Origin of the sequence: Streptomyces sindenensis, from assembly GCF_014649035.1 — a bacterium.
Lineage (GTDB): Bacteria > Actinomycetota > Actinomycetes > Streptomycetales > Streptomycetaceae > Streptomyces > Streptomyces sindenensis.
In genome coordinates this window covers 1-55788 of sequence record NZ_BMSG01000039.1, presented here as the reverse complement: position 1 = coordinate 55788, position 55788 = coordinate 1, and the positions used below count along the sequence as shown (strand labels likewise).

Below are 55788 nucleotides of genomic sequence, written 5' to 3'. Positions count from 1 at the left end.
TCGAGACGACCTGCGGCATGGCCCGGTGCTCGTCGTCCCAGCCGTACGCCTGCCGGTCGATGAGCTCGGGGGTGAGCTTGCCGTCCGGGGTGGGCACGGTGAGGAGCTTCAGGCCGCCCATGCGTTCGGGCGCGCCGCCCTCGTCCACGTTGATGTGCGCGGACTCGGCGCAGATGACCGCTCCCCAGCGGTCGGTGAGCGCCTGGAGGGCGACCACGTTGGCTCCGGTGCCGTTGAAGACCGGGAAGGCCTCGGCGGTGGGGCCGAAGTGGCTGTGCATGACGCGCTGGAGGTGACCGGTGTAGTCGTCCTCGCCGTAGGCGACCTGGTGGCCGCCGTTGGCCAGCGCGATGGCCGCGAGGACCTCCGGGTGCGCTCCGGCGTAGTTGTCACTGGCGAAGCCGCGTACCTGCGGATCGTGGTGACGTCGCGCGTCGGTCCTCACGGTTGCGGGGTCAGCCACAGGCGCTTTCCGTTCACTTCGGGGGCGGGCTCGTCCCAGACGCCGGCGATGGCCTCGGCCAGCTCCGTGACGTCGGTGAAGCCCGCGAACTTCGCATTGGGGCGCTCGGCGCGCATCGCGTCGTTCACCAGTGCCTTGACCACCAGGATGGCAGCAGCGGTACGCGGGCCGTCCTCGCCCCCGGCCTTGCGGAAGGCGTCGCCGAGCGCGAGGGTCCACGCCTCGGCCGCGGCCTTGGCGGCGGAGTAGGCGGCGTTGCCCGCGGTGGGCTTGCTGGCTCCGGCGGCGCTGATCAGGAGATAGCGGCCCTTGTCGCTGCGCTCCAGGGCCTCCTGGAAGGCCAGCGAGGTCGACTGGACGGTGCGGATGAGCAGCTTCTCCAGGGCGTCCCAGTCGGACAGGACGGTCTCCTGGAACGACTTGCTGCCGCGCCAGCCGCCGACGAGGTGGACCAGGCCGTCGATGCGGCCGAACTCGGCCTCGGTGCGCTTGGCCCAGTCCCGGGTGGCGTCGAGGTCGAGCAGGTCGACGGTCTCGCCGGTGACGGTCGCGCCCCCGTGGGCGTACCGGGCGGCGTCCACCGCCTCGGCGAGCCGTTCGGGATTGGCGTCGCAGCCGACGACGGTGGCGCCCGCCTCGGCGAGTCGCAGCAGCGTCGCGCGGCCCGCGGGTCCCGCCGCTCCGGCGACCGCGACCACGGCTCCTTCGAGCGCACCCGTCCCCTCGCCCGTGCCGTTTCCGTTCATGGCCACCGCCTCCTCGGGAGAATGGTTCACGCGGCTGCCCGCTCGTCGTTCGCCGCGGTGATTCCCTTGGTGGAGGCAATCACGTTCTTCAGCTTCTTGGCGAGCGCCTCATAGAACATGCTCAGGGGAAACTCGTCCGGAAGCACGTCGTCGACGAGCTTGCGAGGAGGAAGTGAGAGGTCGAGAGCGTCGGGGCCCTTGGCCCAGCGCGATCCCGGGTGCGGGGCGAGGTAGGTGGAGACGAGGTCGTACGCGGCGAACCAGTGGACCAGCTTGGGGCGGTCGATGCCGTCGCGGTAGAGCTGCTCGATCTCGCCGCAGAGCTGGTTGGTGACCTGCGGGGCACGCTCCCAGTCGATCTTCAGGGTGTTGTCGGTCCAGCGGACGACGTCGTGCTTGTGGAGGTAGGCGAAGAGCAGCTGGCCGCCGAGGCCGTCGTAGTTGCGGACGCGCTCGCCGGAGACGGGGAAGCGGAACATCCGGTCGAAGAGGACGGCGTACTGGACGTCGCGGCCGTGGGCGTTGCCCTCGGACTCCAGCTTCACGGCCTCCTTGAAGGCGGTGAGGTCGCAGCGCAGCTCCTCCAGGCCGTACATCCAGAACGGCTGACGCTGCTTGATCATGAACGGGTCGAACGGCAGGTCGCCGTGGCTGTGGGTGCGGTCGTGGACCATGTCCCACAGGACGAACGCCTGCTCGCAGCGCTTCTGGTCGCCGATCATCTCGCGGATGTCGTCCGGCAGCTCCAGGCCGAGCAGTTCGACGGAGGCCTCGGTGACACGGCGGAAGCGGGCCGCCTCGCGGTCGCAGAAGATGCCGCCCCAGCTGAACCGCTCGGGGGCCTCGCGCACGGCGATGGTCTCCGGGAAGAGCACCGCGGAGTTGGTGTCGTAGCCGGAGGTGAAGTCCTCGAAGGTGATCCCGCAGAAGAGCGGGTTGTCGTAGCGGTTCGCCTCCAGGTCGGCGAGCCACTCGGGCCAGACCATCTTGAGGACGACCGCTTCGAGGTTGCGGTCGGGGTTGCCGTTCTGCGTGTACATCGCGAAGACGACGAGGTGCTGGAGACCGTCGGCCCGCGTCTTCGCGGGCTGGAAGGCGAGCAGCGAGTCCAGGAAGTCGGGGACGCGGAAGCCGTCGGCGGCCCAGCGGCGCAGGTCGGTGACGAGCGCACGGTGGTAGGCGGCGTCGTGCGGAAGGAGCGGGGACAGCTCCTCGACCGCACCGATGACCCGGTCGAGGACGCGCTCGACGTCGGCCGGGGTCGGGGCGCCGTCGGCCTCGAAGTCGATGGATCCGTCCTCGGACTGCCAGGGCCGGATCTCCTCGACGGCATCCCTGAGCACGGGCCAGGCCGGGTGCTCGACGACCCGGGGGGCCGTAGCTATCGCGCCGTCGGTGGCGTCGTGCACAAGAATTTCCGTCATAACACTTCCTTCACGGGAGAACCTCGCGTGACATCACCGTAGCTGGGCAGGCTTCCCCACGGCAAGGCGAGCCCTGAAAATTATCCTGCGCATCCTCATCGTCGCCGCTGTTTTTCCTGTGAAATATCGGGCAGGCGCGCAGTTCCCGCAGTGTTGCTCGAATCCGGGCGTCCCGGCCCGCTCGGCGTGGGACATCCCGCGCCCGGGCCGTTACCCTCCCCAGTGCCGTATTGCCGTACCTCAGCGCGGGCAGGAGCAGTCGACGGGAAGCCGCCGACGGAAACGAGGTCGCCTTGTCATTTCTCACCCTGGGTCATCGCGGAGTGATGGGCGTCGAGCCCGAGAACACCCTGCGCTCCTTCGTCCGCGCCGAGGCGTCCGGCATGGACGCCATCGAGCTGGATCTCCATCTCAGCAAGGACGGCGCGCTCGCCGTGATGCACGACGCGGACGTGGACCGCACGACGGACGGCACCGGACCGATCGCGGCCAAGACCCTGGCGGAGCTGCGTGAGCTCGACGCCGGGCGGGGCGAGCGGATTCCCGTCTTCGAGGAGGTGCTGGAGGCCGTCTCCTCCCCGCTCCAGGCGGAGATCAAGGATGTGGCGGCGGCCCGCGCGCTGGCGGACGTGATGCTGGAGCGCGATCTCGTCGGCCGGGTGGAGGTGTCCTCGTTCCACGACGAGGCCGTCACCGAGATCGCCCGGCTGGTGCCCGGCGTGCGGACGGTCCTCATCGCCAGCCGCTGGGGCGCGGACGTGGTGGACCGGGCGAAGGCGGCGGGTGCGGCGACGCTCGCGCTGAACATCCGCCGCCTCACCCTGGAGGTGGTGGAGCGGGCGCACTCCGAGAGCCTGAAGGTGATCGGCTGGGTGGTGAACACGCAGGACCACCTGCGCCTGGCCCGGGCCCTGAACTTGGACGGCGCGACGACCGACTTCCCCGAGATCCGCCGCACCGGCCGCTTCACCGCTTAAGGGCGCGGCGGTCCGACGCGGTCGGCCCGGCGGACCGTCAGATGCTCTTGACGAGGAGTTCGAAGAACAGATCGTCGCGCTGCGGAATGCCGAAGCGCTCGTCGCCGTACGGGAACGGGGTGAGCGATCCCGTACGGCGGTAGCCGCGGCGCTCGTACCAGGCGATCAGGTCGTCGCGCACGGAGATGACCGTCATGTGCATCTCGCCGACGTCCCAGCCCGCCTTCGCCGTGCGCTCCGCCTCGGCGATGATCAGCTTGCCGAGTCCGCCGCCCTGGAGTCCGGGCCGTACCGCGAACATGCCGAAGTAGGCCGCGTCGCCCCGGTGTTCGAGCTGACAGCAGGCGACGAGTTCGCCGCCGCGCTCGACCGCGATGAGCCTGCTCGCCGGAGCGTCGATGACGTCGCGCACACCCTGTTCGTCGGTCCGCTGCCCCTGGAGGATGTCGGCCTCGGTGGTCCAGCCGGCGCGGCTGGAGTCACCCCGGTAGGCGGACTCGATCAGGACCACCAGCGCCGGGACGTCGGCCTCGGTCGCGTCACGGAAGGTCAGCCGGGCCGAGTCGGGCGTGGCGGTGTCCATGGTGGGGCTCTCCGTTCCTCTGCTGCCGTGCGAGCCGGCGTGCCGCCGTGCGTACGGTCGCTGTCGCGCGTCCGGTCGAGGGTAACGCGACCCGGAGCGCCCCCGGCGGGCCCCGGAGCGCTCCCTTCACTCCCCTGTGCGCCGGGTTCGGCGGCGTCCGGGTGGGCAGCGATGGGGGCGACCCGCAACAGTGCCGAAGGTCCGACGGGGGGGAGGCGCGCCGTGCACGGAGGGGCTGCGACGGGCTGGCTGCTGATGGTGTTGTGCGCGGTGAGTGGCGCTTACTGCCTGCCGCGCACCCGCACCGGGACGCGTCGGGAACGCCGCGCCGCGCGCTCCGAGGCGCTCATGGGTTTCGGGATGGCGGCGATGGCCGTCCCGGCGGCGGTGCTGTCGCCCCCGGGCTGGGCCTGGGCGGTGTACGCGGTGCTGTTCGGCGCCGCCGCGCTGCGGGCGCTGCGGCCCGCCCTGCGCGGCGGTCACCACCTGCACCATCTGATCGGCTCGCTGGCCATGGTCTACATGGCCGTGGCGATGGCCCCGGCGGTGACGGGCGGCGGGGGCGGCCACGCCGGACACGGGGCGGCGTCGGGAGCGGGCGGCATACCCCTGCTGACCGGGGCTCTGCTCGTCTACTACGCGTTCTACGTGCTGGGCTCGGCGGGCCGGCTGCTGCCGGGGGCCGCTGTGACCCCGGTCGGCGGCACGGGTGCCATCGGCCGGGGGCCGGGCGGTTTCGAGGGCGGGACGGACGGCCGGCCCGAGCTCGCGACGGCCTGCCGGCTGACGATGGGCCTCGGCATGTTCGCCATGCTTCTCACCTTGTGAGACGGGAAGTGGGACAGAACCCCCGTCAAACAGTGGCCTGCGTCACTTGACCGTCGCGGCCGTACCGTCGCTCGGCCCGCCGCTCATAAGCTGAGGCCATGCTGGTCTCCCTCGCGCTGCTGCTGCTCGGTGCACTGACCGCCCTGGTGACCCCGCGCGTGATGGCGCGGGCCCAGTGGCCGGAGCGCGAGCCGGTCGTGGCCCTGTGGGTCTGGCAGTGTGTGGTGGCCGCGGTGCTCCTGTCCTTCGCCCTGTCCATGACGTTGAGCGCGGCCGCCGCCTGGCAGGCGGTCCGCGGCCATGTCTTCGCCCCCGCCCCGCACGCCGTCGTCGAGGCGTACGCCCTGGCGGCGTACGGGCCGTGGTCGGCGGTCATCGCGGTGCTGCTGGCGCTGGGCGGGCTGTGGTCCGGGACGATGCTCCTGCGCGAGATCCGGCGGGCGCGGCGTCGCCGCAAGCAGCGTCGGGCGGAACTGCTGGTGCGCGCCCCGCTGCTGCCTGGCGAGGAGCCCGGGGCCGACCGTCTCGTGGTGCTGGAGGGCGAACGCCCCGACGCCTGGTGGCTGCCCGGCACCGCACCGCAACTCGTCATCACCACCGCCGCGCTGGGTCGGCTGAAGGGCCGTCAGCTCGACGCCGTGCTCGCCCATGAGCAGGGGCACGCCCAGGCCCGGCACGACTGGTTGCTGCACTGCTCGTCCGCGCTGGCGATCGGCTTCCCCCAGATCCCGGTGTTCGCCGCGTTCCGCGACGAGATGCACCGGCTGGTCGAGTTGGCCGCCGACGACGTGGCATCACGCCGCTTCGGCAGACTGACGACCGCGCTCGCCCTGGTCGGACTCAACGAGGACCGCGGGGTGTTCGGCCCCTGCCCCACCCCGCAGGCCGAAGTGCCCCACCGGGTCAACCGGTTGCTGGCCCCGGTCGAGCGGCTCACGGCGGGCCGCAGGCTCCGGCTCACGGCCGCCGCCGCGCTGGTGCCGGTCGTCCCGGTGGTCGTGGCCTTCGTCCCGGGGCTCCGCGCCCTGGGCTAGCCCCGGGGAAGACGGAGTTCCGCCTCCGGATCGGCCCGGTCCCGTGCCCGGATCGGCCCGGTCCCATTCCATACCCGGGTTGGCCCGGTTCCGTACCCGGATCGGCTCGGTCTCCTCCCCGGACCGGCCCGGTCCCGTGCCCGGGTTGGCCTTCGGGCGGTGCCCTCCGCGAGGATCACCCCCATGTCCTCCCCCCTCTTCCCCTTCCGTTCACCGGACCGTTCCCCCCGCACCGCACCCGCCCTGTGGGCCGGGGTCGTCGCCGGCGCGGCATCTGTGGTGCTGCTCGTGCTGGTGGCGCTGCGCTGGTCGCCGCTGATGGCCCTGGACCGGTCGGTCGCCGACGCACTGCACCGGCATGCCGTGGCCGACCCCGGCCTGGTCCGGGTGAACCGGGTGCTGACGGACTGGGTGTGGGATCCCTGGACCATGCGCGCCCTGATCGCGGTGGCCGTGGTCGCCCTGTGGTGGCGGGGAGCGCACCGGCTCGCCGTGTGGGTGGCCGCGACGAGCCTGCTCGCCACCGGCCTCCAGCAGGGGCTGAAGGCCGCGGTGGACCGGGAGCGCCCGCAGTGGCCCGACCCGGTGGACTCGGCCCAGTTCGCGGCCTTTCCCTCCGGGCACGCGATGACGGCCGTCGTGAGCTGCGGGCTGCTCCTGTGGCTGCTGCGGCTGTACGGCGCGGGCCCCGGGCTGTGGGGCGCGGCGCTGGCCGTGGCGGTGGTCTCGGCGGTGGGCGTCGCGGTGACCCGGGTATACCTGGGGGTGCACTGGCTGACCGATGTCGTGGGCGGTGCTCTGCTGGGCGTGGCCGTGGTGGCGTTGAGCACGGCCGGGTACGCCCGGTTCGCGGCGCCGCGGGAGGGATCGCACCGATGGTGACCGAAGGCGTGCTGTTCGACTTCTCCGGGACCCTGTTCCGGATCGAGCCGGTCCGGGACTGGCTCGCCGCCGTGCTGCGCGAGGAGGGCGTCGACGTACCGGCGGAGGACTTCGAGCGGTACGTGACCGGGCTCACGGAGGCCGGTGCCCTCCCCGGCGGTCCGCCGCCGCTCCGGGTCCCGGATCGGCTGGCCGACGCCATGGCCCGCCGGGACCTCACCCCCGCGCTGCACCGCGAGGCGTACACCGGTCTGGCCCGAACCGTCGCCCTGCCCGATCCGGGGCTGTACGACGCGCTGTACGCCCGCCATATGCGGCCGGAGGCCTGGCAGGCCTATCCGGACGCGGTGGAGGTCCTGGAAGGGCTGCGGGAGGCGGGGATCGCGGTCGGCGTGGTCAGCAACATCGGGTGGGACCTGCGCCCGGTCTTCCGTGCGCACGGTCTCGACGGCCTCGTCGACGCCTACGCCCTGTCCTTCGAGCACGGGCTCCAGAAGCCCGCCGCGGAGCTGTTCCGCATCGCCTGCGCGCTGATCGGCCGGGATCCGGCGGACGTGGTCATGGTGGGTGACAACCGGGTCGCGGACGGGGGTGCGGCCGCTCTGGGCTGCGAAGTCCGGTTCGTGGACCATCTGCCCGTGCCGGAGCGGCCCGACGGGCTGCGTTCCCTGGGGCTCGTCCCGGCCTGAGGCCCGCGACGGGCAGGGGCCGAGGCCCACGGACGGGCCGAGGAAGACCGGTCCGGGATGTGAGGCATATCCCGCCGCGGAGGGGGTAAAGGAAGCCGCCCGTGGTCGTAGCCTGGAGGGCATGTCCCCGATGTCGTCGTCCGTGTCCGCTCGTTCCGCAGCCGAGGTCAACGCGGAGATCCGCGACCTGTGGCAGCGTTCGGGCGGGTCCCTGACGCCGCAGGACGAGGCGGAATACCAGCGGCTGCTGGTGGAGTGGGCCGCCGCGGCCGGCGGGAGCGTCCGCACCGCCGTCTGACCGCTGCGGCCGTCGTCGCCGTGACCGGGAGCGTGACCGGCAGCCCGTGAGAGATCGCGCCCGATCCGGCGATCCCCCGCGTCGCCGGATCGGGGCACACCCTCCGGCCGTGCCCCGCGGGGCATGGCCGTGGACCGCGCCGGGGACCGGAGTTGCGGGGTCCGCCGTCGCAGGGGTCCAGGATGTCCCGACCCGGCTCATCGGTCAATGAATTTGCGGGGCACACGCACCGGGGCCGGTGTCTCGCGGGCGGAAGACCGCCCGGGAGACACCGGCCCCGGAATGCCCGGCGAACCTCCTGTCCGACGCGCTGACGGATCAGCGGGCGAAGTAGTCCGGCTGGGTCTGCGCGTTGAGCTCGTCCAGCTCCACCCGCTCCGCCGGGTCGGTACGCCGGTCGTCCAGCTTCAGCACGTCGAAGCCCTTGGCGATGTCGCTGGAGTAGATGTGACCGTTGTAGTAGTACGCCGACCAGGGGCCGGCCGTGGTGACCCGGTCGAGGGTGACCGGGCCGCGCTCGAAGAAGGCGATCTCCTCGGGCTTCGCCGAGTCGGTGAAGTCCCAGACGGAGATGCCACCCTGGTACCAGGCCTGGACCATCAGGTCGCGGCCCTTCACCGGGATGATCGAGCCGTTGTGGGCGACGCAGACCTCGGCGTCGGCCTGGTGGCGGTCGATCTTGAAGTAGCTGCGGAAGACCAGCTTGCGCTTGTCGCCCTTGCCGACGATGTCGTAGATGCCGTCGGCGCCGCGCTTGGGGCCGATCTGCTCGTTGCAGGTGGCCGCGCCGCCGCCGCCGAGCTCGTCGGTGAAGACGACCTTGTTCGCGCCCTGGTTGAAGGTCGCCGAGTGCCAGAACGCGAAGTTCACGTTGTCCTGGACCCGGTCGATGATCTTCGGGCGCTCCGGGTCCTCGATGGAGAACAGCAGACCGTCACCCATGCAGGCGCCGGCCGCCAGGTCCTTCGACGGCAGCACCGTGATGTCGTGGCAGCCGGTCGTCTTGGAGACCCCGGGGTTCTCGGGCGCTCCCGGGTTGCCGCCGTCCGGGAAGAGCACCGGGAAGTCGATGACCCGGGCCTTCTGGGGCGCCTTGAGCGGCACCTTGATGATGGAGATCCCGTCGTGCGGCGGCTGACAGTCCGGGAACGCCTCGTTGGGCGCGTACGAGGAGACGTAGACGTACACGTTCTTCCTGCCGTCCGGCACCAGCGTGTGCGTGTGCGAACCGCAGGCGGTCTCGACGGCGGCGATGTACTTGGGCTGCCGCTTGTTGCTGATGTCGAAGATCTTCATGCCCTCCCAGGAGGACTTCTCCGTGGCGGGCTGGGAGGTGCTGGAGCAGGAGTCGTCGCTGCGCGACGAGTCCGTCGAGAGGAAGAGCAGGTTCCCGGAGACCGAGATGTCGTTCTGCCCGCCGGGGCAGAGAACCTGCGAGACCGTCCTGGGCTTCTTCGGCTTGCTGATGTCGTAGATGACGAAGCCGTCGTAGTTGCCGACGAACGCGTACTTCCCCTGGAACGCGAGGTCCGTGTTCAAGCTCGTGAGGGCACCCTTCGGCACGTTCGTCAGGTGCTTGATGTTGGAGCTGTGGACGATCTCGTCCACGCCGGGTATGTCACCGCCGGCTATCGCGGCCCTGGCCTCGGCCTGGTCGCTCCTGGAGACGGAACCGCGTTCGGCCGGGGCGTCGCCCGGGTCGGGGGTCGCGGCCGCTGTGGTGGCCGTCAGCAGCGTGGCGAGGAGTCCGGCCGCGGCTGCCACCGCGCCCAGACGTCTGCGCCGCACGCGGGTGGTGTGCAACGAGGTCACTGCGTCCTCCCTTGTATCCGTTCGGGTCGAACGGCTATGCATCCCCGGCAGTATCGTCCCTCACATGTACACATCAACAGATGGCAACGGAGACGTAAGGAAAGTTTTTGATCTTCGGCCGGTGGAAGCGTGTTAGGACGGTCTGCAACAAACCCCGTGGCACAGGAGGTCACCGTGTTGATCCATCGCCGGAACGCAGCTCTGCGCTCAACCGCTCTCGCGGCGGCGGCGGTTGCCGCCGTGCTCGTCCTGGGAGCCTGCGACGCGGACAGCGGTGACGGAAGGTCGGAGAAGGCCAAGGACGCGGGTCCCGGTGTGGTCGCGCCCGGCAGACCGGGCGAGCCCGCCCGGACGCTCTCCGCCGAGGAGGCCGCCGAGGAGACCGGTCGGGACACCGCCAACTCCGCGGACTTCCGCTATGCGCAGATGATGATCGAGCATCACGCTCAAGCGCTCGTGATGACCGAACTCGCCCCGAAAAGGGCCTCCGGGAGCGCCGTCAAGCGGCTCGCGGAACGCATAGCGGCGGGCCAGAAGCCGGAGATCGGCGCGATGGAGGGGTGGCTTGAGCGAAACGGCGGCGACAGGCGCAAGCAGCACCACGACCACTCCCGGATGCCCGGCATGGCGACCGAGGACCAGCTGCGGAAGCTGCGCGCCGCCGAGGGCACGGCCTTCGACGAGCTCTTCCTGAAACTGATGATCACCCACCACCAGGGGGCGATCACCATGGCCACGGAGGCGCTCAGCGAGGGGAACGACATCTTCGTCGAGGAGATGGCCGGTGATGTGGTCGCCCAGCAGACCGTGGAGATCAACCGGATGCGCGGGATGCTGGACTGAACCGCCCGGCTGCGCTGCTCCGCGCGCCCGGCGGTGCCATCCTGGAGGAATCCTCGGGAAACGGGAGGACACCTCGGGAAAAGAGGTACGCCGTGCTCTCCGTCGCCGTCGTCGGTTCCGGCCCCAGCGGGGTCTACACCGCCCAGGCCCTCCTCCAGCAGTCGCTGGTGCCCGATGTACGCGTCCATGTCCTGGACCGGCTGCCCACCCCTTACGGACTCGTGCGGTACGGGGTGGCCCCGGACCACGAGAAGATCAAGTCGCTGCAGAACAGCCTGCGGGCGGTGCTGGAGGACGAGCGGGTCACCTTCGTGGGCAACGTCGGCGTCGGCGGGGCCGGCGGGGTCTCCCCCGCCCGGCTCGCGGAGCTGTACCACGCGGTCGTCTACTGCGTCGGGGCGTCGGCGGACCGGGCGCTGTCGGTGCCGGGCGAGAACCTGCCGGGCAGCTACTCGGCCACCCGCTTCGTCTCCTGGTACAGCGCCCACCCGGACATCGGCGCCGACCCGTTCGCCCGGGACGCCCTGGACGCCCGCTCGGCCGTCGTGGTCGGCGTGGGCAACGTGGCGGTCGACGTGGCCCGGATCCTGGCACGCGGCGCCGGGGAACTGCGCCGCACCGACGTGCCCAGCGCCGCGCTGCGCGCGCTGGAGGAGAGCCGGGTGCGCGAGGTGCACATCGTGGGCCGCCGGGGCCCTTCCCAGGCCCGGTTCACCACCAAGGAGCTGCGGGAGCTGGGAGCGCTGCCCGGAGCGCGAGTCGTCGTCGACCCGGTGGAGCTGGCGCTCGACCCGGCGTACGCCGCCCCGGACGGCCTTCCCGGGGGCCTGCCGCTGCCCGCCGTGGTGCGGCGGAACCTGGAGGTGCTGCGCGGCTGGTCGGCGGGGTGCGGGGCGGGTGCCGCCGGGGCCGAGTCGGGCGGGGCACGGGGCCCGGCCGGTGACGCGGGGCGCCGTATCCGGCTGCGGTTCTTCCTGCGGCCGGTGGAACTGCTGGAGCGCGGCGGGCGGGTGGCCGGGGTGCGGTTCGCCCGGACGGCCCCGGACGGGACGGGCGGTGTACGGGACACCGGCCGTTACGAGGACATCGAGGCACAGCTCGTCCTGCGGGCGGTCGGCTATCGCGGGGTGGAGCTTCCGGGGCTGCCGTTCGACCCGGTGCGCGGAACGGTGCCGCACGCGGCCGGCCGGGTACTGCGGGGCGGGGTGCCGTCGCCGGGTGAGTACGTGGCGGGGTGGATCAAGCGGGGGCCGACCGGGGTGATCGGCTCGAACCGCTCCTGCGCCAAGGAGACGGTGGGCTCGCTCCTGGCGGACGCGGCCGCGCTGACGCGGCGTACGGCGGCGGGCGATCCGCTGGCCGTGCTCCGGGAGTGGGGGCTGCGGCCGGTGGAGTGGACCGGTTGGCTGTCGATCGAGCGCGCGGAGGCGGAACTGGGCCGTTCGCTGGGGCGCGGCCCGGTGAAGATCCCCGACTGGGCGGGGCTGCTGGCGGCGGCCCGGGACGAGAACCGATGAGCGGCCCGCGCGGTCACTCCCGGGTCGCCACCACCAGGCGGGCGCGGGGGCTGCCGTCGGGGCGGCGGCCCAGTTCGGTGAGCGGCATCAGCCGCACGGCGAATCCGGCCTGCGTCAGGTCCTCCAGCACGTCGCCGAGCCGGAACGTGCGGTAGTACATGACGAACCGCGGGCGCCACAGGGCGTTGCGCACGCGCATCGCCGCGTCGAAGCCGAGCAACGTCCAGTAGGCGCGGGATCCCACCGGGGGCGGGGCGCCGATCGGGAAGACGAACCGACCGCCCGGCCGCAGCGATCCGTACACCTCGGCGAAGAGGCCGAAGCGTTCGGCGGGCAGGAAATGGCCGAACGCACCGAAGCTCACAGCGAGATCGAAGACGGGGGCGAAGGGCAGGGAGCGGACGTCGGCCCGTACCCAGTCGACTGCCGGCCTCCCTGCGGCTGGCCCCGCTGCGGCTGGTCCCGCTGCGGCCGCGGCCTCCCCTGCCGGCCCCTCTCCCCCGGGTGGGAATGCGGCCCGGGCCTCCGCGAGCATGCCCGCGCTGAAGTCGACCCCGACAACCCGCTCACGGCACAGCTGCCGGAGTACGCCCACCCCCGCGCCGGTGCCGCAGCAGACGTCGAGGCCGGTGTCGAAGGGGCCGAGCCGACGCACCTCGACGGCGACGGCGTCGAGCACGCGGTCCGGGGTGCGGTAGGGCGTGTGGTCGAACTTCGGGGCGAGCAGGTCGTAACCGTGCTCGATCGAGGAGAGCGCCTGGACGGCCAGTTCGCGCACGGTGGGGCCCTTTTCGGTAAACATCACGGGCCACCCTACCGACGTGGCGGGCCCGCTGCGGCCACGTGCTGTCGTCCCGCCCGGGACATGAGGGCCTCCGGCGTCAACGGCCTTCGGGGAGGCGCCGCTTGAGGGTGATGGCGGCATCGGCGGCGTAGGCCTGGGTCCAGCTGCGCCCCGCCCCGGACTTCCAGGTGACATGGACCGTGGCGCCGTCGGTACGGGCGCTCTCCACGGTCATGGCACGGTCGCCGGCGCGCACGTCGCCGCGGCGCAGTCGGCCCGCCTCGACCGTGACGGGGCGCCCCGCCGGCGCGTTCTCGGTCTCCTCGGCCGCCCTGAGGAGTTCGGCGGCCAGCTCGCGGGCCGCCTCGGGGGTGCAGGACCAGACGAGCTCACCCGCCGAGGGTGTGAGCCGGATGCCGATACGGGGTGCGGAGGCGGGGTCTTCCCCCGGAGTGGCCGGGGTGACCGCGATCCGCACAGGGTGGCCGTCGGCGTCCGTGATCCCGTTCCCGCTGCTCATCGTCGTCTCCTCGGTGTTCCTGGCCCTGGCCGTCTCCGGTCCCTGTCCGGCCGCCACCAGGATGTCAGCACCCGGCGGCCGGCCGTACGAGCGGGCCCGGCGGCCGACAGGGCGGCTCGGCCGGATCGGCGTCCGGCGGTCACCGTCCGGCGGGGCCGCTCGGCGCGGTGAGGTCAGGTGCGGTAGACGTCCAGGCGGCCGCACATGCCGAACCTGCCGTACGCCGAGGGGCGTTCGGCGTGGACGCGGGCGTCGGCGAGGTGGCCGGCCTCGCCCCGGCCCAGGGCGTCGAGCTGGTGGGCGGTCGCGGCGGCGGCCGTGGCGGCCCCGTTCTCCCAGCGGGTGCGCCACTCCCCCGTACGGGGACGGACGAGCGCGGCGGCGGCCCGGTGGAACGCGGCCAGCGGCTCCCGGTCGCCGTCCTCCACGGCCTCGCGCAGGGCCAGGAACCCTTCGACGGCGAGGTCGCGCCGGGCCCGCGCCGCCTTCTCCTGCACGGCCTCCCCGGCGTCCACCGGGAGCGCCACCGCCGTGCGGTAGTCGTCCGGGTCCTTCAGCCTGCCGGGCGGCAGCGTGAGCACGGCGTCGCCCGCCTCGGGCAGCCCGCTGTTCTGCATCAGCACGATGAGACCCAGCCCGTCCTCGTTGACCAGGCGGTGGATGGTGCCGGGAGTGAACCAGACCAGCGCCCCGGGGGTCAGCGGGGTCTCCCGGTACCCGGCGGCCGTGAGGGTCTGCACGGAGCCGCTGCCACCCACCACGACGTACCCCTCCGAGCAGGTCAGGTGGAGATGCGGGGTGCCCCCGCGCAGCCCGTCGGCCGCAGGCCAGTCATAGACGGTCAGATGCGAGACGGCGACGGCGCCGGGCAGTCCTTCGAAGGTCACCACGGGAGCTCCTGGGTCTGGGCGGCACGGTCCCCCGACTGCACCGCAAGCGCTTTCTACGAAGCTCGGACGCTAGAACCGCCACCGGACACCGGTCAAGGGAGCCGGACACGCGGGCCGTCCCAGGAACCGCACCCCTTGGGGCGGCTGGGCGGGCGGCGGGCGTGTGCGCGAGCCGCTGTCAGTGGCCGGGTGCAGACTGGCACTGTTCCGGCACAGCGTCGTTTCGGGAGGTCCAGGACCATGACCGATGTATTGCTCACCACAGGCACCCGCAAAGGTCTCTTCATCGGCCGCAGACGCGGCGGGACCTGGGAGATCACGGGCCCGCACTTCAACGCGCAGGCGATCTACTCGGTGGCCGTGGACACCAGGGGGGACACCCCGAGAATCCTGGTCGGCGGGGACAGCGCGCACTGGGGGCCGTCCGTCTTCCACTCGGACGATCTGGGCGAGACCTGGGTGGAGCCACGGCAGCCCGCGGTGAAGTTCCCCAAGTCCACCGGGGCTTCGCTGGAGCGGGTCTGGCAGTTGCATCCGGCGGGCCCCGAGGCACCGGACGTGGTCTACGCGGGCACCGAACCGGCCGCGCTGTTCCGCTCCGAGGACCGGGGCGAGTCGTTCGAGCTGGTCCGTCCGCTCTGGGAGCACCCGACCCGCTCCCGGTGGGAGCCGGGCGGCGGCGGTGAGGGGCTGCACACCATCCTGACCGACTCCCGGGACGCCAGGGCCGTGACGGTCGCCGTGTCGACGGCGGGGGTGTTCCGGACGAAGGACGGCGGGGCGAGCTGGGAGCCGTCGAACAGGGGCGTCTCCGCGGTCTTCCTCCCGGACCCGGACCCGGAGTTCGGGCAGTGCGTCCACAAGGTCACCCGGGACGCGGCCGACCCGGACCGGCTCTATCTCCAGAACCACTGGGGCGTGTTCCGCAGCGACGACGCCGGTGACCACTGGAGCGACATCGGCGCGGGGCTGCCCTCCGACTTCGGGTTCGCCGCCGTCGCACACCCGCACCGAGGCGATACGGCATACGTCTTCCCGATCAACGCCGACGCCGACCGGGTTCCGGCGGAGCACCGCTGCCGGGTGTTCCGTACGACCGACGCGGGGCTCACCTGGGAGCCGCTCTCCGAGGGCCTGCCGGACGGGGCGCACTACGGCACCGTGCTGCGGGACGCACTCTGCACCGACGACGCCGACCCCGCCGGGGTCTACTTCGGCAACCGCAACGGCGAGTTGTACGCCAGCGCGGACGACGGGGACAGCTGGCAGCAGCTCGCCTCCCATCTGCCGGACGTCCTGTGCGTACGGGCGGTGGCGCTCGGCTGACGGGTCGCCGGCGGGAGCACCGACGGCAGTTGATCGGAGTGGTCGTATCAGCAGTAGAGTGCGGGCCGTGGCAGCACGACCGTTGAAAGAGATCATCGAGCCGGGGTGGGCCGACGCCCTCGAACCCGTCGCCGAACGCATCGCCGCTATGGGCGACTTCCTCCGCGCGGAGATCGCGGCGGGACGCACGTACCTGCCCTCCGGGGCGCACGTACTGCGAGCGTTCCAGCAGCCGTTCGAGGAGGTGAGAGTGCTGGTCGTCGGCCAGGATCCGTATCCCACCCCGGGACACGCGATCGGGCTGAGCTTCGCGGTGGCCCCCGACGTCCGGCCGCTGCCGGGCAGCCTGGAGAACATCTTCCGGGAGCTGCACGGGGATCTGGGGCTGCCCAGGCCGTCCAACGGCGATCTCACTCCGTGGACCAGGCAGGGGGTGCTGCTGCTCAACAGGGCACTGACCACCGCGCCGCGGCGGCCCGCCGCCCACCGGGGCAAGGGCTGGGAAGAGGTGACCGAGCAGGCGATCAAGGCGCTGGTGGCCCGGGGCACTCCGCTGGTGTCGGTCCTGTGGGGGCGGGACGCCCGCAATCTGCGCCCGCTGCTGGGTGACTACCCGGCGATCGAGTCCGCGCACCCCTCCCCCATGTCCGCGGACCGGGGCTTCTTCGGTTCGCGGCCGTTCAGCCGGGTCAACGAACTGCTGGAGCGCCAGGGAGCGCAGCCGGTGGACTGGCGGCTTCCGTGACCCATCCCGGGCCGGCCGGGGCCCGCACCGGGCCGGTCGGCGATCCGGCCGGTCCCGGTGCGTATGTCCTCGGCGTCGACTCCGGGGGCTCCGGGCTGCGGGTGGCGCTCGGCCGGGTGAAGGAGCCGGGGCCCCTCGCGACGACGGTCTGCGCCGAGCCGGTACGGACGGGTCCGGGCGGTATCGACGCCGGGCATCTGCTGGATCAGCTGCTGCCCGCCGCCCGGGAGCTGCTGGACCGGGCTTCGGCCGCCGCGTCGGCGGAAGGCCGGAGCGACGCCCCGCGAGCTCACGGCGTTCCGGCGGACGGCGTTCCGGCGGGTGAGGTCGCGGCGGTGGCGATCGGGGCCGCCGGGATGGCCACGCTGGGCGAGCGGTTGCGGGCGGAGCTTCCCGGCGCACTCGCGCAAGCCCTGGGGGCACGCCGGGTGGCGCTGGCCGCCGACGCGGTGACGGCCTACGCGGGCGCGGTGGGGCAGCGCCCGGGCGCGGTCGTCGCCGGCGGCACGGGCATGATCGCCCTCGGTACGGACCTGAAGGAGTGGCACAGGGCCGACGGGTGGGGTCATCTTCTGGGTGACAGCGGCGGCGGCGCGTGGATCGGCCGGGCCGGGCTGGACGCGGCGATGCGGGCCCATGACGGGCGGCGTGGCGGTTCCGCCGCGCTGCTGGACCGGCTGCGGGCCGTGTTCGGGCCGGCGGAGGAGCTGCCGGGGTTGCTCTACCCACGCTCCGACCGGCCGGCCGTGCTGGCCTCGTTCGCCCCTGAGGTGGCGGCGTGCGCCGGAGCGGACCCCATCGCCGCCGGCATTCTGCGGCAGGCCGCGGGCCATGTCGCGGAGGCGGCGGCGGCCGTGTGCCCGGCGCCCGCCGGATCGGACGGTGAGCCGGGCGAGGGCGGCGGGACCGGCGAAGTGGCCCTGACCGGCGGCCTGTTCCGGATGGGCGAACCGCTGATCGCACCTCTGCGCGAGGAACTGGCACAGCTGCTCCCGGGGGCCCGGGTGACCGTCGCGACGGGCGATCCACTGACGGGCGCACTCCGGATCGCGCGCGCCCTGGCGGCCGGGGACCTGCGTCTGCCGCGTCACCCGACGATGCTGTTCGTACCCCTGGAGCAGGAGACCGGACAGCACGCGGATCCAGTGGTGCGCGCCTCCCCCCGGTCAGGGTGACGGAGGGAAGGACGAACGGGCGAACCGGGGGAAACAGCGAGCCGACAGACAGGGACACTCCGGTGGTACATCACTCATCGGACATAAGCGGATAGTTAACGCTCGACCTGCCCCTCCCCGAACAGAGGGGCAGGCAAAACCAGTAGCATGCGGCGCCATGAGCACCCCCACTGGGCCCGCTTCCGGCCTGCCTGTACGAATGCCGCGACCTCGCCAGTCCGGACGGCACCGCCGCCCGGAGCCCGTGGTCGCACCCGAGGGCGCTGCCGCGCTCGTTCTCGCCGTTCCCGGTACCCCTTCATCGGCCACGCGCAGCCTGGCCGATGAAGTGATCAGCATCGCCCGTTCCGAGCTGCCCGGCCTCAACGCCCGGATCGGCTACCTCGACGGCGACGATGCCGAGTACCCGACCCTTGCCACCGTTCTCACCCACAACGCCGCCGAGCGCGTCGCGCGCTTCGAGCAGGCTGTCGCGGCCGGCCGTGAGGTCGCCGAGCCCACCGGTCCGTCCGCCGTCGTGGTCCCGCTGCTCGCGGGTCCGGACAGCGCGCTGATCCGGCGGATACGGCAGGCCGTGATGGACAGCGGTACGCAGGCCGAGCTGACCGATGTGCTCGGCCCGCACCCGCTGCTCGCCGAGGCCCTGCACGTACGGCTGTCGGAGGCCGGTCTCGCGCGTGCCGACCGCGCCCGGCTGTTCACCGTCGCCACGGCCGCCGACGGCATCGTGCTGGCCACCGTGGGCGGGGAAGAGGCCGTGCAGGCCGCGGGGATCACCGGCATGCTGCTGGCCGCCCGGCTCGCCGTGCCGGTGATGGCCGCCGCGCTGGACGTGGAGGGCTCGGTCGCCGCGATCGCGGAGCAGTTGCAGGGCTCGGGTTCCGCGCAGCTGGCGCTGGCGCCCTACCTGGTGGGCCCGGAGGTCGACCCCGGCCTGCTGGACACCGCGGCGAAGGAGGCGGGCTGCGCGACGGCCGAGCCGCTGGGCGCCTACCCGGCGATCGGCAAGCTCGTGCTGTCCCTGTACGCCACGACGCTGGGCATCACGCCGGCGACGCCGCAGGGCACCCAGGGAGCTCAGGCGCACTGACCGGAGGCCGTCGCCCTCGGGCGGCGGCTCGGGAAGCCGGACAGCGCGGCGGGCCCGGACCGGAGGAAAAATCCCCGGTCCGGGCCCGCCGCGCTGTTCCCGGGCTGCCGTGGCCGGGCCCGGCCGACCGGCCGCAGGGGCCGAGGTCAGACCAGGACGACGCAGGAGACGGCGGGGGCCTCGACCGAGCCCGCGTGTCGCGGGATGCCGGTCTCGGCGTCCACGGCGAACCAGCTGACGTTCCCCGAGTGCTCATTGGCCGCGTACAGCCACTGGCCGCTCGGGTCGAGGGTGAGGTCGCGCGGCCAGCGGCCGCCACAGCCGACGGTTGCCACCAGGGCCGCCTTCTCGCCGCTCTCGTCGAGGGTGAGCACCGAGATGCTGTCGTGCCCGCGGTTGGCGGTCCACAGGAAGCGACCGTCGCGGGCCACGACCACCTCGGACGGATAGGTGCGCACCGCCTCGTCGGCCGTCTCGTGCTCGGGCAGCACCGGGGTCTCCCCGAGGACGTCGAGGCGGCCCGTAGCCGCGTCCCAGCGGCACACGGTGAGAGTCGGTTCCAGCTCGCCCAGGACGTAGGCGAGGGCGCCCGAGGGGTGGAAGGCCAGATGGCGCGGTCCGGTGCCCGGACGCAGCGCCGTCTCGCCGTGCGGACGCAGGGCCCCGGTGGCGGGGTCCAGGGCGCAGACGCGTACGGAGTCGGTGCCCAGATCCACGCTGACCAGCCAGTTCCCGGAGGGGTCGGCGAGGACCTGGTGGGCGTGCGGGGCCTCCTGACGGTCGGCGTCGGGGCCGCTGCCCTCGTGTTGGAGCACCGAGACCGCCGCCCCGAGGGTGCCGTCGGCGAGGACCGGCAGGGCGGTGACGCTGCCGGAGGTGTAGTTGGCGGTGACCAGGTGGTTCGCGGCGAGCGCGAGGTGGGTGGGCGCATCGCCGTCGACAGCCTGGGCGGGGCCCAGGAGCGTCGGTACGTCCCCGTCGACGGCGAAGGCGGCGGCGACGCCCGGGGCGCTTTCCCCGACGGCGTACAGGAGCGTGCCGCTCTCGCCGGGGCCGACCGCGAGGAAGGAGGGGTCGGGCACGGCGTCCGTGGACCCGAGGACGGTCAGGGCTCCGGTCTCCCGGTCCACGGAGGCGGCGGTGATGCCGAGCCCGCCCGCCGAGGTGAACGACCCCAAGAATGCCCGCCCGGCGCTGTTGCCGATCATTGCGCTACCCCTCTTCACCGTCGCCGCGATCTTCACGGGCGACGGTAGCAGGCAGGCCGCTGCGGTCCAGACCAATCCAGGGCATCGTCGGCCAGGGGCGGGCGGTCACTCGGAGAGTGAGCCACCGGCACCCTTCAGCCGGCCCGGGGAAGGGTCAGTGATCGTCCCAGTGGCCGGCGTGAGCCGCATGGCGGTGGCCGTCGTGCACATAGTCCAGGTGGTCGCCGTGCGGGACCGCCACGTGCCCGCAGCTCTCACCGTGCACGTGGTCGTGGCCGGCGTGCTCGTGGTGACCGGCGGCCTCGCACTCGTCCGCGTGGCCTTCGTGCGCACGGTGCAGATGACCGTCGTGCACGTAGTCGACGTGATCGTCGTGGGGGACCGCCACGTGTCCACAGCCTTCGCCGTGCGCGTGATCGTGTCCGGTATGCGGCTTGTGCTGCAGGGATGTTGCCACGCTGTCCATCTCCACATGCTCGGGCCACCGCCCGGTCGAGGACGGCGGCAGCGGACTCTCACCTTGCTCCTCCCCTTACGGGCAAGGCTGCCATGTGGGACATATGAGAGCAAAAGGGCCATCTCGGTCGTACAGCGGACTCGACCGTGCGGGGCTCGGCCGTACAGCGGACTCGACCGTGCGTCGGAAGCGCACGGCGCCGGACGTCAGGCGCTCGTGGACGCCGCGCGCGGGGCGTGGCTCAGCGGGCTGACGAGTCCGGCGAGCGCTCGCTCCAGGCCATGCAGGTGGGCCAGGGCCGGGTCCACGGCAGCGGCGGGCAGTTCGGGCAGGTGGAAGCCGCGGGCACCCTCGGGCGCGGTCAGGGCTTCGACGGCCGCCTCCACCCGGGAGCACGCGGCGGACAACCGCGCGTCGTGCGAGGCGTCCGGGTCGGCGGCGATGGAGGCCAGACCCCGTACCTCCCGTACGCAGTCGTCCAGCAGCGCGATCACCTGGCGGGCGCGCACCTTGCGGGCCGGCAGCGGACTCAGGGGGTGCACCAGCGGTGCGAGGGAGAGCCTGACCCGGCCGAGCAGCATCTCCAGCTCGGCGACGCGGGGCGCGGGGTCGGCGAGCGTCGACCCGGCGAGCCGGTCGGCCGCCTCGGCCGTGCAGGCGTGGACGCACCGCAGCGCCTTCTGGATCCACGCGTCGGTGATGGCGTGGGTGGTGACGGGGAGCACCAGCAGCACGGCGAGCACCGCGCCGAGCGCGCCGACGGCGGTCTCCGCGACGCGCAGCCAGAGCAGGGCGGCGTCCAGGACGCCGAGCGAGCCGTAGAGCATGCCGGCCATCAGCGTCACGAAGAACATCATCCAGCTGTACGAGACCGCCGCCGTGTAGAAGATGCCGAAGACGCCGACCGCGACGACGGCGGCGGTCGGGACGGCGGCGCCGTCGAGCGGGATGGCCACCGCGAAGCCGGAGACGATGCCGATCACGGTCCCGAGGACCCGGCGGAATCCGCGGACGAGCGTTTCGCCGCGCGAGGTGGTGTTGACGAAGACCCACCAGGTGGCGCCGACCGCCCAGTACCACCGTTCGTCGGACAGGACCTGCCCGATGCCGAGCGCGAAGGCCCCGCCCAGGGTGGCCTGGACGGCCTGCCGGGTGGTGACGCGCAGCCGCCCCCGGATCTCCGGTGGCGCGGGCTGGGCGGCGGCGGGGAGCCCTCGCTCGTAGCACCAGAGGCCGAAGCGAACGGTGGACGAGGCGCACAGCGACAGCGCCACGGCGGCGTACAGCTCGTGGAGCTGGCCGGGCACGGTGTGCAGGAACTGGGCGGCGAAGAACATCATGAACGCGAAGACGCCCAGCGCGTGCCCGCGCGGCCCCCAGCGCCGGGCGTACACGCCGGCCCCCAGCACGGCGAGGAAGACCAGGTCCCGGGCGAGGGGCTGGTCGTGTAGGGCCGCCGCGACGGCGAGGACGGGCAGACCGGCGACGGGGAGCAGGGCGGTGGTGGCGGCCTGCCCGCGCACCGTCGGGTCGGTCACGGTGAAGAGGGCGAGCAGAGCCGCGAGGCCGCCGGTGATGGCCGCGACGAGCGAATGCCCGACTAGCCCGCACAGCACGACGGCGAGGCCGATGCCGACCACGGCACGGCAGGCGAAGCGCAGCCGGACCCGCCCCGGGTCCGGCGCCACGAACACCCTCTTCAGCACGCTTCCACCCCTTCCGCGTCGCCGCAGAACTCGCATGAAAAAGGCGCCGCGGAAGTCCGCAGCGCCATCGACGCCACCATTGCAGCATCTGCCGAACCCTTGGATCAAACCGGGAGGAATATCCTGTACCAATGGACCAGTGAAATGGGCGGATATTCGGCCACCAGCGTGCCAACGGACCATCCGGGGACGAGACGGGCCGTCCCGGGATAAGTACGCGTACTCATCCCCGGAGAGCCTCCCCGGCGCAGGATCCCGTCATGGACATGGACACGCACACGGGGATGCGCACGGCCGGCTTGGGGCGGCGGCGCGAGCCGCGCACCGGCACGGCGAACCTTCTGGTGTTCCTGGGCCTCCTGCCGCTCGACATCCTGGTGGGCGGTTACGCCTGGCTCGCCGTCGGCATGCGGGGCTGGGCCGCGGCGCACAACGGTGAGGACGCCGCCCTCCCGGTGACGGAGCTGCTGTGGAGCGGGGGCCTGCTGACGGCGATCGGGGTGGCCCTGTGCTGGGGGCGGTTCCGGGCTGCCGCCGTGGTCCAGTTCGCCCTGACGGTCGTGGTGATGGCCGTGCTGTCGTCGTCCTACGGGTGACGGACGACGGGCGGCCACGGACGACGGGGGGCCACGGGGGACGGGGGGCCACGGACGACGGGTGATGCGCCTGTCGCGGCCTCGCTGTTCCGGGACGGCCCTCTCGCCCTGGGTACAGTCGGGGCCGGACAGGACGGCTCGGAAGGAGATCGGCGGATCATGGCGGTGGACGCTCTCGACACCCGGATCCTGCGCCTGCTGATCGAGCAGCCGCGCACCAGCGTCCGGGAGTACGCGCGCATCCTCGGCGTGGCCCGCGGCACCCTGCAGGCGCGGCTCGACCGGCTGGAGCGCGACGGCGTGATCACCGGCACCGGGCCGACCCTCTCCCCCGCCGCGCTCGGCCACCCCGTGCTCGCCTTCGTCCACCTGGAGGTCACCCAGGGGCATCTGGTCGAGGTGGGTGACGCGCTGGCGGCCGTGCCCGAGATCATCGAGGCGTTCTCGACGACGGGCGGCGGCGATCTGCTGACCCGCGTCGTCGCCCGGGACAACGGGCACCTGGAGGACGTGATCCAGCGGCTGATCCAGCTGCCGGGGGTCGTCAGGACCCGGACCGATGTGGCCCTGCGCGAGCGGGTGGCGCACCGGGTGCTACCGCTGGTGGAGTCCGTGGGCCGCGCGGCGGGCGACCGCGACCGGCCGGGGCCCGGCCCCGGGGCCGCTGCCGGGTGACCGGAGCGATGGTCCGGCGGACGGCTCGGCGGATGGGGACTCCCGGCCGCCGAGCCGTCCGCGCATGCGGCAGTGCCCGGTAGATGTGGCGGGCCGTCAGCCGAGTCCGGTAAAGGGGCCGTCGGGGTATCCGGGGCCCGCCGGACCGATATCCTGATCATGTCGTTCACCGCACCGCCCCGGACTCCGTCGGAGACCGGGTGCCCCGGGGTGCCGACAGCCGGAGCGGGCGACGATTCGAGATAGGTGTACAGGTGCTGGTAGCTGGTCGGTACCGATTGGTATCCCCCATCGGTCGTGGCGGCATGGGCGAGGTGTGGCGCGCCACGGACGAGGTCCTGGGACGGGCCGTGGCCGTGAAGCTCCTGCTGGGGGACCAGGCGGACGCCTCGTCGACCGCCCGCTTCCGGCTGGAGGCCCAGACCGCCGCCCGGCTGAGCCATCCGCATCTGGTGGCGGTGTTCGACTTCGGCGCCTGGGAGGACCGGTTCTTCCTGGTGATGGAGCTGGTCGAGGGCCAGAGCCTCGGCGACCTGCTGGCCGCCCAGGAGCGCGTCCATCCCGAACTGGTCGCCCGGATCGCCGGCCAGGCGGCCGCCGGACTCGCCGCCGCGCACCGCCAGGGCATCGTCCACCGCGACATCAAGCCGGGCAACCTCATGCTGGACGCGGACGGGTCGGTGAAGATCGGCGACTTCGGGATCGCCCAGTTCGTCGACGACCCCTCGACCGCGCTGACGACGGCCGGTCACATCGTCGGCACCAGCCTCTATCTGGCCCCCGAGCGGGCGCTGGGGCGTACGGCCGACTCGGCCTCCGACATGTACTCCCTGGGCTGCGTCGTCTATCAACTGCTGCTCGGGCAGCCCCCGTTCCGCTCCGACACGGCGACTGCGACGCTGTACCAGCATGTCGACACCCCGCCGGTCCCGCTGCGGCAGCACGGTGTGGAGATCTCCGCCGCCTTCGACGCGTATCTGCTCGGGCTGCTGGCCAAACAGCCGGAGGAGCGGCCCACCGCACAGCAGGTCTCCGACTGGTTCCGCACCGACGCCTGGCGCGGCCTGCCGGAGCCCCTCCCCGCGCAGACGCCCCCATCGCACCGGGCGACCGCCCCCATGGCGCCGAAGCCCTCCCCCGCGGCCCCGTCCGCACCGGTCGGCCCCACGACGTACCGGCTTCCGGGGCCCACGGGGCGCAGACGGCAGGCGCCGGCCCGTTCGGCTCCGGCCCGTCGTCGCAGCACCCGCGAGGCGATCCGGCGGCGCCCCAGGGTGGCCAGCGCCATCGCGGGCACGGCGACGTTCCTGGTCGCCGTGTATCTGGGAATGATCCTGTTCTCCCCGGACTCCAGCTCCGCCGGTACGCCGGACCAGAGCCCGTCCTCGGCCCCGTCGGCCCCCTCCCGGGACGCCGGCGACGGCGATCAGCAGCAGGGCACGCAGCAGCAGGACGCGCAGCAGGAGCGCGACGGGGACGGAGAAGAGGACGGGGAGGACGAGCGGGACGACTGAGTCCCGCTCACCGCTCCCCCGTTCATCACTCCCCGTCCGCCGCCATCACCAGCGGCCGTGGACCTCCGCGCGGATCGACCGGTCGTACAGCTCCCGCACGGCGTCCAGCGTGCTCTGCGGCAGCGGCGGCAGGGCGGCGGCAGCCGCGTTGGCGCGGGTCTGTTCCACCGAACGCGCCCCGGGGATCACACTGGTGACGCCCGGCTGCTGGATGATCCAGCGCAGCGCGGTCTGCGCGGGGGTGGCGCCCTCCGGGGCCAGCCCGGCGAACTCGGCGGCCGCGGCGACGCCGGTGGCGTAGTCGATGCCGGAGAACGTCTCGCCCTGGTCGAACGCCTCGCCGTGCCGGTTGTACGTCCGGTGGTCCTCCGGGCCGAAGACGGTGTCCTTGGTGTACTTGCCGGAGAGCAGGCCGGAGGCGAGGGGGACCCGGGCGATGATGCCGACGCCCGCGGCGGCGGCCGCCGGGAGGACCTCGTCGAGCGGCTTGAGGCGGAACGGGTTGAGGATGATCTGCACGCTCGCCACGCCGGGGCGCGCGATGGCGGCCAGCGCCTCCGCGCAGGTCTCGACGCTCACCGCGTAGGCGGCGATCCGCTGCTCGGCGACCAGGGTGTCCAGGGCGTCGTAGACGGCGTCGGAGGAGTAGACGCTGCTGGGCGGGCAGTGCAGTTGCACGAGGTCGAGTGTGTCGGTGCCGAGGTTGGCCCGGGAACGGTCGTTCCAGGCGCGGAAGTTGTCCAGGACGTAGTTCTCCGGCACCTGGTCGGCCCGGCGGCCCATCTTGGTGGCGACGAAGACGTCCGCGTCGGGGCGGTTCTTGAGGTAGCGGCCGATGAGCTGTTCGCTGCGGCCGTCCCCGTACACGTCCGCGGTGTCGAAGAAGGTGACGCCGGATTCGACGGCCGCGTCGAGGACGTCGAACGCGTCGTCCTCCGCGACCTCGCCCCAGTCACCGCCGAGTTGCCAGGTGCCCTGTCCGACGACCGAGACGTCACGGCCGGTCCTGCCGAGTGTGCGCTGTTCCATGAGGATCATGCTATTCCGCTTCTCGTGCCGGGCGGGGCGGGCGGGTGGAGGGGGACGGGGCGGACGGCGGCAGGAGCACCTCTGCCGCCGTCCACGTTTCCGGGGCTCCCGGTCAGCCGCCGGTCGTCACGACGTCGTCACCCGGACGTAGTCGATGACCATCTGCTGCGGGAACCGGGTGGAGCCGTCGGGGTCGCCGGGCCAGTAGCCGCCGACCGCGAGGTTCAGGATGAGGAAGAAGGGCTTGTTGAACACCCACTGGTTGCCGCCCAGGTCGGCGGGGGTGCGTCGCTGGAAGACGTTGCCGTCGACGGACCAGGTGATGGAGTCGGGTGCCCAGTCGACGGCGAAGGTGTGGAAGTCGTCGGCGAACGCCTGGCCGTTGGGCAGGGTGTAGGCGGCGCCGATGCCGCCCGAACCGGAGTAGCCGGGGCCGTGCAGGGTGCCGTGGACCGTGCCGGGCTCGAAGCCGACGTTCTCCATGATGTCGATCTCGCCGCTGTCGGGCCAGCCGACGTTGCCGAAGTCGTCGCCCAGCATCCAGAAGGCGGGCCAGATGCCCTGGCCGCGCGGGATCTTGATCCGGGCTTCGACATGGCCGTAGGCGGCGGCGAACTTTCCGGAGGTGTTGAGCCGGGACGAGGTGTACCGGCATGCCCCGTACCAGCACTGGTAGTTGCCCGGGTTCTCCTTCCGGGCGGTGATCACGAGGTTGCCCTGGCCGTCGAGGGCGGCGTTGCCGTTGCCCGGCGTGTAGTACTGCCGCTCGTGGTTGTTGACGTTGTCGCCGGTCTCGATCTGCCACTTGCCTCCGTCCACGCCGGCGCCGGCCGGCCCGTCGAACTGGTCCTCGAAGGCGACGGCCATGGCGCCCGGTCCAGGGGCCGGGGAGTCGGCGGCGGGTGCGGCGGACGCTCCGCCGGGGAGTGCGGTGAGGATGGCGGAACAGCAGAGCAGCGCCGCCGCGTGGAGGGCGACGCGGCGGCGCCGGGAGACGCTGCGCGCCGTGGAGTGCGTGGGGTGCACGGTCATCACATCACTTCGCGTGGGGGGACATGCACATGAAGTGCATGCGCATGACAGGTCAACGCCGAGAGGTGAACGGTTGGGGCGATCTCCTCGGGCGCATATTTCAATTCTTGATTTAAGGGAGTGCCACAGGAGCCGTCAATAACTTGGTCCGGACCGGAGAAGGAACGGCATGGTTCATCGGCATATGCATCTGAAGGCGGCGGTCCCGTCGTGCGGTTCCCCCCGGGCGGCGGCAGAGTGGAGATACGGACCGGGCGCGAAGGGAGCACGACGTGGAGAACGACGGCACACCGCGACCCCACTTCGTCGTGCAGATCCATGACGCGCGACGGCTGCACTTCGACTTCCGGCTGGAGGTCGACGGCGTACTGAAGTCCTGGGCGGTGCCCCGCGGGCCGTCGGAGAACCCCAGCGACCGGCGGCTCGCCGTGCCGACGGAGGATCACGCTCTGGAGTACCGCGAGTTCGAGGGGGTCATCCCCCGGGGCGAGTCCGGCAGCGGCACGGTCATCGTCTGGGACCAGGGCACCTACCGGCCGCTCGGGCACGACGGCCAGGGCGACTCCGTCCCCTTCTCCGAGTCCCTGGAGCTGGGCCACGCGACGTTCTGGCTGTACGGGTCGAAGCTGCACGGCGAGTTCGCGCTCACCCGCGTCCAGAAGGGCGACGAGCCGGACAGCGGCGGCCATGAGGCCTGGCTGCTGATCAAGGCCAACGACCGCCTCGCCGTACGCGACCGGCCCGGCTCACCCGACCCGTACCACGCCCGGTCCGCCCGTACGGGACGGACGCTGCACCAGGTCGCCGCGGCGGCGGCCCGGAGCGGCGAGGGCTGACCCACCGGCCGGACGAACGCCCCCTCCTGCCACGCCCGTTGTCCGGACGCCGGGTATCGCCCCGGCCCGTCCTGATCGATGATGTTGCCCGGGGCCGCCGCCCCGGGCAGGCAACGGCCGTTGACGAAGGGGTGGTCATGCGGGAGCAGCCGACGGACACGGACGCACGGGAGCCGTCCCGTACGGAGACGGACGCCCAGGTGATCGTGGTGGGGGCGGGCCCGGCCGGCTCTTCGGCCGCGTACCACCTGGCGCGCGCCGGGGTGGACGTGATCCTGCTGGAGAAGGCCCGCTTCCCCCGGGAGAAGGTCTGCGGTGACGGCCTCACCCCGCGGGCGGTGCACCAGCTCATCCGGATGGGCGTCGACATCACCGCACCGGGCTGGACGCGTTCACGCGGGATGCGCTGGGTGGCCGGGAAGCACCGGGTGCACATCGAGTGGCCGGCGCTGGGCCGCTACCCGGACTTCGGCCTCTCCCGCAGCCGGCACGACTTCGACGACATCCTGGCCCGGCACGCCGTGGCGGCGGGGGCTCGGCTCCACAGCGGCTGGAAGGCGGAGCGGCCGCTGACGGACCGGGCGGGCCGGGTCACCGGGGTCGCCGCGTCCTCGGACTCCCCGGACGTGCCGGACCCGGTCGACTTCCGCGCGCCGGTCGTCATCGCCGCCGACGGGGCGTCCGCCCGTCTCGCCCTGGCGCTGGGCCTGGAGCGGGACCCGCGACGCCAGATCGCGACCGCCGCCCGGCGCTACTACCGCAGCCCGGAACGCTCCCGGGAGGAGTACCTGGAGCTGTGGGCCGACCTCCGCTTTCCCGGCGGAGGTCCGTACCTCCCCGGCTACGGCTGGATCTTCCCGATGGGCGACGGCCGGGTCAACGTCGGGCTGGGGGCGCTCCCCCACCGGCGGCACGGCAAGGCGGACCTGCGCGCCACCCTGGACCAGTGGCTGGCCCGCACTCCGGAGCAGTGGGGGCTGCGCGAGGAGAACGCGGAGGGGCCGGTGCGCAGCGCCGCCCTGCCCCTCGGTTTCAACCGCCATCCGCTGTACGCCCGGGGGCTGTTGCTGGCCGGTGACTCCGGCGGGATGGTGAGCCCCTGGAACGGTGAGGGCATCGCCCAGGCGATGGAGGCGGGCGAGGTGGCCGCCGAGACCACGGCCCTCGCCCTGGCGCACCCTCAGGGGCACCGCCGCGAACAGGTGCTGCGCGGCTACCCGGTGGAGATGAACCGCCGCTGGGGCCGCTACTACCGGCTGGGCAACACCGCGGCCGATCTGCTCTTCAGCCGCTCCGGCTTCCAGCCGGTGCTCAACCGGTACGTCATGGGATCGCCGTTCCTCCTCGACCTCCTGGCCCGGCTGCTCACCGACCTCACGGACAAGCCCTCGCGCGATGTGGCCGACCATGTCCTCAACACGGCGTTCCGCCTCGTCCCGGCCCCGAGGCCGCCGAAGAGGACTCGCCGGTAGGGAGGTTGCCCGGGCGGCCTGATCACGGAACCCGCGAGCGGATACTCTACAGACCTGTAGATTGCCTCCGTCACAGACCGCTCCAGAGAAAGCAGCAGCCATGTTGGGGATCGGCGAACTCACCCTTGTTCTTCTCGTGATCGTGGTGGTCCTGAGCATCAAGAGGCTGCCGGATCTGGTGCGGTCCGCAGGCAAGGCCGCCCGCATCCTCAAGAGCGAGAAGCGGGCCCTCAAGGAGCAGGACGCCTCGCGGGCCGGTCCCCCGGGCGCCGGGACGGGCGCCGCGAACGACGACGCCCGGTCGTCTCCCCGGGTGATCCGCGGGGAGGCGACCGAGCGTCGGGACCTGTAACGCCGGTCAGGCGGCCGTCGGCGGGTGCAGCAGCCTGGCGAGCAGGTCGTCCAGGCTGACCAGTCCGGTGATCCGCCCGTCCCCGTCCCGGACGACGGCGATCGTGGCGCGCCGCTCCCGCAACTGCTCCACCGCGTGCGCCGCGGTGGCGTCCGGGGCGAGTTCCGGGACCGGGCGGGCCAGGTCCCGGGCGAGGACCGCCCGGCCTCCGGCGCGGGCCACGAGGGCGTCCCGGGCGTGCACCGACCCGAGGACCTCCTCCCCGTCCCGTACCAGCAGGCGGGTGCGGTCGGCGTCGGCGGCGGTGGCCAGGACCTCGTCGAGCCCCGCGTCGGCCCGGACGGTCGCGATCCGCTCGGCCGGGATCCGCACGGTGGAGACCGGGGCCTGCGGTTCGGTCAGGGACCGGGTCATCAGGCCGGAGTCGCCCTGGCTGATCAGCCCCAGCCGCTCGGACTCCTCGATCAGGTGAGTGAGCTGGTCCCGGTTGTGCACCGAGGTCAGCTCGTCGCGCGGGGTGACCCGGCAGAGCCGCACCAGGCCGTTGCTGATCCAGTTCATCAGCCGGATCAGCGGGCGTACGGCGTTGACCAGGGCCCGGAAGGCCGGGCTCAGGAGCATCGCCGAGCGCTCCGGGTGGGCGATGGCCCAGGATTTCGGGGCCATTTCGCCGACCACCATGTGCAGGAAGACGACGATGATCATCGCCAGCGCGAAGGCGATGCCGTAGCTGAGGGCCGCGGGCAGTCCGAGCTTCTCCAGCAGCGGATCCAGCTCGTGCGAGATGGCGGGCTTGGAGACGGATCCGAGGCCCAGGGTGCAGATGGTGATGCCGAGCTGGGCGCCCGCCAGCATCAGCGACAGCTCGCGCATTCCGGCGAGCGCCGCCCTGGCACCGCGCTGACCGCGGGCGGCGGCCTGTTCCATGCGGTGTCGTCTGGAGGCGACGAGGGCGAATTCGGCGGCGACGAAGAAGCCGCTGCCGATCAGCAGCAGGACGGTCACGAAGAGGGCCAGGGGGAAGCTCATGCCTGCGGCTCCTGTCCGGTGCGATCGGCGCCGGCGGCCCGATCGGCGTCAGCGGTGCGGTCCTCGCGCTCGATGCGGACGTACTCGGCGACGTGCCGGTCCAGCGTCCGGACGGTGATCCGGACGCCGGGGACGGTCAGCCGGTCCCCCACTGTCGGGAAGCGGCCGAGCCGGTCGATGATCAGTCCGGCCAGGGTGTCGTAGTCGTCGCTCTCCTGAGGCAGTTCGACCCCGGTGGCCTCCTCGATCTCGTCGAGGCGACGGCCCGCGTCCACGACCCAGCCGGAGCCGTCGGCGACCGCGAGTTCGACGACGGTGTCGGACTCGTCGGCGATGTCCCCGACGAGCTCCTCGGCGATGTCCTCGTACGTGACGATCCCGGCGAGACCGCCGTGCTCGTCCAGGACCACGGCGAACTCGTCGTCCCGCTCCCGCATCTGCGCGACCGCCGCCGGGAGCTTGAGCAGTTCCGGCAGCAGGAGGGGGCGGCGGGCCAGGGAGCCGACGGTGGTGCGGCCGATCTCCGAGGCGGGCAGCCGCATCAGTTCCCGTACGCCGAGGACGCCGGCCGGGTCGTCGGGGTGGTCACCGAGCACCGGGTAGGTGGAGTGCCCGTGCCGGGCGATCAGCTCGACGGCCTCGGAGGCGGGGGCGTCGCGGCGGACGAAGGCGACGTCGGCGCGCGGGACCATCACCTCACCCAGGGTCCGCTCGGAGAACTCCAGGGCGTGGTCGATCAGTTCGGCGGTGGCGGCGGGCAGCTCGCCCTGTTCGCGGGATTCGCCGATGAGGTGGCCCAGCTCCTCCAGGGTGGCGCCGTGATGCAGCTCCTCGACGGGTTCGACACCGATCCGGCGCAGGAGCCGATCGGCCGCGCTGTCGAAGATGTGGATCACCGGGCCGACGGCCCGGAGGTAGATCAGGGTGGAGGCGGCCAGGGACTTCGCCATCCGCTCGGGGACGGCGAGGGCCAGGTTCTTGGGGGCGAGTTCCCCCAGGACCATCTGGATGACGGTCGCCACCACGAAGGACAGCACGACGGAGATGCCGGAGACCACGCCGTCGGGCACGCCGGTGCCGCTGAGGACGGGCCGCAGGAGCGTGGAGACGGACGGTTCGGCGAGGAAGCCCACGACCAGCCCGGTGACGGTGATGCCGAGCTGCGCGCCGGAGAGCATGAACGAGAGGCGCTCCAGCACCTGCACGGCGCGGGCGGCCCGCTTGTCACCGGCCGCGGCCTCCCGGGAGAGGGTGAGGCGGTCGGCGGAGACGTAAGCGAACTCCTGGGCCACGAAGTAGCCGGTTCCCGCGGTCAGGACGAAGACGGCCAGGAGACCGAGAAGCGCGGCAATCATCAGGATTCCGCCCCGCGGGAGCGGCGGCGGCCGGGCCGGCCCGTGGCCGCGTCGGCGGACCGGACGCGGTGGAAGTCAGCCCTCGGAGGGCGGAGGTCAGGCCCCGAAGGGCCCGTACTGGCGTACAACGCGTGGCTCCTGTCCGGCTGGGTGGTTCCAGCCACTGTGTGGAGGGGTGGGGCCCGCTCCGCCGCACCGGCACGTTCCGGCTCTGCCCACGGCCGGGCCTGCGGTCCATGAACTCTACAGCGACGTAGAGGAGTTCTTCGGGGGCGGCCTCCGTGGCGAGAACCGTACGCCAAAGGGGGCGCATCACACCAAAGGGAATGCATCCGGACTGAACGGATACCCCTTACAGCGGGGTCGCCGCCTTCAGGACGAGGAACAGGGCGACGGCCGCGTTGAGTGAGGACAGTGCGGAGACGGTCGCCCCGGCCGCCGCGACGAGCGCGGCGGCCCCGGCCGGGGTGAGGGCCGGGGGCCAACCGCGGTCCGGCGGCACCGGCCCCAGGAGCGCCGCCACCCGGCGGGGCACCGGGCCCGCGGTGGCGAAGGCGGCGAAGACCGCGCCGCCGGGCACCGGGCGGGCGACGAGCGCCGCCTTGCCGACCGCGCGGGCGGTCAGCCGGCGGTCGCCGGTGACCCGGGCCGCCTCCTCGTCCGCCCAGCGCTCCGTGCTGTAGACCAGGGCCCCGACCAGCGGCCACAGCAGGGGGTTGACACAGCCGGCCAGCCGGGTCGCGAGCAGCAGCCGGTGATGGCGGCCCGCCAGATGGGCCCGCTCGTGGGCGAACAGGGCCCGGTGCTCTGCCGGTTCGAGGGAGGCGAGCATCCCCGTGGAGACCATCACCTTTCCCGGGGAGCCGGGCAGCGCGTAGGCGTACGGCGTGGCGTCGGGCAGCACGGCGATGCCGTCGGCCCCTCCCAGCCCCCGGAGCGCCCGGTGGGCCCGGGCCCGGAAGCGGAAGTGGCGGTGGACGATGGATCCGCAGGCCCCGGTCACGACGACGAGCGCCAGGATGGACGCCTTGCCCGCGAACGCGTCGTGCGGCACGGCCTCGCGGACCTCGTCGTCGGACCAGCCGTCGGGCAGCGGGTTGCCGGGCAGCTGGGCGGTTCCCACGACGACCAGCAGCCCGAGGCAGAGCAGGCTGCAGGAGGCGAGGATGACGGCGACGGTGGTGAGCAGCCGGGCGGCTCTGCGGGGGTGCAGATGCTGTTCGGCCAGGCGCGCGATGGGCAGCGCGGTCAGGGGCAGCACGAGGGGCAGGTAGACGAAGACCCCCATCGTCAGCGCTCCGGCCGGCCCGAGGGCGCGCCGGTGTCGTCGGGTCCGCTCTCGGCGAGCAGGGACCGCAGCAGGTCCTCGTCGTGGGAGGAGAGGACGGAGACGAAGCTGGAGAGCACCGCGTCCCGGTCGCTCTGCTTGTCGAGGAGCCGGCGCATCCGCAGGGCGGCGAGCCCCGCCTCGTTCGCGACGGGCTCCCACAGGACGGGGCGCCCCCGCCCGGTGCGCGTGACCGCCTGCTTGGCGTGCAGCCGGGTCAGGATGGTGATGACCGTGCTGTACGAGAGGTCCGCGTCGAGCCGCTCCAGCACCCAGGCGGCGGTCACCGGTTCGCTCGCCTCGCCCAGCACCGACAGCACCTGGGCCTCCAGCTCGCCCTGGCCGCGCCTGCGGGCGGGCGTCTCCCGTTCGCCACCGGCTCTTTCGGCGTTCACGGCGCGGCCCCTCTCTCCGTCGTCTCCGTCTCGCCGTCCGGATCTCCCCGTTCGGCCACCCGGCCGTGGCACTGGACCCGCCGGGCATCGGGGAATCGTATCCAGCCGACGGAGGGGCGGGCCACCGACCGGCGCGGACGGCCCGTACCCGTCCGGCGCACGCCACTCGTCCGCCCGTGGCCCGCCCGCCTCCCGGCCCGGCAAATCTACAGTGCTGTAGATTTTCCTCACCGCTGCCGGACAAAGGGAGAAGAACATGGGTGTGAGCCTCGCCAAGGGCGGAAACGTCTCGCTGAGCAAGGAGGCCCCCGGGCTGACCGCGGTCCTCGTCGGTCTCGGCTGGGACGTCCGTACCACCACCGGCACCGACTACGACCTGGACGCGAGCGCGCTGCTCTGCGACGAGTCGGGCAAGGTGCTGTCCAACGGCCACTTCGTCTTCTACAACAACCTGAAGAGCCCCGACGGTTCGGTCGAGCACACCGGCGACAACCTCACCGGTGAGGGCGAGGGCGACGACGAGATCGTCAAGGTCGATCTCGCCTCGGTGCCCGCGGACGTCGCGAAGATCGTGTTCCCGGTCTCGATCCACGACGCCCAGAGCCGGGGCCAGAGTTTCGGCCAGGTCCGCAACGCGTACATCCGGGTGGTGAACCAGGCGGGCGGCGCGGAGATCGCCCGCTACGACCTCAGCGAGGACGCCTCCACCGAGACGGCGATGGTCTTCGGCGAGCTGTACCGGCACGGCGCGGAGTGGAAGTTCCGTGCGGTCGGGCAGGGTTACGCATCCGGGCTGAGCGGCATCGTCGCCGACTTCGGCGTCAGTCTCTGAGTCGCTCGGACACGATCACGGAAGGCGGAACGATGACGATCAACCTCACCAAGGGCCAGCAGGTCAGCCTCACCAAGTCCGGCGGCGGCGAGCTCGACGTCGTACGGATGGGTCTCGGCTGGAAGTCCGCTCCCCGCAAGGGATTTCTGGCGCGGCTGACCGCGCGCGAGATCGACCTGGACGCCTCGGCGGTGCTCTTCGCCGGCCGGGACCCGCAGGACGTGGTCTTCTTCCAGCATCTGACCAGCGACGACGGCTCGGTCCAGCACACCGGGGACAACCGGGTCGGCGGGGCGGGCCAGGGCGGCGACGACGAGTCCATCGTCGTCGACCTGCGGCGCGTACCCGCCCATGTGGACCAGATCGTCTTCACGGTGAACTCGTTCACCGGCCAGACCTTCGAGGAGGTCGAGGCGGCCTTCTGCCGGCTGGTCGACGAGAGCAACGGCCAGGAGCTGGCCCGGTACACCCTGACCGGTGGCGGGCGGCACACCGCCCAGATCATGGCCAAGGTCCAGCGCACCGGCTCGGGCTGGCAGATGACCGCGATCGGCGCGGCGGCGGACGGCCGGACCTTCCAGGACCTCATGCCCGCGGTCGCGCAGCACCTGTAGCTCCCCGCCCCACACGTATCAGCGCACGTACCGACGCACGTATCGACCGAGGGACAGCATGGGCAGACCTTCCCGGCTCGGGGACGAGGACAGATCCGACTACGCGAGCGCGCTCGACGAGGTGATCGCCTCCCCGGAGATCCGATGTCTGCTGGAGCGCTCGGGAGCCCCCGCCGACCGGCTGCGCGTCCGGGGTCTGGCGGCCGTGGCACGCACGACGGCCGCCGCCGACGCGGAGTACCGGAGGTACACGGCCCTGCGGCTGCGGGTGCGGGGCGCGCAGGGCGGGCGACGGGGCGCCGGGGCGACGCCGCTCTCCGGTCCCGGCGATCAGGAGCGTCCGGGGGCCGGAGTGCTGGCGGTCCTCGGGGTGCTGACACCGGTGCTCGCCGCCGTGGCCGCGGCGACGTTCCTGGTGCTCGGGTACGGTCTGCGGCTCGCCGGTGCCCTGTCCGCCCTGGCGGACACCCTGGTCGGCGCGGGCTGGTTCAGTCTGGTGGTCGCGGCGGTCACGGCCCTGGTCAGTGTGGTCGCCCTCTACCGGACGGCGGCGAGGCAGTCGGCGGCGGACGCGGTGGCCGTGCCGGGTCCGTCCGCCGCCGTCGATGCCGGCGATGTCCCCGCACTCGCCCAGGCCCGTCAGGCGTGGCTCGTGGCGTTGCGCGACCGGGGGATCCGGCCGTTCCTCCTCCAGGAGCTGGCCGAGGCGGCGGTGGCCGCGCCGGGTGCGGGCGAGAGTCGCGGATCGCGGTTCAGCTCACCGGCGTTCGCGGGGCCCGACTACTCCGGTCCGGGGTTCGAGGGGTCGACGCCACCCGCTCCCCGGCAGCCCGGACCAGGGCGGCCATGACCCGGGTGTCCCGGCCCATCTCCGGATGCCACTGCACCCCGAGCACCAGGCTTGCGTGGTCCGGGAGTTCCAGGGCCTCCACCGTCCCGTCCGGGGCGTGGGCGGAGGCCACCAGGCCGGTGCCGAGGCGGTCGACCGCCTGGTGGTGGTAGGCGGGGACCATCGCGGTCTCGGGGACGGCGTCCGCGTACGCGGTGCCGGTCACGGGGGTCACCGCGTGGCTGCCGAAGACGCCGAGGCCGCCGGTGTGGTCCTCCAGGTGCTGGATCAGCGTGCCGCCGAGGGCGACGTTGAGCAGCTGCATGCCCCGGCAGATGCCGAGCAGGGGGACCTGCTGGTCGATCGCCGCCCGGATCAACGCCAGCTCCCAGGCGTCGCGTTCGCGGGCCGGGGGGCCGGTACGGGGGTCGGCGACCGCCCCGTACCGGGCAGGCTCGACGTCCGCTCCCCCGGCGATCACCAGCCCGTCCAGAGCGGCGACGGTGTCCCGGGCCGCGTCCTCGGCGTCATCGGGCGGCAGCAGCACCGCGAGCCCGCCCGCCGCCCGGACGAGGCGCGGATAGGCGGCGGGGAGCAGCACCGCGGGCATCTCCCACACCCCCCACCGGGCGGGGTCCTGGTAGGTGCTGATGCCGATGACGGGCCGGGGCATGGAACGTACTCCTTCGGGTCGGTCGGGACAGACGTCGGCGGCCGGGGCGCCCGGCGTGATCAGTCGCGGGCCAGTTCGGCCTCGGCCGCCGCCAGTGCGGCGAACTCCTCCTCCGGGGCTCCCGCGACCAGCCGGTGACGGCTGTAGAAGGCGAAGTAGGCGAGCGCCACCGCGTACACGGCGAGCGCGATGAACGCCGCGTCGCGGTCCACCAGGAAGGTCGCCACCAGGGCCGAGCATGCCAGAGCGAAGGCGACGGACGAGGTGAGCGCGCCGCCGGGAGTGCGGTAGGGGCGCGGCAGCTCCGGTTCGCGGCGGCGCAGCACCAGGTGGGAGAGGGCCATGAGGGCGTAGCTGATGGTGGCGCCGAAGACGGCGACGTTCAGCATCCGGCCGCCGTTGCCGCTCCAGGCGGCGAGCGTGAAGCCGATGACGCCGGGGATCAGCAGGCCGAGGTAGGGGGACTTGCGGCGGTTGGTGAGGGAGAGGAAGCGGGGCAGATAGCCCGCCCGGGAGAGGGCGAAGAGCTGGCGGGATCCGGCGAAGATCAGGGAGAAGAAGGAGGCGACGAGTCCGGCGAGGCCCGCGTAGTTCACGAAGCGGCTCAGGGCGGTCGGTTCGCCGTCGCCCTGGAGGGCCACCACGAGCGGGTTCCCGGCCTCCTTGATGGCGTTCGCCCCCTGGGCGCCGGTGGCGGAGACGAAGGTGATGAGGGCCAGGAAGACCAGCACGGCCAGCGAGATGGCCAGGGCCTTGGGCATCGAGCGGACCGGGTCCTTGGCCTCCTCGGCGGCGAGCGGAACACCCTCCACTCCGAGGAAGAACCACATGCCGAAGGGGAACGCGGCCCAGATCCCGAGGAGTCCGTACGGCAGCCAGGAGGAGGAGCCGAAGGCGGAGGCGTCGGCCGGGATGTCGTTGAGGCGGCCCGCGTCGAACTCGGTGAACGCGCCGACGGCGAAGACCAGCAGCGCGGCCACCGCGATGACGGTCACCACCAGGCTGAAGCGGAGCGCCTCGCCGACGCCCCAGAGGTGGATGCCGATGAAGATCGCGAAGCAGGCGAGGTAGACGGGCCAGCCGGAGGTGAGGCCGAACAGGCCGAGCGATTCGACGTAGTCGCCGATGAAGAGGGAGATGGCGGCGGGGGCGAGGATGTACTCGATGAGGATGGCGGTTCCCGTCAGGAAGCCGCCCCAGGTGCCGAGCGCCCGCCGGGCGAAGCCGTAACCGCCGCCCGCCGTGGGGAGGATGGCGGAGAGTTCGGCCAGGGCGAAGACCAGACAGGCGTACATGACGCCCATCAGGACCATGGCCACGGCGAGTCCGCCGAAGCCGCCCTTGGACAGGCCGATGTTCCAGCCGGAGAAGTCCCCGGAGACGACGTAGGCGACGCCGAGCCCGGTCAGCAGGAGCCAGCCGGCGCTGCCGCGGCGCAGGGTCCGGCGGTGCAGGTACGCGTCCGTGCCGGACTTCGCCGGGCCCGCGTCACCGGGTGGTCCGGCGGGTGTTTCGGTTCCCTGAGCCATGAGGCGCTCCAGATGTGTGTCGACTTCATCGTTGGAACTGCTTCGATCAAAGGTTCGTCGGCACACCTTTGTGGAACCCGGCGGCGCCTGGCAAGGGGCGCGCGTGGAAGAGTGGTTACGGATTCGCCTCGCCGGACGCCGTCGGCCCGTGCGTCCCCCCGGGCTCAGGCGAGGAAGCCGCGCAGCAGGGCGGCCGTACCGCCGCAGTGTTCGCGCATCATCTCGCGCGCCGCCTCCGGGTCCCGGTCGAGGACCGCCTCGACGACGGCCGCGTGCTGCTGCTGGGAGTGTTCCAGGTTGCGCACCAGCAGCGGGATGCAGTCGAGCAGTTCGTTGAGGGTGGCCCGGACGGCGGCGTACTGGGCGGCGAGCGTGCGGGAGCCGGAGAGTTCGGCGAGGGCGAGGTGGAGCAGGGTGTCCTGGCGGCGGTAGTCCTCCAGCCGGGCGCCCCGGGTGGCGCCGAGCGCCCCGCGCAGCCGGGCTTCGCCGTCGGCCGTGAGCCCTTCGGCGCACAGACCCGCGGCTCCGGCCTCCAGCACTTCGCGGAAGCGCAGGGTGTCCTCGACGTCGACGGCGGCGATACGGCGGCGCAGTTCGTCGCTGCCGTCGGGGGTGGCCGTGCGCGGCAGGACGAACGTGCCTCCGTAGCGGCCGCGGCGGCTCTCGACCATGTTCTGGTCCTGGAGGACCTTGAGGACCTCGCGCAGCGTCACCCTGCTGATCCGCAGGTGCTGGGACAGATCACGTTCGGAGGGCAGGCGTTCGCCCGGCGGCACGAGGCCGAGGCGCAGCAGCTGGAGGACCTGCTCCAGGGCCTCCTCGAAGCCGTTGCCCGCGCGGACCGGGCGCAGTACGGAGTCCAGCGGGCCGGGCGCGGAGCAGCCGGCACCCTCTGCCGCCCCTCCGGCCCGTACCCCCGGACGGGTGTCGTCCGCTCTTCCGTTCGCGGCCACTGGCGGATCCCCTTCCCAAGCAATGGTTCTCTGCCATACCTTATGCCTCCCGGTTCACCCAAGGAGGCATCCCGTGGCAGACCGCACACCCCCGCTCGGCGTCGACGAGCTCCGCTCACGGGTCGCGGACGGGTCGATAGACACCGTGGTGCTGGCCTTCCCGGACATGCAGGGCCGGCTCCAGGGGAAGCGGTTCGCGGCCGGGTTCTTCCTCGACGAGGTGCTGGAGCACGGGACCGAGGGCTGCAACTACCTCCTGGCCGTGGACACCGAGATGCGGACGGTCGACGGTTACGCGATGTCCTCGTGGGAGAACGGCTACGGTGACTTCGGCATGGTCCCCGACCCCGCGACCCTGCGCCCCGTCCCCTGGCACGAGGGGACCGCGCTTCTCATCGCGGATCTCGCCTGGCACGACGGCAGTCCGGTGGTCGCCGCCCCCCGGCAGATCCTGCGCCGCCAGCTCGACCGGCTGGCGGAGCGCGGCTGGACGGCCCAGGTGGGCACGGAGCTGGAGTTCATCGTCTTCCGGGACAGTTACGAGGAGGCCTGGGACCGCGGCTACCGCGGGCTGACCCCGGCCAACCAGTACAACATCGACTACTCGATCCTCGGCACCGGCCGCATCGAGCCGCTGCTGCGCCGGATCCGCAACGAGATGCAACTGGCGGGGCTGACCGTCGAATCGGCCAAGGGCGAGTGCAATCCGGGCCAGCACGAGATCGTCTTCCGCTACGACGACGCGCTCACCACCTGCGACCAGCACGCCGTCTACAAGACGGGCGCCAAGGAGATCGCGGCCCAGGAGGGGGTCGCGCTGACCTTCATGGCCAAGTACGACGAGCGCGAGGGCAACTCCTGCCACATCCACCTCTCGCTGACCGACGCGGACGGCGTGAACGTGATGGCGGGCGAAGGACCGGACGGCATGTCGGAGGTGATGCGCCACTTCCTGGCCGGACAGCTCGCCGCCCTGCGGGACTTCTCCCTCCTCTACGCCCCCAACATCAACTCCTACAAGCGCTTCCAGCCCGGCTCCTTCGCCCCCACCGCAGTCGCCTGGGGTGCCGACAACCGCACCTGTGCCCTGCGGGTCGTCGGGCACGGGCGCTCGACGCGCTTCGAGAACCGGCTGCCGGGCGGCGACGTCAACCCGCATCTGGCGGTCGCCGGGCTGGTCGCCGCCGGACTGTACGGGGTCGAGCACCGGCTGGAGCTGCCCGAGGCCTGTACGGGCAACGCCTACACCGCCGACTACGACCAGGTGCCGGCGACCCTGCGCGAGGCCGCCGAACTGTGGGAGGCCAGCCCGATCGCCAAGGAAGCCTTCGGCGAGGAGGTCGTCGCGCACTACCTGAACATGGCCCGGGTCGAACTGGCCGCGTACGACTCCGCGGTGACCGACTGGGAGCTGCGCCGCTCCTTCGAACGCCTCTGACCACCCCCTTCCGATCGAGGTCCGTACGTGTCACAGCACCCCGCGGCGTCCGCCCTGGACGTCCTCAACCCGGCCACCGCCGAGGTCATCGCCACCGTCCCCGCCGCCTCCGCCGCCGACGTGGACGCCGCCGTCGTCCGCGCGGCGACGGCCCAGCGCTCCTGGGCAGCCGCCGCGCCCGCCGACCGGGCCCGGCTGCTGCGCCGCTTCGCCGCCGTCGTCGACGAACACATCGAGGAACTGGCGCGGCTGGAGGTCCGGGAGGCCGGTCACACCCTCGGGAACGCCCGGTGGGAGGCGGGCAACGTCCGCGATCTGCTCGACTACAGCGCGGGCGGGGCCGAACGGCTGCTGGGCCGGCAGATCCCCGTCGCGGGCGGCATCGACTTCACCGTCCTGGAGCCGCTGGGCGTCGTCGGGGTCATCGCCCCGTGGAACTTCCCGATGCCGATCGCCGCCTGGGGTCTCGCCCCGGCCCTCGCCGCGGGCAACGCCGTCCTCCTCAAGCCCGCCGAGACGACCCCGCTGACCGCTCTGCGACTGGCCGAACTCGCCCTGGAGGCGGGCCTTCCGGAGGGTCTCCTCCAGGTGCTGCCCGGCGAGGGACCGGTGGCCGGGAACGCGCTGGTCGAGCACCCGGGCGTCGCGAAGATCGTGTTCACCGGCTCCACCCGGACCGGCAAGCACATCATGACCCGCTGCGCCGAACGCGTGAAGCGGCTCACCCTGGAGCTGGGCGGCAAGAGCCCCAACGTCGTCTTCGCCGACGCCGATGTGGAGGCCGCGGCCGCATCCGCCCCGATGTCCTTCCTGGACAACGCCGGTCAGGACTGCTGCGCCCGGACCCGGATCCTGGTCGAGCGGTCCGTGTACGACCGGTTCCTCGATGCCCTCGTCCCGGCCGTGTCCGCCGTGGTGGTGGGCGACCCGGCCGACGAGAGGACGCAGATGGGGCCGCTGATCTCGGCCGTCCAGCGGGACCGGGTCCGGGGGCTCGTCGACGGCGGCCGGGAGGCCGACGGCGTACGGGCGATGCTCGGCAAAGCGCCCGAGGGCCCCGGGTTCTGGTATCCGCCGACCGTCCTCGCCGGGGTCGCGCCCGACGCTCCGGTGGCCGTCGAGGAGGTCTTCGGGCCGGTGGCCGTGGTGCTTCCGTTCGAGGGCGAGGCGGACGCGCTGCGGCTGGCCAACGCCACCGACTACGGGCTCGCCGGCTCGGTCTGGACCCGGGACGTGGGCCGGGCACTGCGCGTCAGCCAGGGGCTGCGGGCGGGCAACCTCTCGGTCAACTCGCATTCCAGCGTGCGCTATTCGACCCCCTTCGGCGGCTACAAGCAGTCGGGGCTGGGCCGCGAGCTCGGCCCGGACGCCCTGGCCGCCTTCACCGAAACCAAGAACGTCTTCATCAGCACGGAGGCCTGAGCACCATGACCGACACTTCTTCCGTCTGCCGCCGCCTGGTCGGCCGCACCGCCGTCGTCACCGGGGCCGGCAGCGGCATCGGTCTGGCCACCGTCCGGCGGCTGGCCGCCGAGGGCGCCCATGTCGTCTGCGCCGATGTGGACGAGGAGCGCGGCAAGGCCGCCGCCGAGGAGGCCGCCGGGCTCTTCGTCCGTACCGACGTCACCGACGCCGAGCAGGTGGACGCGCTGTTCGAGGCCGCCCACGACACCTACGGGTCGGTCGACATCGCGTTCAACAACGCGGGGATCTCCCCGCCGGACGACGACTCCATCCTGGAGACCGGTCTGGAGGCGTGGAAGCGGGTGCAGGAGGTCAATCTGACCTCGGTCTACCTCTGCTGCAAGGCGGCCATCCCCTACATGCGCGCGCAGGGCAGGGGCTCCATCATCAACACGGCCTCGTTCGTGGCCCGGATGGGCGCGGCCACCTCGCAGATCTCGTACACCGCGTCCAAGGGCGGGGTGCTGGCGATGTCGCGCGAGCTGGGGGTGCAGTTCGCGCGGGAAGGCATCCGCGTCAACGCGCTCTGCCCGGGGCCGGTCAACACCCCGCTGCTCCAGGAGCTGTTCGCCAAGGACCCGGAGCGGGCCGCCCGGCGGCTGATCCACATCCCGCTCGGGCGGTTCGCCGAGCCGACGGAGATCGCCGCCGCCGTGGCGTTCCTGGCGAGCGACGACTCCTCGTTCGTGAACGCCACGGACTTCCTGGTCGACGGCGGGATCGCCGGGGCGTACGTCACCCCGGTCTAGACCCTGTCGTCACACTGCCGCCTGCCGTTCGACGACAGGACCTGGAACCGACGCGGAACGCCCGCGGCCCGCACGTCCCCGGGGACGTGCGGGCCGCGGCGTTCCGGGCCTCAGCCCTGGGCCAGGTCGCCCCGCAGCCGCTGGGCGCGGAGCACGAGCAGCATCTCGAAGCGCTGGTCCGGTTCGTCGATGGCGTCCCCCCACAGCTCCCGGATCTGCCGCAGCCGGTAGCGGGCCGTCTGGGGGTGGACGCCGAGACGGGCGGCCACCTCGGGGGCGCCGCCGGGGGTCTCGATCCAGGCCAGCAGGGTCTCGGCCAGCCGCCGCGCCTGGGTCGGGCTGAGGCCGTCCAGCGGGGCGAGACAGCGGCGGGCGGAGGCGTCGATCAGCTCCTGGGCCGGCAGCAGGACCAGCTCCTCCACGCGCTTGGTGCAGTGCAGCACCTCGCCCTGCGGGAGCAGGTCCTTCTTGATCAGCTGGACCGCGGTCTCCGCCCAGCGCAGCGAGGTCGCGGCGGCGGCCAGCGGGACCGCCGGGCCGATCGCCCCGGACCAGCCCGCCGTGGCCCGCCGCAGGATCTCCGCGCGGCCCGCCGTGTCCGGGTCCGGGATGACGATGCGCGGCTGCTCGCTCTCCATCTCCAGCAGGATGCCCTGGCCGACGGCCGGGGCCACCGCCTCCCGGGCGGGGCGGATGAGGACGCCCACCGCGATCGTCTCGGGAAGCTCCCAGCCGATGCGGGCGGCCCGCTCGGCCAGGGTCCGGGTCGATTCGACGCGGTGCTCCATGAGCAGCATCTCGATCAGCTGGCGCTGGAGGCGGAGGCGTTCGCTGGCGCGCCGGGCCGCCGCCTCGGCGTAGCCCCGTACCGACTGTTCCACGAGCCCGTCCAGATACTCGAATCCCGATTCGGCCAGCTCGTACATGGCGGGCGCCGGGATGTCGACCTGCTGGCCGATCTCGGCGAGCCTGCGCCAGGTGAGCCGGACGCCGAAGCGGTAGATGGCCTGGAGCGAGTCGAGGCTGCGGCCCTCCAGGCCCTCGCCCCGTCCGAACTCCTGGAACATCTCCGGCGGCACCCGGGGGTGCGCGCCGGAGGTGAGGTTGTCGACGAACCCCTCGATGGCACGCCGGATGCCGACCAGGGCCAGCGGCTCCCCGGACTCGTCCTCGACGAGGTGGAGGTAGGGGTAGTCCCGGCGGATCGCGTGCAGGATCGTCTGGGCGAGCTCCGGGGCCTCGGACAGGGCGATGGTGGCGAACCGGTCCAGCTGGGACCGGGGCACCTCCTGCCAGGCCGTGCGCGTCATGGAGCCGCCGGTGCGGTGTCGTAGCTGATCAGTGGCGTATTGGGCTGGTCGGGGGTGGCGTCGAGCAGTGCCACGACACCGAACGCCGCACCTGTGGCGAGCGCCGCGGCCACCACGGCGGTGGAAAGAGCGGCGATGAGTCTGCGCATAGTCGGGTCAGCTCCTTGCTGGAGGCGATCCCCACCCCGTTGAGCCGGGCCCCTCCGGCTCGCACACAGTGTCGACAGGTCATTGACATCTCGTCAAGGCCTTGCTTACTGTTCACGCCAATCAAGGGCTGACCGGCCCGGGGCCCGTGCACCTCCGCGAAGAGATTTCGACCCAGGAGTGCCCGGATGCGCCGCAATGCTTCACCCCTCTCGCTCGTTCTGCTGGGGGCGGGGGTCTTTCTGCTCGTCCTCGCACCACTGCTCGTCTGGTATGTCCAGCCGCATGCCAAGCGCACCCCGATAGACACCGACACGACCACCGTGTTCACCGGTACCGGAAGCTATTTCGACACCGGCAAGGTGGAGACGGTCGAGGACGAGACGATCACGATCACCCGGCAGGTGCGCGGTGACGTGGCCGACAGCGAGAAGAGCGGCAACGCCGTCTGGGACGTGTCCACGTCCGTCGACCACGACGCGACGCTGCCCGCCTCCGATCCCCGTGACGCCCTCCAGTGGACGCTGGAGCGCTGGGTGACCGACCGCACCACCAACGAGCCGGTGCACTGCTGCGAGGAGTCCCCGACGTTCGACGGGGAGGCGTACCTCAAGTTCCCCTTCGACGTCGAGAAGCGCGCCTACCGCTGGTGGGACAGCACGCTCGGCGGTGTGGTGCGGCTCTCCTTCGAGGGCGAGAAGAAGATCCAGGGCTACGCCGGCTACCTCTTCAAGGGCGAGGTCGAGCCGACGAAGACCGGGGTGCGTCAGGTGCCCGGGGTCCTCGTGGGCCGGAAGAAGACGCCCCAGGTGCTGGCCGAGGAGTGGTATTCCAACAGCGGCATCGAGCTGGTCGTGGACAAGCGCACCGGCCGCATCATCAACGCGGCGATCGGCCCGAAGAAGACGCTGCGCGCGCCCGGCTCGAAGAAGGACGCCGTGGTGCTGCTGGAGAGCAAGCGGGTGGAGTTCACCGAGGGGACCCAGAAGAAGCAGGTCGAGCTGGCGTCGGCGGACAGCAAGCGGCTGGCAACGCTCGGCGAGACCGCACCGATGGGGGCGGCCGGGACGGGTCTCGTACTCACGGTGGTGGGGGTCGTCCTCGTCGTCAGGGGGCGCCGGGAGGCTCCGGAAGCCTCGAACACTCACATGATGACGAGTACGCGCACCTGAGTTACCCGCAAGTTGTTGCGCCGGTGAGTAGCCGGGCGGTAACCCGTGCCGAAAACTGTCTATCCCCACCAGAGCACGGCCCCCCGGTCTCCCCTTTTCCGTCACATCATGTGCGATCTCCGCCCCGCCCCGTACGCCCCCGCGTTTCCCGTCCCCTACCCTCCTGTCCCTTTCCGTCTTCCGTTCTTTCGCCCGTCCGCGGACCACCCTCTTTCCGCTCGTCCGCGCATTCCCGCACCCCGAGCCGAGTTGGAGCGCCCAATGCCCCAGCACGTACCTCCCCCACTGCTCGATGCAGTCACGCGCCAGGGTCAGGGCCCGGCGTCCTCCAGGGTCCCCGCGACCCCGCGACGCATCGTCTTCCTCGCCCACCGCGACCTGGGAAACCCGGCCGCCGGTGGCTCCGAGCTGCTGATCGACCGGCTCGCCTCGGGCCTCACCGAGGAGGGCCACGACGTCACCCTCCTGTGCGGCGGCCAGGCCGCCCGCAGGACCTACCGAGTCGTCTCGGCGGGCGGCACCCTGGGGCACTACCTCGGTGCGCGGTCCGCCTTCGCCCGGCAGATCGGCGACTGCGACCTGCTGGTCGAGGTCTGCAACGGCATGCCGTATCTCGCGCCCCTGTGGCACCGCGGGCCCACCGTGTGCCTCGTCAACCATGTGCACACCGACCTGTGGGACATGCGGTTCCCGATGCCGGTGGCGCGGGCCGGACGGCGGCTGGAGCACTGGGCCCTGTCCCGGGCCTACCGCGACCATCTGATGATCGCGGTGTCCCCGTCCACGGCGGGCGCCCTGCGGGACCTGGGCGTGCCCGACCACCGGATCAGGGTGGTGAACAACGGCGTCGAGGAGCCGAGCCCGCAGGGCGACCGGTCCGAGACCCCGCTGTTCACGGCGCTCGGCCGGCTCGTCGACTACAAGCGCATCGATCTGCTGCTCCAGCTGTGGGAGCGGGTCCGGCCGGTCACCGGCGGCCGGCTGGTGATCGTCGGCGACGGCCCCGAGCGGGCCCGCCTGGAGCGGCTCGCCGGTCCCGGGGTGGAGTTCGCCGGCCATGTCACCGAGGAGGAGAAGCACCGGCTGCTCTGCGCGTCGTGGATGCTGCTGCATCCGGCGGCCGTGGAGGGGTGGGGGCTGGTCGTCACGGAGGCCGGCGCCCGCTCCACCCCGACCCTGGGCTTCGACGTCCCCGGGCTGCGCGACTCCGTCGAGGACGGGGTCACGGGCATCCTCGCCCGGGGCGCGTCCTCCTTCGCCGCGTCCTGGTGCGCGCTCGCCCTGGACGACGAGCGGCGCGAGGCGATGGGCAAGGCGGCCCGGGAGCGGGCCGCCGCGTTCCGGTGGACCAGCAGTGTCCGGCAGTTCATGGCGGTCGCCGCCGAGGCGACCAGCGGCGTGAGCGCCCCGGCGATCGGTGCGAGCGCGTGAAAGACCCTTCCTTCCGGCGCTCGGCCGCCCTGTTCCGCGCCTTCATGGGCGAACAGGGCGATCCGGCGACGGCGTACACCCTGCTGGCCCGCGACGCCGCGGACCAGGTGGAGCGGTACGGTCCGGTGCGGGGCAAGGTCGTCGTGGACATCGGCGGCGGTGACGGCTACTTCACCCGGGAGTTCCGTCGGCGCGGCGCGCACGGCTACCTCTTCGAACCGGACACGGCCGAGATCGGCCCCGGCAAGCGCGCGGACACCGTCGTCGCCGACGGCTATCTGCTGCCGCTGGCCGACGGTGCGGCGGACGTCTGCTTCTCCTCCAATGTGCTGGAGCACGTGGCCGATCCGCACACCTTTCTCAGCGAGATGGCCCGGGTGACCCGCCCGGGCGGTCTGATCTACGTCTCCTTCACCAACTGGTACTCGCCCTGGGGCGGCCACGAGTGGGCGCCGTGGCACTACCTGGGCGCCGAGCGCGCCCGGAGCCGCTACGAGCGCCGCACCGGCCGCCCGGCCAAGCACCGCCTCGGCGACAACCTCTTCCGGATCGGCGTCGGCGAGACGCTGCGCCATGTCCGAAGCCGTAGTGACGTGACCGTCGTGTCCGCACGCTCGCGTTACTGGCCCGTCCTTCCCCAGCTCGTGCCGCGGATCCCCGTACTGCGGGAATTCGCCACCTGGAACCTCCTCCTCATTCTCCGGCGGTGTTCATGACCAGCGCTGTCCACCCACCCAGGCCCGCGGCCCCGGACGGCCCGGGCCCCGAGCCCACCGTCCCCGCCGACGGCCCGCCGCAGGCGCGCTCCAGGCGCTGGCTCCTGGGGTTCTGGGCCGCCGTCTTCGCGGCGTTCCTGGCGGTGTCGCCGGGTCGGATGACCTTCGACACGAAGCTGGGTGTCGTCACGGCCCCCGGCCGGTTCCTCGGCGACCTGGGCGAGCTGTGGCACAGCCGCTCCGGGTTCGGCGGGATCGCCGACCAGTACATCGGCTATCTCGTGCCGATGCTGCCGTACTACGGCACCGCCGAGCTGCTGCGGGTGCCCACCTGGCTGGCCGAGCGGCTGTGGTTCTCGATCATCGTGGCGACCGCCTTCTGGGGTGCGCTGCGGCTGGCGGAGCGGCTGCGGGTCGGCTCACCGGCCACCCGGCTGCTCGGTGCGGCCGTCTACGCGCTGTGGCCGACCTACACCATCGTGGTGGGCTCGACGTCCGCCGCGGCGCTTCCCGGCGCCCTGCTGCCGTGGGTGCTGCTGCCGCTGACGAACCCGCGGCTGACACCGCGGATCGCGGCGGTCCGGTCCGCGCTGCTGATCCCGCTGATGGGCGGGGTCAACGCGGCTTCCACGCTGGCCTCACTGCTGCCGGTGGGGCTGTATCTGCTGTCCCGGCCGGGCGGTCCGCGCAAGCGGGGTCTGCTGCTGTGGTGGATACCGGGCGTGATCATGGCGACCGCCTGGTGGATCGTTCCGCTGCTGCTGCTGGGGACGTTCGGCGAGAACTTCATGCCGTACGTGGAGTCCTCGTACACCACCACGACCACCATGTCGGCGACCGAGGCGCTGCGCGGCGCGGGCAACTGGGTGGGCTATCTGAACTTCGGCGAGGCCTGGCTGCCGGCCGGGTGGACCGTCGCGACCGCGACGGTCACCATCCTCGGCTCGGCGCTGGCCGCCGCCCTGGGGCTGGCGGGTCTGGCGCGGCGTGATCTGCCCGAGCGCCGCTGGCTGGTGCTGACCGTGCTGTCCGTCGCGCTCGTCACCCTCGCCGGGTACGGCGGTGCGCTGGGCGGTCTCTTCCACGACACGGTGCAGGACTGGCTGGACACCTGGCTGGTGCCGTTCCGGAACATCTACAAGTTCCAGACGGGTCTGGCGCTGGCGCTGGCCCTGGGGCTGGCGCACCTCGTCGGCGTCGCCACGGCGGCCGCCGCCCGGCGGGACCGCAACCCGGCCCGGATGCGCCGGCTCGCGCCGGCCGTCGCCGCCGCCATCGTGCTGCCCGGCCTGGCCTGGCCGTACCTCAACGGCTCGATCCTCCAGACGGGTTCGTTCCAGAAGGTTCCCGACTACTGGGAGAGCACCGGGAGCTGGCTCAAGAACAACTCGCCGGACGATCGCGCCCTGGTCGTCCCGGCGACGGCGCACGGCATCTACACCTGGGGCTCCCCCATCGACCAGCCGCTGGACGTGCTGGCCGATTCGCCGTACGCGCAGCGTGATTACGTCCCGTTCGGCACGCCCGGCAACCGGCGGGCGATGGACGCCGTCGAGCAGGCCCTGACCTCCGGCGGCGAGGTTCCCGGACTCAGCGAGTTCCTGAACCGGGCCGGGCTGCACTATGTGGTGGTCCGCAACGACCTGGACCCGGACCAGCTGGGCTACGTCCCCTCCACCACGGTGAAGCGCACCCTGGAGGCGTCCGGCTACAGCCGCGTCAAGGGGTACGGGCCGGTGATGACCGCCGGCCGGATCGCGGCGGACACCCCGGTGCAGGTCGAGGGCCTGTATCCGCGCCAGCGGGCGGTGGAGATCTACGAACCGCCCAAGGGGACCGAGCGCCCCGGGCGGGCGGAGGCCACCCCGGTCGCCGCGACGGCCGTGGTGAGCGGTGGCCCGGAGTCGCTGCTGCCGCTGTCGGCGGACGGAGCCATCGAGGGCCGGCCGACCGTGCTGGCCGGTGACGCGCACCCGGGGCTGGGACGGCCGTCGCTGTACGCGGCGGGCGACGGGCTGCGGCGCGCCGACACCCGGTTCGGGCTGGTCAACTCCAACACCTCGCACACGTACACCGCCGACGAGCGCAACGCCGAGGAGTCCGCGCAGGACCCGGGGCGTGAGCCGCGGCAGATCCTGCCGACGTCCGGGGCGAAGCACCAGACGACTGCGGTGATCCGCGGGGCGAAGTCGGTCAGCGCGTCCTCGGTGGGCAACTGGCTGTTCCATCTGCCGCAGTACGACCCGGTCAACGCGTTCGACGGCAACCCGGCCACCGGCTGGGCGGAGGGATCCCCGGGCACGCCCAAGGGCGAGTGGGTGCGGGTCGACTTCTCCGCCCCGACGGACGTCCCCGCCTCGATCCAGGTGACGCCGCTGCCCAGCGGCAATGTGCGGGCCGCGCCGACCGTGATCCGGGTGGAGACCGACAAGGGCTCCAGGGAAAGCCCGCTGCGCACCGACGGTTCCGCACAGCAGGTGGCCGCGCCCCCCGGGCAGGCCGCCTGGCTGAAGGTGACGATCCTGGAGTCCCAGCAGGGGCGCCCGGGGCTGACCGGCGCCGGATTCACCGACATCGCCATCCCCGGCGTGCAGGTGACCCGGATGCTGGAGCTCCCGAACGACGCGCCGCGTGATGGCGCCGACGCGACGATGTTCTCGCTGCGGCGGGGCAGCGACCCGGGCGGTCTGTCGTCCGTGGCCGCCGAGGTCGGTCTCGGCCGGCAGTTCACCGCACCGGAGGCGGGCGACTACACCGTCTCGGCGACCGCGCTGCCGGTGCCCGGAGAGGCTCTCGACAAGCTGCTGTTCGAGCTGACGGGTGAGCGGGACAAGATCGAGGTGACCGCCGACTCCACGGCGCGCCTGGGCACCAACCTCAGCCCCCGCAACCTGACAGACGGTGACCTCACCACGGCGTGGATCGCGGGCGAGCGTCCCGTACTGCGGCTGACGTGGCCCGAGAAGCGGCCGGTCGGCGAGATCGTGTTCGCCGCGGCCGGGGGTCTGTCGGCCCGCGCCGAGCAGGTCCAGATCAGCTCGCCGGACGGTACGGCGGTGGCCTCGGTGGACGAGAACGGCATGGCCCGCTTCTCGCCCGTCAACACCGACCGGATGGACATCACGATCTCGAAGACGGCGCCGCTGACCGTGCACAACCCGGTGGCCGACAGCCAGTTGCAGCTGCCGGTCGGGCTGAGCGAGGTCTACATCCCGGCGCTGGAGGAGTTCCGTTCGCCGCAGCCGCAGCCGGACCAGAAGTTCAGCCTGCCGTGCGGCAAGGGCCCGGTCCTCTCCGTCGGCGGTACGTACATGGAGACCAGGGCCGAGGGGCGGGTGCGGGATCTGACCCAGCGCAGGCCCATCGAGGTCTCCCTGTGCACCGACGGCAGCAAGGTCGAACTGGCCGCCGCGTCCACCACCGTGCAGGCCGGGGACGCGGGCCCGCTGGCCATCACCGACGTGACGCTGAGCAACGGCACCACCGAGGCCGCGGCGGCGACGCCGCGCTCGGTGGACGTCAAGCAGGGCGAGGGCGACCGGCGGACCGTCGAGGTCGGGGCCGGTGAGGCCTCCTACCTCCAGATCCACGAGAACCACAACAAGGGGTGGAAGGCCACCCTGGACGGCAAGGAGTTGACGCCGCTGCGGATCGACGGGTGGCAGCAGGCCTGGCTGGTGCCCGAGGGCGGGGGCGGCACGGTCACCCTGGAGTACGAGCCGGCCACGATCTACCGGTGGGGTCTGATCGGTGCGGGCGTGCTGTTCCTGGCGCTCGTGGTGCTCGCCCTCGTCGGCCGCAAGGGCTCCGGCCGGGAGGAGACCGAGGAGCTGCCGGCGCCGCCGGGGCCGGGTCTGATCCTGGGCACCGTCGCGCTCACCCTGGTGGGGGTGGTGATCGCGGGTCCGGTCGCCGTGGCCGTTCCGCTGCTCGCCGTGCTGGCGCACTTCCGGCCGCGGCTGCTCGTTCCGGTGGCGTTCGCGGCGATGGTCGCCGCGGGGGCCGTCGCCGCGGTGGGCACCGGGGAGAGTACGACGACGGGCGAGGGTGCCTTCGGTGCCACGGCCCAACTCCTGGCCCTGATCGCGCTGTTCTCCGCACTGGTCACGGTGGGCCGGGAACCGCTCGGCGGGCGTGCGGCCCGGTCCGGCCAGGACACGGCCGAGCCGGCCGCGGCGGGCGAAGACCGGCCGACGGTCCAGCTCCCGGCCCAGCCCGCCCCGCCTTCGGGCCGGACGCTGTCCGCCGACGGCAGGCACCCGGCGAAGGGAGAGGACGCCTGATGGCGACCACGCAGCACCAGCGGGCCCCGGGCGGCGGCCAGTCGCCCGGGCGGCCCGTCCGGGTGCCGTTCCCGGTCGTCGACGAGGTGGCCCGGCACTGCGCGCAGGACGCCGAGCCGAGCACGGTGCTCATCGAGATCCATCTGCCGGGCCGGGTCGACGAGGAACGGCTGCGCTCCGCGTTCGCCGCCTCACTGGCCCGGCACCCCCGGGCGCTGATGCGGGAGCGGCCCCGGGGGCCGCTGGCCCGGCGGTACGAGTGGGAGCTGACCGAGGGCCCGGACACGGACCCGGTCTCCTTCCCGCCGTGCGCGCCCGGTGCGCTGGAGCGGGCGCGGGCCGGGGCGCTGGACCGCGCCCCGGCGCTGACCGCCTCGCCGCCACTGCGGCTCGACGTGGTCCGGGAGCCGGACCGGGAGGGCTGTGTGCTGCTGTTCACCGTGCACCACACCGCCCTGGACGGTCCGGCGTGCATGCGGCTGGCGGCGACGGCAGCGGAGATCTACAGCGGGTCTCCGATTCCCCCGTCGCCCGCCCCGGCCCGCCCGGCCGCGGCCCCGCTGCCCCGGCAGTCGCGGACCTCGCCGCTGGCCCGGCCCGCCCAGGTGGCGCCGGGCTCGCCGGGGCCCGCCCCGGTGCCGGGCAACGCCCTGCTGCTGGCCGAACTCGCGGTCCCGCGAAGGGAGTCCGGCGCCCCGTACACGGTGAACGACCAGCTGATGGTGGCCACCGCCCTGACGGTGGCCGACTGGAACCGGGCCCAGGGGGCGCCCGGGGCGGACCGGCGGCCGTTGCGGATCACCATGCCGGTCGACGACCGCCCCCGGGGTCCGGAGATGCCGATCGGCAACGGCACCCGGCTGGTGGAGGTCGGGTTCACCGCCGCCGAGGTGGCGGCGGGGGCGGACGTGGCGGCGCTGCTGCGGACGACCGCCGAGCGGACCCGGGCGCTCAAGGCCCGGGCGCGCCCTCAACTGGGTTACGGTGCGGGGCTGTTGACCATGCCGCTGCTGCCGGTGGCGGCCCGCGCCGCCCTCACCCGGGGGCTGCGGGTGGCGGCCGGCCCGTGGACCTCGACGACGCTGCTGAGCAACATCGGGCGGATTCCGTACCCCTTGGACTTCGGTGACGCGGGCCGGGCGACGGCCGTGTGGTTCTCCGCGCCCGCCCGGATGCCCCGGGGGCTGACCTTCACCACGGCGTCCACGGGCGGCCGGCTGCATCTGGCGCTGCGCTGGTCGCGCACCCTGCTGGGCGAGGGCGACGGGGCGAGGCTGCTGGACCTGTTCACCCGCTACCTGGCCGCGACGTCCTCGGAGGCCGTATGACCGGCACCACGTCCCCCTCCCCCGGGCTGCGGGACTTCTACGAGAACCCGGCCGTCCCGGTCGCCTCGGGTGACGGGCGCACCCTGCGGCAGGCCCGGCTGCTGGCCGACGCCCTGGACGCGCCGGGACAGGTGATCCTGGACATCGGGTGCGGTGACGGTTCGGCGGCGGCCACGGCCGCCCCGTTCCTCGCCGGGCACCGGCTGATCGGGGTCGACTGGTCGCAGGACGCGCTGCGCAGGGCCCGGCCCCGGATGGGCCATGTGGTGCGCGGCGAGCTGGAGCACGGCGGGCTGCCGCTGGCCGACGGGTGCGCGGACGCGGTGCTGTTCAGCGAGATCCTGGAGCATCTGGTCGACCCGGACCAGGCGTTGGACGAGCTGCGGCGGGTGCTGCGGCCCGGTGGCCATCTGATGCTGTCGACCCCGAATCTGGCGGCCTGGTACAACCGGGCGCTGCTCCTCGCCGGGGTGCAGCCGGTGTTCTCGGAGGTCAGTCTGCGCGGGATCCACGGCCGTCCGGGCTCGGAGGTGGTGGGGCATCTGCGGCTGTACACGGCCCGCGCGCTGCGCTCGTTCCTGACGGCGTCCGGCTTCACCGATGTGACGATCAAGGGCGCCCCCTTCCACGGGGTGCCGCGTCCGCTGCGCCTGCTGGACCGGGCGGCGTGCGCGCTGCCCGGGGCGTCCTCCATCCTGCTGGCCCACGCGCGGCGGAGGTAGCGCGATGTGGTGGGGTGTCGGCGCGGCGCTGGTCGCCAACGCGCTGTACAGCGTGGGGTTCGTGGTGGAGAAGCGGGCCCTGGGTTCACTGCCGGCGCTGTCGGCGGGCCGGCCGCTCCAGGTGATCCGGGTGCTGGCGACCAGTCCGCTGTGGATCGTCGGCGCGCTGGCGCTGGGGGCCGGGTTCGGGGCGCAGCTGGTCGTCTACCGCGCGCTGCCGATCGCGGCGGCGCAGGGCATCTTCGTCTCCGGGCTCGTGCTGCTCCTGCTGCTGTCGTCGGCGGTGCTGGGCGAGGAGTCGACGGGCCGCGAACGCTATGCGCTGGGCGGGGTCCTGCTGGCGCTGCTGATGGTGGTGGCCTCGGTCCGCGAGGGCGAGGACGTGGTGAGCGGCGGGGCCCCGTGGCCGCTGGTGCTGCTGGTCTGCGTACCGGCGCTGGCGGCGGGCGTCTGGCTGTACGTACGCGTCGAGAGCCGGGCGGCCAAGCGGCACCGGGTCCCCACGAGCGGCATCGGGTACGGGGTGGCGGTGGGCCTGCTCTACGGGGTCAGCTCCCTGGCGATCAAGGGCACGTCCAGCCGTCTGACCAGCACCGACCTGGGCGAGGCCGCGCTGTCGCTGTTCGGGTCCCCCTATCCGTATCTGCTGCTGTTCACCGCGGTCGCCGGTCTCGTGATGTCGCAGGCGGCGCTCCAGCGCTGCCGGGCGTCCCTCATCGTGCCGGTGTGCACCACGGTGACCTGCCTGTTCACCGCGGTCCTCGGGACGCTCGCGTTCGGCGAGAGCCTGCCGGAGGATCCGCTGCTGCTGGCCCTGCGGGTGGGCGGCACGGCGCTCGCCCTGTCCGTCCTGCTGGCCATGCCGCGGCACGATCCGCGGCCCGCCGCGGCGTCCTGACCCCCTGACGTATCTTCCGCTGTTGTGCCGATGACTCCCGAGGAGCCCCTGATGCCTACCGACGACCTGTTGCTCACGATCCTGGCCTGTCCGCTCGACAAGGGCCCGCTGTCCCTGCTTCCCGAGGAGGAGGCGCTGTACAACCCGCGGCTGCGCCTGAGTTACCCGATCGTGGACGGGATACCGCAGCTGCTGCCCTCGTCCGGCCGGAAGGTCGGGGCGGACGACCACGAGCGCCTGCTCACCCGGCTGAAGGCCTCGGCCACGTGACCACGTTCGCCGCGGCGGTGGCGTCCCGGCTGCCCGAGGGCCTCGTCGCCTCCGCCGCCGTCGCCCTGTATCCCCGCTTCGAACCCGAGCTGCGGCGGCTCGCCGACTTCTGCCCGGCGGACGGGGTCGCCCTCGACATCGGGGGCTGGTACGGGCCCTGGTCGCGGCGGCTGGCCGCCCGCTGCGCCGAGGTGGTCACCATCGAGCCCGTGCCGCATCTGGCGGAGCGTCTGCGCCGGACGCTGCCGTCGAACGCCCGGGTGGTCCAGGGGGCGGCGACCGACCGGGCGGGCACGGCCCAGTTGTGGTTCCCGGAGGGCGACCGGGGCGACCGGGGGGTGTCCTCGCTGGCCCGCCGTGACATCCACGCGCACTGCCTGGAGGTGCCGTCGATCACGGTCGACGGTCTCGGGCTGCGCGGGGTCGGCTTCGTGAAGATGGACGTCGACGGCGCCGAGCAGGCAGCGCTGCTCGGCGCGGCGGAGCTGCTGCGCCGGGACCGCCCGGCCCTGCTCATCGAGCTGGAGAGCCGGCTCGGCCCGATCGCGCCGGCCGTCGAGCTGCTGACCGGCCAGGGCTACGCGGGCTGGCTGCTGGCGGGAAGGCGCTGGATTCCACTGGAGGGGTTCGACCTGGTGGCCCATCAGGCGCGGACCGAGCATCTGGTGCACCAGGGGCTGCTGCGCCGGGCCTTCGTGCCGCACCGGGACCGGTACATCAACTCGGTTCTGTTCCTGCCGGACGGGCGGACACCGGGCACGGCCTGAGAAAGTGTTGGGTAAGCCGTTGATCACTCGCGGTTGAGGTCTTCGGTGAGGCGT

55 protein-coding genes (1 of these 55 only partly in view) are annotated in these 55788 nt (G+C 72.8%); 33 read left to right on the top strand and 22 right to left on the bottom strand.

Features of this window, described 5'->3' with window-relative positions; translation table 11 throughout:
* The 3 genes in view from IE145_RS29515 to IE145_RS29505 are tightly spaced (at most 26 nt apart) and all read right to left on the bottom strand, a layout consistent with a single transcriptional unit that may run on beyond the window.
* Positions 1–445 carry the start of a threonine aldolase family protein gene (locus IE145_RS29515; protein ID WP_176711574.1) on the bottom strand. Its footprint begins 617 nt before the window's first position, so only the first 445 of its 1062 coding nucleotides appear in the window; it begins with the start codon at positions 443–445; its stop codon lies beyond the left edge, outside the window.
* Entirely contained in the window at positions 442–1209 is a 768-nt protein-coding gene (locus IE145_RS29510; RefSeq protein ID WP_189528492.1) for an SDR family NAD(P)-dependent oxidoreductase, read from the bottom strand. Before IE145_RS29510 ends, IE145_RS29515 begins: the two co-directional genes overlap by 4 nt.
* Before the next feature lie 26 nt (positions 1210–1235).
* On the bottom strand, positions 1236–2633 hold the full coding sequence (locus IE145_RS29505; protein WP_189528491.1) for a DUF6421 family protein: 1398 nt from the start codon (positions 2631–2633) through the stop codon (positions 1236–1238).
* A gap of 293 nt (positions 2634–2926) precedes the next feature.
* Here IE145_RS29505 and IE145_RS29500 point away from each other — a divergent pair, with 293 nt between their 5' ends.
* Complete coding sequence (locus tag IE145_RS29500) at positions 2927–3610, top strand: glycerophosphodiester phosphodiesterase (protein WP_189528490.1); 684 nt, start codon at positions 2927–2929, stop codon at positions 3608–3610.
* Between the two features lie 37 nt (positions 3611–3647).
* Here IE145_RS29500 and IE145_RS29495 read toward each other — a convergent pair whose 3' ends face one another.
* Positions 3648–4193 carry a GNAT family N-acetyltransferase gene (locus IE145_RS29495; protein WP_189528489.1) on the bottom strand — a complete coding sequence of 182 codons (546 nt, stop codon included), beginning with the start codon at positions 4191–4193 and terminating at the stop codon, positions 3648–3650.
* 222 nt (positions 4194–4415) lie between these two features.
* Here IE145_RS29495 and IE145_RS29490 point away from each other — a divergent pair, with 222 nt between their 5' ends.
* From IE145_RS29490 to IE145_RS29470, 5 genes are all read left to right on the top strand, one after another.
* Positions 4416–5021 (top strand): DUF5134 domain-containing protein, encoded by a 606-nt coding sequence (locus IE145_RS29490; RefSeq protein ID WP_189528488.1) that lies wholly within the window; start codon positions 4416–4418, stop codon positions 5019–5021.
* Between the two features lie 98 nt (positions 5022–5119).
* On the top strand, positions 5120–6055 hold the full coding sequence (locus tag IE145_RS29485) for a M56 family metallopeptidase (RefSeq protein ID WP_189528487.1): 936 nt from the start codon (positions 5120–5122) through the stop codon (positions 6053–6055).
* Between the two features lie 183 nt (positions 6056–6238).
* Complete coding sequence (locus tag IE145_RS29480) at positions 6239–6937, top strand: phosphatase PAP2 family protein (protein WP_189528486.1); 699 nt, start codon at positions 6239–6241, stop codon at positions 6935–6937.
* Positions 6931–7626 carry an HAD family hydrolase gene (locus IE145_RS29475; protein WP_189528485.1) on the top strand — a complete coding sequence of 232 codons (696 nt, stop codon included), beginning with the start codon at positions 6931–6933 and terminating at the stop codon, positions 7624–7626. The genes IE145_RS29480 and IE145_RS29475 overlap by 7 nt, the downstream gene beginning before the upstream one ends.
* Positions 7627–7747: 121 nt before the next feature.
* The gene (locus IE145_RS29470; RefSeq protein ID WP_175468479.1) at positions 7748–7924 is read left to right on the top strand and encodes a hypothetical protein; all 177 of its coding nucleotides are present in this window, start codon (positions 7748–7750) and stop codon (positions 7922–7924) included.
* Between the two features lie 318 nt (positions 7925–8242).
* Here IE145_RS29470 and IE145_RS29465 read toward each other — a convergent pair whose 3' ends face one another.
* Positions 8243–9736, bottom strand: a complete 1494-nt coding sequence (locus IE145_RS29465) for an LVIVD repeat-containing protein (protein WP_189528484.1) — start codon at positions 9734–9736, stop codon at positions 8243–8245.
* 156 nt (positions 9737–9892) lie between these two features.
* On the opposite strand from IE145_RS29465, the gene IE145_RS29460 reads away from it, so the two are divergent.
* Positions 9893–10579, top strand: coding sequence for a DUF305 domain-containing protein (locus IE145_RS29460; RefSeq protein ID WP_189528483.1), 687 nt, complete (start codon positions 9893–9895; stop codon positions 10577–10579).
* Between the two features lie 92 nt (positions 10580–10671).
* Positions 10672–12096, top strand: coding sequence for an FAD-dependent oxidoreductase (locus tag IE145_RS29455; RefSeq protein WP_189528482.1), 1425 nt, complete (start codon positions 10672–10674; stop codon positions 12094–12096).
* A gap of 13 nt (positions 12097–12109) precedes the next feature.
* On the opposite strand, the gene IE145_RS29450 is transcribed toward IE145_RS29455, so the two are convergent.
* The 3 genes from IE145_RS29450 to IE145_RS29440 all read right to left on the bottom strand — a co-directional run bounded on the left by IE145_RS29450 (position 12110) and on the right by IE145_RS29440 (position 14290).
* The gene (locus tag IE145_RS29450) at positions 12110–12898 is read right to left on the bottom strand and encodes a class I SAM-dependent methyltransferase (RefSeq protein ID WP_189528481.1); all 789 of its coding nucleotides are present in this window, start codon (positions 12896–12898) and stop codon (positions 12110–12112) included.
* Between the two features lie 79 nt (positions 12899–12977).
* Positions 12978–13400 carry a hypothetical protein gene (locus tag IE145_RS29445; RefSeq protein WP_189528480.1) on the bottom strand — a complete coding sequence of 141 codons (423 nt, stop codon included), beginning with the start codon at positions 13398–13400 and terminating at the stop codon, positions 12978–12980.
* Between the two features lie 173 nt (positions 13401–13573).
* Positions 13574–14290: a cupin domain-containing protein gene (locus IE145_RS29440; RefSeq protein ID WP_189528479.1), complete on the bottom strand. Its 717-nt coding sequence runs from the start codon at positions 14288–14290 to the stop codon at positions 13574–13576.
* A gap of 240 nt (positions 14291–14530) precedes the next feature.
* Between IE145_RS29440 and IE145_RS29435 the strand changes: the two genes are divergently transcribed.
* The 4 genes from IE145_RS29435 to IE145_RS29420 all read left to right on the top strand — a co-directional run bounded on the left by IE145_RS29435 (position 14531) and on the right by IE145_RS29420 (position 18626).
* Positions 14531–15616: a WD40/YVTN/BNR-like repeat-containing protein gene (locus IE145_RS29435; RefSeq protein WP_189528478.1), complete on the top strand. Its 1086-nt coding sequence runs from the start codon at positions 14531–14533 to the stop codon at positions 15614–15616.
* A 67-nt stretch (positions 15617–15683) separates the two neighbouring features.
* Positions 15684–16361 carry a uracil-DNA glycosylase gene (locus IE145_RS29430; protein WP_030112429.1) on the top strand — a complete coding sequence of 226 codons (678 nt, stop codon included), beginning with the start codon at positions 15684–15686 and terminating at the stop codon, positions 16359–16361.
* Positions 16358–17536 (top strand): N-acetylglucosamine kinase, encoded by a 1179-nt coding sequence (locus IE145_RS29425; protein WP_189528477.1) that lies wholly within the window; start codon positions 16358–16360, stop codon positions 17534–17536. Before IE145_RS29430 ends, IE145_RS29425 begins: the two co-directional genes overlap by 4 nt.
* A gap of 157 nt (positions 17537–17693) precedes the next feature.
* Positions 17694–18626 carry a sirohydrochlorin chelatase gene (locus IE145_RS29420; RefSeq protein ID WP_189528476.1) on the top strand — a complete coding sequence of 311 codons (933 nt, stop codon included), beginning with the start codon at positions 17694–17696 and terminating at the stop codon, positions 18624–18626.
* A 146-nt stretch (positions 18627–18772) separates the two neighbouring features.
* On the opposite strand, the gene IE145_RS29415 is transcribed toward IE145_RS29420, so the two are convergent.
* The 3 genes from IE145_RS29415 to IE145_RS29405 form a co-directional block, all read right to left on the bottom strand.
* A complete protein-coding gene (locus tag IE145_RS29415) occupies positions 18773–19834 on the bottom strand; it encodes a lactonase family protein (RefSeq protein WP_189528475.1) in 1062 nt (353 codons plus the stop codon).
* Between the two features lie 154 nt (positions 19835–19988).
* Positions 19989–20300 (bottom strand): hypothetical protein, encoded by a 312-nt coding sequence (locus IE145_RS29410; protein WP_189528474.1) that lies wholly within the window; start codon positions 20298–20300, stop codon positions 19989–19991.
* Between the two features lie 197 nt (positions 20301–20497).
* Positions 20498–21997 (bottom strand): FUSC family protein, encoded by a 1500-nt coding sequence (locus IE145_RS29405; protein ID WP_189528473.1) that lies wholly within the window; start codon positions 21995–21997, stop codon positions 20498–20500.
* 260 nt (positions 21998–22257) lie between these two features.
* Here IE145_RS29405 and IE145_RS29400 point away from each other — a divergent pair, with 260 nt between their 5' ends.
* From IE145_RS29400 to IE145_RS29390, 3 genes are all read left to right on the top strand, one after another.
* Entirely contained in the window at positions 22258–22593 is a 336-nt protein-coding gene (locus IE145_RS29400) for a hypothetical protein (RefSeq protein WP_189528472.1), read from the top strand.
* A 159-nt stretch (positions 22594–22752) separates the two neighbouring features.
* A complete protein-coding gene (locus IE145_RS29395; protein WP_189528471.1) occupies positions 22753–23268 on the top strand; it encodes an Lrp/AsnC family transcriptional regulator in 516 nt (171 codons plus the stop codon).
* 305 nt (positions 23269–23573) lie between these two features.
* Positions 23574–24782 (top strand): serine/threonine-protein kinase, encoded by a 1209-nt coding sequence (locus IE145_RS29390; RefSeq protein WP_229825938.1) that lies wholly within the window; start codon positions 23574–23576, stop codon positions 24780–24782.
* Positions 24783–24827: 45 nt separating this feature from the next.
* Here the strand turns inward: IE145_RS29390 and IE145_RS29385 are convergent, their stop codons facing one another.
* Both IE145_RS29385 and IE145_RS29380 read right to left on the bottom strand, forming a co-directional pair.
* Positions 24828–25820, bottom strand: a complete 993-nt coding sequence (locus IE145_RS29385) for an aldo/keto reductase (RefSeq protein WP_189528469.1) — start codon at positions 25818–25820, stop codon at positions 24828–24830.
* Between the two features lie 117 nt (positions 25821–25937).
* Positions 25938–26843, bottom strand: a complete 906-nt coding sequence (locus IE145_RS29380) for a glycoside hydrolase family 16 protein (RefSeq protein ID WP_189528468.1) — start codon at positions 26841–26843, stop codon at positions 25938–25940.
* 272 nt (positions 26844–27115) lie between these two features.
* On the opposite strand from IE145_RS29380, the gene IE145_RS29375 reads away from it, so the two are divergent.
* The 3 genes from IE145_RS29375 (at position 27116) to IE145_RS29365 (ending at position 29503) form a co-directional block, all read left to right on the top strand.
* On the top strand, positions 27116–27679 hold the full coding sequence (locus IE145_RS29375) for a DNA polymerase ligase N-terminal domain-containing protein (RefSeq protein ID WP_189528467.1): 564 nt from the start codon (positions 27116–27118) through the stop codon (positions 27677–27679).
* Positions 27680–27816: 137 nt separating this feature from the next.
* Positions 27817–29151: a geranylgeranyl reductase family protein gene (locus IE145_RS29370; RefSeq protein WP_189528466.1), complete on the top strand. Its 1335-nt coding sequence runs from the start codon at positions 27817–27819 to the stop codon at positions 29149–29151.
* A gap of 100 nt (positions 29152–29251) precedes the next feature.
* Positions 29252–29503, top strand: coding sequence for a twin-arginine translocase TatA/TatE family subunit (locus IE145_RS29365; RefSeq protein WP_189528465.1), 252 nt, complete (start codon positions 29252–29254; stop codon positions 29501–29503).
* Between the two features lie 6 nt (positions 29504–29509).
* On the opposite strand, the gene IE145_RS29360 is transcribed toward IE145_RS29365, so the two are convergent.
* From IE145_RS29360 to IE145_RS29345, 4 genes are all read right to left on the bottom strand, one after another.
* Positions 29510–30532 carry a hemolysin family protein gene (locus IE145_RS29360; protein ID WP_189528464.1) on the bottom strand — a complete coding sequence of 341 codons (1023 nt, stop codon included), beginning with the start codon at positions 30530–30532 and terminating at the stop codon, positions 29510–29512.
* The gene (locus IE145_RS29355; RefSeq protein ID WP_189528463.1) at positions 30529–31887 is read right to left on the bottom strand and encodes a hemolysin family protein; all 1359 of its coding nucleotides are present in this window, start codon (positions 31885–31887) and stop codon (positions 30529–30531) included. The genes IE145_RS29360 and IE145_RS29355 overlap by 4 nt, the downstream gene beginning before the upstream one ends.
* Before the next feature lie 352 nt (positions 31888–32239).
* The gene (locus IE145_RS29350; RefSeq protein WP_189528462.1) at positions 32240–33175 is read right to left on the bottom strand and encodes a M56 family metallopeptidase; all 936 of its coding nucleotides are present in this window, start codon (positions 33173–33175) and stop codon (positions 32240–32242) included.
* A 2-nt stretch (positions 33176–33177) separates the two neighbouring features.
* The gene (locus tag IE145_RS29345; RefSeq protein ID WP_189528461.1) at positions 33178–33609 is read right to left on the bottom strand and encodes a BlaI/MecI/CopY family transcriptional regulator; all 432 of its coding nucleotides are present in this window, start codon (positions 33607–33609) and stop codon (positions 33178–33180) included.
* A 256-nt stretch (positions 33610–33865) separates the two neighbouring features.
* On the opposite strand from IE145_RS29345, the gene IE145_RS29340 reads away from it, so the two are divergent.
* The 3 genes from IE145_RS29340 to IE145_RS29330 are packed head-to-tail and all read left to right on the top strand — an operon-like array spanning position 33866 to position 35905.
* Positions 33866–34441, top strand: coding sequence for a TerD family protein (locus tag IE145_RS29340; protein ID WP_075267716.1), 576 nt, complete (start codon positions 33866–33868; stop codon positions 34439–34441).
* Positions 34442–34473: 32 nt separating this feature from the next.
* On the top strand, positions 34474–35055 hold the full coding sequence (locus tag IE145_RS29335) for a TerD family protein (protein WP_069739447.1): 582 nt from the start codon (positions 34474–34476) through the stop codon (positions 35053–35055).
* A gap of 58 nt (positions 35056–35113) precedes the next feature.
* Positions 35114–35905, top strand: a complete 792-nt coding sequence (locus IE145_RS29330) for a hypothetical protein (RefSeq protein WP_189528460.1) — start codon at positions 35114–35116, stop codon at positions 35903–35905.
* Here IE145_RS29330 and IE145_RS29325 read toward each other — a convergent pair.
* From IE145_RS29325 to IE145_RS29315, 3 genes are all read right to left on the bottom strand, one after another.
* Entirely contained in the window at positions 35808–36557 is a 750-nt protein-coding gene (locus IE145_RS29325; RefSeq protein ID WP_189528459.1) for a gamma-glutamyl-gamma-aminobutyrate hydrolase family protein, read from the bottom strand. The two genes, IE145_RS29330 and IE145_RS29325, sit on opposite strands and share 98 nt — an antisense overlap.
* Positions 36558–36616: 59 nt before the next feature.
* Positions 36617–38086 (bottom strand): ethanolamine permease, encoded by a 1470-nt coding sequence (gene eat, locus IE145_RS29320; RefSeq protein ID WP_189528458.1) that lies wholly within the window; start codon positions 38084–38086, stop codon positions 36617–36619.
* Positions 38087–38250: 164 nt separating this feature from the next.
* Positions 38251–39039, bottom strand: coding sequence for a FadR/GntR family transcriptional regulator (locus tag IE145_RS29315; RefSeq protein WP_189528457.1), 789 nt, complete (start codon positions 39037–39039; stop codon positions 38251–38253).
* A 73-nt stretch (positions 39040–39112) separates the two neighbouring features.
* Here IE145_RS29315 and IE145_RS29310 point away from each other — a divergent pair, with 73 nt between their 5' ends.
* From IE145_RS29310 to IE145_RS29300, 3 genes are read left to right on the top strand one after another with little or no spacing between them, the layout of a single operon-like run.
* A complete protein-coding gene (locus tag IE145_RS29310; protein ID WP_189528456.1) occupies positions 39113–40477 on the top strand; it encodes a glutamine synthetase family protein in 1365 nt (454 codons plus the stop codon).
* Between the two features lie 27 nt (positions 40478–40504).
* Complete coding sequence (locus IE145_RS29305) at positions 40505–41899, top strand: aldehyde dehydrogenase family protein (RefSeq protein ID WP_189528455.1); 1395 nt, start codon at positions 40505–40507, stop codon at positions 41897–41899.
* Positions 41900–41904: 5 nt separating this feature from the next.
* Positions 41905–42690, top strand: coding sequence for a 3-oxoacyl-ACP reductase (locus tag IE145_RS29300; protein ID WP_189528454.1), 786 nt, complete (start codon positions 41905–41907; stop codon positions 42688–42690).
* Positions 42691–42800: 110 nt separating this feature from the next.
* Here IE145_RS29300 and IE145_RS29295 read toward each other — a convergent pair whose 3' ends face one another.
* A complete protein-coding gene (locus IE145_RS29295; protein WP_189528453.1) occupies positions 42801–44000 on the bottom strand; it encodes a PucR family transcriptional regulator in 1200 nt (399 codons plus the stop codon).
* On the bottom strand, positions 43997–44149 hold the full coding sequence (locus tag IE145_RS29290) for a hypothetical protein (RefSeq protein WP_189528452.1): 153 nt from the start codon (positions 44147–44149) through the stop codon (positions 43997–43999). The genes IE145_RS29295 and IE145_RS29290 overlap by 4 nt, the downstream gene beginning before the upstream one ends.
* Before the next feature lie 186 nt (positions 44150–44335).
* Between IE145_RS29290 and pgfA the strand changes: the two genes are divergently transcribed.
* From pgfA to IE145_RS29245, 9 genes are all read left to right on the top strand, one after another.
* Complete coding sequence (gene pgfA, locus IE145_RS29285; protein WP_189528451.1) at positions 44336–45319, top strand: cell envelope lipid trafficking protein PgfA; 984 nt, start codon at positions 44336–44338, stop codon at positions 45317–45319.
* Positions 45320–45580: 261 nt separating this feature from the next.
* Positions 45581–46750: a glycosyltransferase family 4 protein gene (locus IE145_RS29280; protein WP_189528450.1), complete on the top strand. Its 1170-nt coding sequence runs from the start codon at positions 45581–45583 to the stop codon at positions 46748–46750.
* The gene (locus IE145_RS29275; protein WP_189528449.1) at positions 46747–47466 is read left to right on the top strand and encodes a class I SAM-dependent methyltransferase; all 720 of its coding nucleotides are present in this window, start codon (positions 46747–46749) and stop codon (positions 47464–47466) included. The genes IE145_RS29280 and IE145_RS29275 overlap by 4 nt, the downstream gene beginning before the upstream one ends.
* Positions 47463–51749 carry an alpha-(1->3)-arabinofuranosyltransferase domain-containing protein gene (locus IE145_RS29270; RefSeq protein ID WP_189528448.1) on the top strand — a complete coding sequence of 1429 codons (4287 nt, stop codon included), beginning with the start codon at positions 47463–47465 and terminating at the stop codon, positions 51747–51749. The genes IE145_RS29275 and IE145_RS29270 overlap by 4 nt, the downstream gene beginning before the upstream one ends.
* Positions 51749–53077, top strand: a complete 1329-nt coding sequence (locus tag IE145_RS29265) for a condensation protein (RefSeq protein WP_189528447.1) — start codon at positions 51749–51751, stop codon at positions 53075–53077. Before IE145_RS29270 ends, IE145_RS29265 begins: the two co-directional genes overlap by 1 nt.
* Positions 53074–53799: a class I SAM-dependent methyltransferase gene (locus IE145_RS29260; protein WP_189528446.1), complete on the top strand. Its 726-nt coding sequence runs from the start codon at positions 53074–53076 to the stop codon at positions 53797–53799. Before IE145_RS29265 ends, IE145_RS29260 begins: the two co-directional genes overlap by 4 nt.
* A gap of 4 nt (positions 53800–53803) precedes the next feature.
* On the top strand, positions 53804–54697 hold the full coding sequence (locus tag IE145_RS29255; protein ID WP_189528445.1) for a hypothetical protein: 894 nt from the start codon (positions 53804–53806) through the stop codon (positions 54695–54697).
* 51 nt (positions 54698–54748) lie between these two features.
* Positions 54749–54967, top strand: a complete 219-nt coding sequence (locus tag IE145_RS29250; RefSeq protein WP_189528444.1) for a Trm112 family protein — start codon at positions 54749–54751, stop codon at positions 54965–54967.
* Positions 54964–55734 (top strand): FkbM family methyltransferase, encoded by a 771-nt coding sequence (locus IE145_RS29245; RefSeq protein ID WP_189528443.1) that lies wholly within the window; start codon positions 54964–54966, stop codon positions 55732–55734. The genes IE145_RS29250 and IE145_RS29245 overlap by 4 nt, the downstream gene beginning before the upstream one ends.
* Positions 55735–55788 lie beyond the last annotated feature (54 nt).

What these genes read in the sequence shown, in the direction of transcription:
- IE145_RS29385 (WP_189528469.1), bottom strand. Translation starts at nt 25,820, where the DNA reads ATGATCCTCATGGAACAGCGCACACTCGGCAGGACCGGCCGTGACGTC.
- IE145_RS29390 (WP_229825938.1), top strand. Translation starts at nt 23,574, where the DNA reads ATGGGCGAGGTGTGGCGCGCCACGGACGAGGTCCTGGGACGGGCCGTG.
- IE145_RS29360 (WP_189528464.1), bottom strand. Translation starts at nt 30,532, where the DNA reads ATGAGCTTCCCCCTGGCCCTCTTCGTGACCGTCCTGCTGCTGATCGGC.
- IE145_RS29410 (WP_189528474.1), bottom strand. Translation starts at nt 20,300, where the DNA reads ATGGACAGCGTGGCAACATCCCTGCAGCACAAGCCGCATACCGGACAC.
- IE145_RS29400 (WP_189528472.1), top strand. Translation starts at nt 22,258, where the DNA reads ATGGACATGGACACGCACACGGGGATGCGCACGGCCGGCTTGGGGCGG.
- IE145_RS29325 (WP_189528459.1), bottom strand. Translation starts at nt 36,557, where the DNA reads ATGCCCCGGCCCGTCATCGGCATCAGCACCTACCAGGACCCCGCCCGG.
- IE145_RS29370 (WP_189528466.1), top strand. Translation starts at nt 27,817, where the DNA reads ATGCGGGAGCAGCCGACGGACACGGACGCACGGGAGCCGTCCCGTACG.
- eat (WP_189528458.1), bottom strand. Translation starts at nt 38,086, where the DNA reads ATGGCTCAGGGAACCGAAACACCCGCCGGACCACCCGGTGACGCGGGC.
- IE145_RS29355 (WP_189528463.1), bottom strand. Translation starts at nt 31,887, where the DNA reads ATGATTGCCGCGCTTCTCGGTCTCCTGGCCGTCTTCGTCCTGACCGCG.
- IE145_RS29260 (WP_189528446.1), top strand. Translation starts at nt 53,074, where the DNA reads ATGACCGGCACCACGTCCCCCTCCCCCGGGCTGCGGGACTTCTACGAG.
- IE145_RS29395 (WP_189528471.1), top strand. Translation starts at nt 22,753, where the DNA reads ATGGCGGTGGACGCTCTCGACACCCGGATCCTGCGCCTGCTGATCGAG.
- IE145_RS29300 (WP_189528454.1), top strand. Translation starts at nt 41,905, where the DNA reads ATGACCGACACTTCTTCCGTCTGCCGCCGCCTGGTCGGCCGCACCGCC.
- IE145_RS29270 (WP_189528448.1), top strand. Translation starts at nt 47,463, where the DNA reads ATGACCAGCGCTGTCCACCCACCCAGGCCCGCGGCCCCGGACGGCCCG.
- IE145_RS29450 (WP_189528481.1), bottom strand. Translation starts at nt 12,898, where the DNA reads ATGTTTACCGAAAAGGGCCCCACCGTGCGCGAACTGGCCGTCCAGGCG.
- IE145_RS29335 (WP_069739447.1), top strand. Translation starts at nt 34,474, where the DNA reads ATGACGATCAACCTCACCAAGGGCCAGCAGGTCAGCCTCACCAAGTCC.
- IE145_RS29330 (WP_189528460.1), top strand. Translation starts at nt 35,114, where the DNA reads ATGGGCAGACCTTCCCGGCTCGGGGACGAGGACAGATCCGACTACGCG.
- IE145_RS29255 (WP_189528445.1), top strand. Translation starts at nt 53,804, where the DNA reads ATGTGGTGGGGTGTCGGCGCGGCGCTGGTCGCCAACGCGCTGTACAGC.
- IE145_RS29445 (WP_189528480.1), bottom strand. Translation starts at nt 13,400, where the DNA reads ATGAGCAGCGGGAACGGGATCACGGACGCCGACGGCCACCCTGTGCGG.
- pgfA (WP_189528451.1), top strand. Translation starts at nt 44,336, where the DNA reads ATGCGCCGCAATGCTTCACCCCTCTCGCTCGTTCTGCTGGGGGCGGGG.
- IE145_RS29295 (WP_189528453.1), bottom strand. Translation starts at nt 44,000, where the DNA reads ATGACGCGCACGGCCTGGCAGGAGGTGCCCCGGTCCCAGCTGGACCGG.
- IE145_RS29505 (WP_189528491.1), bottom strand. Translation starts at nt 2,633, where the DNA reads ATGACGGAAATTCTTGTGCACGACGCCACCGACGGCGCGATAGCTACG.
- IE145_RS29365 (WP_189528465.1), top strand. Translation starts at nt 29,252, where the DNA reads ATGTTGGGGATCGGCGAACTCACCCTTGTTCTTCTCGTGATCGTGGTG.
- IE145_RS29475 (WP_189528485.1), top strand. Translation starts at nt 6,931, where the DNA reads ATGGTGACCGAAGGCGTGCTGTTCGACTTCTCCGGGACCCTGTTCCGG.
- IE145_RS29480 (WP_189528486.1), top strand. Translation starts at nt 6,239, where the DNA reads ATGTCCTCCCCCCTCTTCCCCTTCCGTTCACCGGACCGTTCCCCCCGC.
- IE145_RS29350 (WP_189528462.1), bottom strand. Translation starts at nt 33,175, where the DNA reads ATGGGGGTCTTCGTCTACCTGCCCCTCGTGCTGCCCCTGACCGCGCTG.
- IE145_RS29495 (WP_189528489.1), bottom strand. Translation starts at nt 4,193, where the DNA reads ATGGACACCGCCACGCCCGACTCGGCCCGGCTGACCTTCCGTGACGCG.
- IE145_RS29250 (WP_189528444.1), top strand. Translation starts at nt 54,749, where the DNA reads ATGCCTACCGACGACCTGTTGCTCACGATCCTGGCCTGTCCGCTCGAC.
- IE145_RS29340 (WP_075267716.1), top strand. Translation starts at nt 33,866, where the DNA reads ATGGGTGTGAGCCTCGCCAAGGGCGGAAACGTCTCGCTGAGCAAGGAG.
- IE145_RS29420 (WP_189528476.1), top strand. Translation starts at nt 17,694, where the DNA reads ATGAGCACCCCCACTGGGCCCGCTTCCGGCCTGCCTGTACGAATGCCG.
- IE145_RS29415 (WP_189528475.1), bottom strand. Translation starts at nt 19,834, where the DNA reads ATGATCGGCAACAGCGCCGGGCGGGCATTCTTGGGGTCGTTCACCTCG.
- IE145_RS29470 (WP_175468479.1), top strand. Translation starts at nt 7,748, where the DNA reads ATGTCCCCGATGTCGTCGTCCGTGTCCGCTCGTTCCGCAGCCGAGGTC.
- IE145_RS29280 (WP_189528450.1), top strand. Translation starts at nt 45,581, where the DNA reads ATGCCCCAGCACGTACCTCCCCCACTGCTCGATGCAGTCACGCGCCAG.
- IE145_RS29265 (WP_189528447.1), top strand. Translation starts at nt 51,749, where the DNA reads ATGGCGACCACGCAGCACCAGCGGGCCCCGGGCGGCGGCCAGTCGCCC.
- IE145_RS29485 (WP_189528487.1), top strand. Translation starts at nt 5,120, where the DNA reads ATGCTGGTCTCCCTCGCGCTGCTGCTGCTCGGTGCACTGACCGCCCTG.
- IE145_RS29435 (WP_189528478.1), top strand. Translation starts at nt 14,531, where the DNA reads ATGACCGATGTATTGCTCACCACAGGCACCCGCAAAGGTCTCTTCATC.
- IE145_RS29290 (WP_189528452.1), bottom strand. Translation starts at nt 44,149, where the DNA reads ATGCGCAGACTCATCGCCGCTCTTTCCACCGCCGTGGTGGCCGCGGCG.
- IE145_RS29380 (WP_189528468.1), bottom strand. Translation starts at nt 26,843, where the DNA reads ATGACCGTGCACCCCACGCACTCCACGGCGCGCAGCGTCTCCCGGCGC.
- IE145_RS29510 (WP_189528492.1), bottom strand. Translation starts at nt 1,209, where the DNA reads ATGAACGGAAACGGCACGGGCGAGGGGACGGGTGCGCTCGAAGGAGCC.